Here is a 56,659-nt window from a genome sequence, read left to right as displayed (position 1 = left end):
GCGCATGAATATAACGAAGGCGACTTGCCCGAAATTCGGCACGCCATCGCCAGGCGCGAAGGCAGCAACACCATCAACGCCTATGGCTATGCACTGTTCGATCGCACCGGGCACCGCGTCGGCGGCGGCCTGAACACTCGAAAGCCGCCGGTTGGACTGCAGGACATCGTGTTTGTCGATCCGGTCGAGGGGGCCGATCACGCGCGCGCTTATGCCACCGATCTGACCCGCGGTCTTCGTCTGGTCGTCGCGCGTGACAGCGAGAGCTTGGAAGGAATCGACCAGACCATCGTGCTGATCTTTGGCGGGGCGTTCGTCCTGGTGATCGGCCTCAGCGTGTTCGGTGCCTTGCTGCTCGGCGGCTATCTCCAACGGCGGCTCGATGGCATTAGCGGCGTCGCGCGCGCGATCATGGCGGGCGACATGGCGCAGCGCGTGCCACTCTCCGACCGCCGCGACGAATTCGATGCGGTAGGATCCGCGCTCAACACCATGCTCGACCGGATCGGGCAATTGATGGACAATCTGCGCCAGGTCTCGAGCGACGTGGCGCATGATCTGCGCACGCCGTTGCTGCGCCTGCGCAACCAGCTTGAGCAAGTCGGCCAGGTCCCGGGCGCCGCAGAACGCGCGATCGAACAAGGCGATGCGGTGCTGGCGCTGTTCGCCGCGCTGCTGCGCATCGCCGAGGTCGAAGGCGGCGCGCTGGCCCGCAGCTTCGTCGCCACCGATATGACGCTGGTGGTGACGGAAATCGCCGAAAGCTATGCACCGGCCTTTGCCGATAGCGGGCGCACGCTTGGCTGGTCGGTCGCGCCCGGCATCACGGTGCTGGGCGACCGCGAATTGATCGCGCAAGCGCTGATCAACCTGCTCGACAACGCCCTGTTGCACACCCCGCCCGGCACGCCGGTTGCCGTATCGTTGGAGGCCGACGCGCACGTAGCAACGGTGTCAGTTGCCGATGCCGGGCCGGGCGTGCCGCCGGGCGACCATGCCCGCATCCTCCAGCGTTTCGCGCGCGGCGAGGCCAGCCGCACCACCCCCGGCAACGGGCTTGGCCTCAGCTTGGTCGCGGCCGTAACCGCCGCGCATGGCGGCACCATCGCGGTGGACGACAATAGGCCTGGCCTGCGCGTGACACTCCGCATCCCGCGCGTGGACGCAGCCTAATTCTGCGCGACCCCAGCGGCGACCAATTCGCGCCGCGCCGCATCGAATGCGCTGCGAAACTCTGGTTTCGCCAGCAAGCGTTCGGCGATGAGCAGCCCGAGCATTTGCCCAGCGCTCACGTCGCTACGGAAATGCTGTTCGCACACGATCCGGCTTTGGCCATAGCGCGCGGCGCGCGCCAATAGCGCGTCCGCCTTTTCGGGCACCAGCCGCGCGAGCGTTTCGCCCATCGAAAACGCCATCGAGGTGTGGCCGCTGGGATAGCTCGACAGCGGATCGTCATTGCGCTTGCAGCTCTTCAGCGCGGGATCGACGATATAGGGCCGCGCGCGCTTGAAATGATCCTTGCCGCGGTCGACCGCCGCCTTTTCGCTGGCGCGCACTTGCGCCAGCAGCGCGGCGGTTGCAGGCAGCCGGTCGAGATCGAATTGGGGCCCGAGCACGCCCGCGAAGATCGTCGCATTCTTGGTTTCGCCTTCCAGCCGCGCATCGGCTTCGTCCGCCGCAGTGCGCGCCGCGCCCGCCGCGCGCAATTCGGCGAGTTCGGCCAGTGCCTGCACGCTACCCGCCGCTGGCGGCGGCGGCAGGACGAGCGCGGGGTCGAGATCCCGCGCATCGAGCAACGGTGCCACCTTCGGCGCGGGAGCCGCCGCAACGCAGAGCGCCACGGCGGCGAGAAGGGCCCGCTTCATCAGAAGGTCAACGTCATCTGGCCGGTGATCGCACGACCGGGCTGGTAATAATATTGGTCGAAATTGGATGTGCTGACGACACCGATGCCAGCGGTGTTCTTGCCCGTCCCGATCTGCGTCACCTTTTGCGAATTGAGCAGGTCGGTGACGTCAACTCCGACCCGGATCCGCCCGAAATCATAGCTCGTCGCCAGATTGACCGTGTTGTAGGGCGAAATGCGATAGGTATTGGCCAAATCCGCATATTGCGGCCCGGTCCATTTGTCGGTCAGCGAGAATTTGATCGGCCCGTTCTTGTAAAGGATACCGCCAGCCGCCGTCGACATCGGAGCCTTGCCGATGATCGTGCGCGGGACGACCTTGCCCGTCACCGGATCGGTATAGACATTGGTCTTGGCATAGTTGCGCGAGGCGTTGGCAAACACGGCCAGACCGTTACCAAAGGCATAGGTCACCTGCCCCTCGACACCCTTGTACAACGCGCCGCCGATGTTGGTGAAGATCGTGCCGAGCCCTTGGCCGGACGTGTCGGTGTAGCTGTAGAATTTGTTGGTGAAGTTGATGACATAGACATCGGCGTCAAGCGACAGATGACTGCCGTGATACACCGCGCCCGCCTGATAGTTGGTCGATTTCTGCGGCACCGCGTTTGAGAAGGTTGTGTTGGCGACGTACAGCTGGCTCAGCGGCGGGGCGAGGAAGCCCTTGGCATATTGGCCGTAGATCGAAAAATTGCTGGTCGGCTGATAATTGATCGTCACGAACGGAAGATCAGCACTGTAGTTATTGGCATTACGCTGCGCATAGCGCGTCGTCTGATTGTACAGCGCGTCGATCTTGCGACCGAAATCAACGTGCTTGAAGCCGGGTGTAATTTTCAGCCCTTCGATCGGGCGCAACTCGAGCTCGACGAATTCCTCGGTATGGTTGCCGCGCGACTTCTGGTCGAACTTGATATATTGCGGGGTCAACGCCCCGGGATTCAGCCCCGTCGCCGGGGCTTTTACGACTTTCTCGATATAGTTGAAGCCGCCCGTCGTCAGATCGACATCGGTCTGCTGACGATAGGTATGGCTGAATTCGAGCCAAGCGCCTGCCGTGATCGTCGCAAACGACGCAAGGTCGATCCGCACCTTGGCGATATCCCCGAACACGCGGTATTTGTTGGTCTTGGTATAGCCCGGAATGTCGCCCGCAATCGCTTTGCCATCGGCACCCGTCGTCGTGTACGCTGCGCCCGGCAGCGTGGTCACATCGTTCGCCGAGAGCGTCTCGTTATCATAATAATAGGTATAGGCACGGTTTTCGAACACCGCGCCCGGCGCAAGGTTCGCTTCCAGTTTGATGATTTCGAAATCGGTCGTCTTGTCGGTATGGTTGTACCCATAATATTGCGACGTCTTCGGGTCGTTGTTCAGCCCGAAATATTTTCCGTACAGAGATTGCTGATACAGTGTCGAACCGTCACTGTCGGCCTGGTTGAAGCGGTTCTTGTTATAGGTTGCGATGAAGGTCAGCTTCACGTCCGGGCCAACCGGAACGACGACTTTGCCGAACAGATTGTAATTCTGGTACTTGGAATAGCTCGTGCGACCGTCGCTATGGACGTACTGACCGCTGAACACCGCCTGCGCGCCATTGGCAAAGGTGCCGGTCTGCAACAGGCCACGCGCCAGATAGGTGTTGAAGCTGCCATAGCTGCCGACGATCTGGCCGCCAAAGTCATCGCGCGTGGCGCGGCTGAACAAGTTGAAGGTGCCGCCAAACGTCGCTTGGCCAAGATTGCTGGCGTTGCCCGGACCACGATCGACGATGAGCGTCTCGATCGTGTTCGACGGGAAGAAGGTGGTCGAATGGTGCGTCGGGTCGTTGGTGTCGCCAAACGGCACGCCATCATAGGTGATGTTATATTCGCCGTCCTGAAAACCGCGGATCTGCGCCTTGGATTCGGACAGGCCGATACCATTGTTGCCGCCATAGTTGGACACGCTTGGCGTGATCAGCGCGATCTGGTTGAAATCGACCGTCGCTGGCAGCGAATCCTCGATGAACGAGCGCGACACAATCGCTTGCGGCTGCGTCGTCTTCAGCGACGCCGTAACCGGCGCGAGTTCGTTGGCCTTGGTCGCGGTGACGACAATGTCGGAGCCCTCGGCGATGTCGGTCTTCGCGGCGGGTTCGGTCTTTTGCTCGGTCGCGGCGGCAGGCGCGGTTTCGGCCGCAGCGGCGGTGGCGCAAAACGAAGCGACAAGCGCAAAGGCGCTTACGCCGAGCAGACGCGAACGCGCCTCGGTGCGAATCGACATGATTTTGTTTTCCCCAACTCGGTGTCCGTCCCGGTGGGATCGGGCTATGGATCAGCCGTGACAGTTTCGTTGCAAATTGGCGTCAATTTCGAGATTGAGAAATTGTAACAAAATGTGTCATCGGTCGGGCAAGGGGCTGAGGCGCACGGCAGTCGGCTCCGCGCCGGGGCCAATCCGGGTCAGAGCCCGCCATGGCGGGGACCGATCGGCACGCGCCGCGCCAAACCGGGTCAGACACGCCATAAAGCTGGGCGAGAACATCGCGTCCTTGGGTTCCTTGACGCACGATCCCGGCGGCCGATCGAACCCGTCAGCCGTCACCAACCCGATTGGCCCGGTCGGGTCCGCCAGTCGCAAATCGGCAATCGACTGCACTTCCAATTGGTTGACCACAATCGCCTCGGCACGGAGCGCATTGGTCAGCGCGTCCGCGCCTTTTTGCGGCGAAGCGTCATCGGTCAGCACCGTCGGCCCATTGCGCACGACATAGAGCATCGGCGGGGATGGCGGGGTTGCCATGCCCTGCGACTGCGCCATCAGCGCCGCCGCGCGGCCCTCGGCATAAGCCTGCGCCGCGACCATCGTTTCGAACACCGATTGCCGCACGCCGCCGTCATAATAAACGCGGTCGCCCACCTTCACCTGCTGAAAAAACACCGGCATCGCCGCCGAAGCAATCGCCGCCCCGGCAATGCATTGCTGCGCTTCGGCCTTGGGCAAGGTGCGCGCCATCATCTTGATCGGCGCATAGTAAAAGTCGCCGCTTTCGGCATCGACAAAGCCGATAAAGGCGTCGGCGCTGGCATCGGAGGCGAGCGCGTCGATCATCGGACAGCCCTTTGTCGGATTGCCATCGACGCACAAGGCCGCGAGCACCTTGCGCTTCAGCGGAGCCAGCCCCGCGATCGACCCGGTAATGACCGCTTGCCATTGCGGGTTGCGGTTGACGATATCGCTCTCGCTTTGCGGCGCATAGGCCTGGCGCAGCGCGGCAAATGCCGGATCGGTGCCAACCGCCAGGAACAGCGCCTGCAATCCGCCCGTGCTGACCCCGGTAATCGTGCGGGCGCGGGGGAATTGATCGGGATGGGCGCTGCGCAGCCGATCGAGAAAGCCGACGCCAAACGCCCCCCATTGCCCCCCGCCCGATAGCAGCAGCACGGCGTCCCCCGGTGAGGTGGCGATCGCCGCCTCGGGCGCAAGCAGCATTTTCGGTCGCATCGCGCTGCGCGCGCCCGCCGCGAGGCTTGCCTCCAGAGAAAAGCGCGCCCGTGGATCACTCGCCAGCGCCTGCACACGCGGCGATCCGGTCCCGGCATCCGCCTGAATGTCCTCAACCAGGCGCGACTTCGGCATCTTGACGATGTAATTCGCAAAATTCGGACAATCGATGCGCAGCGCGCCGCGCGTGGCGCACCCGCCGAGCGCCAGCGCCATGATCACCACCAGCCCCGCGCGAAACCCCAGCATGGCACGCCCCCAAATCGTTTCGGACCCAATTCGCACTTGCCAATAGACGCGACCCGCGCACGATGTTTTACTGGAGTCCGAAAAACGTGAAAGCCGCCGCGGGGGCGAACGGCCGGAGCGACGTGGGGAACGGCGCTATGGAGAACAGGACGCGGCATCGCTTGCGGCTGCTCGGAGCATTCGGGCTGTTCGCCCCCGACGGCACCCGCTTGCCGATCACCAGCCGCAAGGGCATTGCCTTGCTCGCCTTGATCGCCCTGGCCCGCTCGGGCGAGCGCTCGCGCGCTTGGCTGCAAGCGCAATTGTGGGGCGGCCGCGATCCCGACCAGGCGCGCGCCAGCCTGCGCCGGGAACTGTCCAATTTGCGGATCGCCATCAATGGCACCGACGGGCCGCCGCTCCTCTCGGCAGACTCGGTCAAGGTTCGGCTGGACCTCGAGCGGATCGATGTCGATGTGCGCGAACTCCACACCGACGTCACCAATGTGCGCACGCCCGCGCTCGCCGACCCCGGGGAATTGCTGGAGGGCCTCGATTTGCCCGGCGAGGAGGGTTTCGAGGATTGGCTCCGCGAACAGCGCCAGCAAGTCCGCACGCTGATCGAGCATGTGCATGTGCAAGCGTGGGAACGCATTGCCTTGTCCGACGCAGGGGTACCTGCACAGGGCGAACAAACCCCCGCCACGACCGCCCCCGCTACCGGCTTTGCTCCATCGTCGCGTAGACCGTCGGTCGGTGTGATCGGGTTCAACACGCGCTCCAGCGACCCCGACGATATCGCGCTTGCAGCCGCCTTTACAGACGAGATCGGGGACGCGCTTTCCCGGTTTTCGACGCTGTTCGTGGTGCTTGCCGGGCCGCGTGTGGAGCGCCCCCTGGACCACGGCCCGGTCTGCCGCGAATTGGGCGTGCGCTATCTGCTCGAAGGCAGCGTGCGGCATGAGGGCGACACCATCCGTATCCAGGTGCGCCTGACCGACGGCGTGGTGCGCGAACAGATCTGGGCGCGCCACTTCGACACCTCGCTCCGCGCCCTGTTCGACGTGCAGGCCGAAATCGCCGCGACGGTCGCGCAACAGATCGACTCCTCGGTCGAAATCGCCGAACGCACACGCGCCGCCGCGCAACCCGTGACCACCGCCGACGCCTATCATCTCTATTGGCGCGCCAACGCGCTGTTTCGCCGATGGGAGCGCGCACCGATGGCAGAAGCGATCGCGCTGGCGGGGCAAGTCCTTGTGCTGGAGCCAAACAACGCCTAGGCAAGCGCGCTTGCCGCCTTTTGCCATTCGGTCACCTTTGCCTTTGGCTGGACCGACGACCCCGCCGCGACGCACGCCGCCGCACTCGGCCATTACGAACATTGCCTGCGATATGGCGACGACGATCCGTTCGTGCTCGGCTATGCGGCGGGAACGCTGGTCGGCATTGGCGGCGACATCGACATTGCCGATCAATTGATCGACCGCGCGCTGGTCATTCACCCGGCCTCGGGGGCCAGCCTGTTCTGGGGCGGCTGGGTCGATATCGCGCGGGCCAACCCGGCGCGGGCGATCACGCGCTTTGAACAGGCGCTACGGATGAACCCGCGCTCGGCGGTGCGACCGCAAGCGCTGACCGGGATTGGGCTTGGCCTGCTCGCGCAGGGCGAAGTCGCGCGCGCACGCGCCGCCCTGCGCGAGGCGGTGCAATATCTCCCTTATGCCCCGGTTACCCTGGCGGCGCTGATTGTGGCCTTTACTCTCCATGGCGAAGAGCAAGAGGCGGCCCCCTTCGCTACGCGTCTGAGCGGGCTTGGCGGCACCCGCAGCATCGACGCGACCATTCGCGATCCCAAGATGCGCGCCCTGCTCGATACGACGCTCGCGCGTTACGCCAAGCCCCAGGCGGTCAACGCATCGCTGCACAAAACCCCGCGCATTTCGGGCGAGAGCAGCCGGTAACGCGCGGCCCGCCAGCGCCCGGCGCGTGAGCGGGAATCGGTCGGCATCCCGAAATCGCGCATCACGCGCGTGCTGGTGATGACGCCCTGCTTGCCCCAATGCTGGCTGAACGGGATCCCGTCGCGCTCCAACGCCAAGGCCACGCAGCGGGCGGCGTCGGCGCTGTTGAGCGTGCGCAGCCCGTCCATGTTGATCACCACCGTATCATCGAAGCGCGTGAACGCCATCAGCCCGGCCGCCTTGGTGACGAAGCGCAGCGTGAACACCTGGTGCCCGCCGCCATGGGTGTGAAACGCATCGAGCATGGTTTTGAGCGTCGTGGTCAAATGCGCCCGCTCGATCGCATAAGCGGCGTTATAGAGTTCGATTTCCCAGCCGAGGATCTTTTGGCGGACATGCGGGCCGTTAGCCCCGCCCCAGGTCAATTGCCGTGGGGCGACGCCGGGCGCGGGTTCGGTCTTGAATTCCTGCGCGACCAGCCACGCCACCGCCTGCGGCAAGGGCAGCAGCAAATCCTGTTCGGGTTGCGCCGCCAGCGCGCGGCCCAGCAGGTTGAGCGGCTCATGCGTCGGTTCGTGCGGCACATCGGGCAAGGTCGCCAACCGAGCAACCGCACGGTTCGGCTCGCGTTTGTAGAACAGCGTCACCATCGCATTGTGGGCATCGCCGCGATAGCCGGCATACGGGTGAAATGGGTCCAGAATGACCTCAATATAATACGGCGTGTCGCGGCTTGGCGGCCATACTTCGCGCGCGAAGCCCGCATAATCGCCGGCCTGCAACTGGCCGATCGCGGCGGGGGTGAGCGGGTGCTTCACCCGCACGAGATCGACCACGAAGCCCGGCACCGCCTCGAGCAGGACGGCGTTGACGATGCCAAGCCCGCCAAGATGGACCAGCGTCGCGTCGAACAGATCGGCTTCGAGCACGACATGATTGGCCAGCGTCCGCGCCGATGCTGCGGCCAGCCACGGCACCGGACCGCGCTCGATCCACCATGATTCGCCCGGCCCGGTCACGATATGCACGCCGCGAACGTGGTTCTGAAAACCACCATAGCTGAGCGCGGACCCGTGCACGCCGGTGCCCAGCATCCCGCCCACCGTCTGCCCGTCATGCGCGCCCGACGTCGCCAGCGAGAGCGACGGTTCCAGAAACGCATTGAGCTCGTGGATCGTCGTGCCCGCGTGCACCAGCACCATGCGATCGCGATTGACCGCCGCCGCCCCCAGATCGGCCGGGTCGACGCGCCAGACATGTTGCGCCAGCGTGGTCTGCGCGAGGCCGCCCGGCCCCTTGGTGATATCGCTGAACGACCAGGCCGAGCCCAGCACATTGACCGGTGCGCGCTTCTGCGCCGCATGCGCCAGCACCGCGCCCAACAATTCGGCGGTTTTGCGCAACGCCGAAATCGCGTCGCTTGGCCCCGGGCCCGGAACCAAGGCGGCGGTTTCGACCTGCAGCCGATCCTGCGTATGGTGGTAATTGCGCCAATGCGGCGTGGTGGACCAAGACAGAGAGGGCACGCGCTTTCCTCCGAACACTAAGGTGCGCGTGTCGTGCCGCACGCCTGTCCGAATCGCGTGAAAAACAGGAAGTGCCGCCGCCGATCACGCGAATTTATCCGCGCGCCGCCGCCCGACCAGCAGCCCGCGTTCAAGCCGCCCGCACAAGGCGGCGTAATAATCGTCGAGAAAGCCGCGATCGTCGTGATCGTCGGGCAAGCCCGCCTTGCGCCGGATCGCAGCGGCGACGGTGGCGATGGCATCGTCACGCCCACTGCGCAGCACATCCTCCAGCGTCTGGAGCTCGTACACTCCATACAGATCAAGCGCGGCTTCGGTGAAGATGCGGCGCGGGCGTTCGGTCGCGCGAACTAGGTCCGCGCCCAGTTCGCCGCGCACCGTGCGCACCACCCAGGTGCCCGCGAGCAAATCGCCGATGCGCAAGCGATCGCGGTTGAAGAGTGGGAAGAACAGGAAAATGCCGCTCCACCCGAGCGAGAAGATCGTCACGAAACTGTCCGCCAACCCCTGCACCGCTTGCGACATCAGGAACGTGAGCGGCAGGAACACCTCAATCTCGCGCATCGCGTTGCGCGCGATCACCGCGCCGCCGGTGAGCCGCGCGCCATCGCGCGCGACGACGCGCAGGCCCATCAACCGCTTGCCCGGAGTCGCGCCGCGCCCGCCCATTTCGAACAACACGAACCAGCCATTGCGCAGCACGAAGAAGCCGAGCAGCCAGAGGATCGCCAACGCGCTCTGCTTGCTCGCGACAAACAGCAGCGCGATCGCGATCGTCACCACGATCAGCAGGACCAACATCGACACCGCATCGACCATGAAGGCGGCGGCGCGCACCCCTGCCCCGCCCAGCTCGATCTGCAGATCGACTCCTTCGGGCGTGACAAAGCTGCGCCGCAACGATTGCGGCCCGGTCGCTCGGCGCGACCGATTACGCCGGAACAACGCCATGGCGGCCCCTCGGCAAATAGAAATAGAGCAGCCACCCAACCAGCATCGCCAGACCGATTGCGTAGCGCGACAAGTCTGCGGTGACCGTCTGCCGCCCGATCCCTTCGAGCACCCCGGCCACCGCCAGCATCACCACCGTGCCCGCCATCACCGTCGCGCCAGTCTTGCCCGCGGTAACCGCCGCATCCATCCGCGCCTGGCGTCCGGGAAAGGCGATCGCAGTGCCGATGCGGAACCCCGCCGCCCCCGACAGGATGATCGCGAACATTTCGGTGGTGCCGTGGATCATGATCCAGCCAACGAAGCCGAAGCCCAGCCCCTTGGGCGCGAACACCGCGAGAAACGCACCCAATGTCAGGCCGTTATAGACAATCAGCAACACCGTCGGCACGCCAAAGGCAAAGCCCAGCGCAAAGGCGAAGATCGCGATTTGCGCATTGTGCGTGAACAGGAAGGCGGCAAAGGTCGCCAGCGCATCCTGCCCCTTGGTGTCATACAGCGTCTGGCGCAGGCTTTCGGCCGAGGCGGACGGGTCGCGCCCTTGCGCCATGCCATCGCCGACAATGCCGAAGAACCAGCTCGGATCGCCGCGCACCAGCACATAGCCGACCACAGCCGCCGCGACCGTCAGCAGGAAAGCGACGAGCGTCTCGCGCCAGATCGAACGGACCGCAGTGGGCCAGGCCGAGCGGAAAAAGCGCCCCAATTGGCTCAGCGCCGAACTCGGCACGCCATAAAGCTGGAAATAGGCACGCGTGCAAAGCTGTTCGAGATAGACGATGAGCGCGCGATCAAGCGAGGTCTCGCGCGCGACCGCCAGCGACGACAGCGCCGAGCGATACAGCAAGGGCAGCGCCAGCAAATCCTCATCCTGCAGCGCGCGCACCGAGCGGCGCTCGATCCGCGAAACGAGATACTCCAGCCGCTCCCAATCGGCGGCATGGGCGGCGCGAAAGCGGCTGGCATTGACCAGCACCGGTTGCGGCGGCGCGAATGCGGAAACAGCGGCGGGGGCGGTGTCGGTCACAGCAGGTTCCTCCGCTTCAAATCGACATAACCCGCGACCAGTCGCTCGCCGACGCGATCATGCTCGGCTTCGATCACATGCACCCCCAGATGCTGCAAGCGGGTGAGCACCAGCTTGCGGTCGCGCAGCAGCGCCGCCGCCGTCACCGCGCGCGTCACATCGTCTGCGGTGGCGGGCGCGGCATCGGCGATGCGCTCCAATTCCTCTTCGCGCAGCACCACGACCAGCAGCAAATGCGTGCTGACGATCCGCGCCGCCGCGCGCACCATGAAATCGGCCGAGGTCAGGTCGGTAAATTCGGTGAACAGCACGATCATCGAGCGCCGCGTCAGCCGCGCCGCCAGCGTGGTGAGCGCAAAGGTATAATTGGTTTCCTCAGCCGTATAGTCGATCGCCGCCGCCAGCCGCTGCAAATTGGCAAAGGCGGGCATCCCCGACACCACCCCGCTGGCGATGCGCGGGCGCGAATCGAACGCGTGCAGCGCGACGCGGTCGCCGAGCTTCAGCGCGATCCATGCGGTCAGCAACATCGCCGAGACCGCGCGATCGATGCGCGGCAGCCCGGCGACCGGCTCGCACATCTGCCGCCCAGCATCGACCGCGAACACGATCTGGTTGTTGCGCTCGGTGCGATATTCCTTGGCGTGGAGCTTGGTCTGCCGCGCCGATTGCTTCCAGTCGATCGCGCGACGGTCCATGCCGGCGCGAAACTCGACCAGCGCCTCGAAATCGGCCCCATCCCCGCGCTCGATCTGCGCGATCAGGCCCTGCAGCGCGTGTCGCTGGAACATCTGCGCGCCGCGATCGTGCAGCGGGCGGATGTCGGGCAGAATCGGCAAGGTCGCCGTCGTGGGAATGACGCGCTGCTGCCACGCCAGGCCGAACGGCCCGCGCCAGCGCAGCCAGATCTGCTCGAACCGCGCCGTCCCGCGCCGCACCGTCGCCAGCGGCAGGACCGCCGCGCCGCGACCGCCCCGAAGCGCGATCCACATCCGCCCGTCATTTTCCAGCGTCACCAATGGCCCTGGCGCAAGCGCGACTTCGGCACTCCCGGGTGCCCGCGCCCCGTCGAGGGCGACGCTGACCACCGCTTCCACGGTCGCGCCGACCGAGGCGCTCGGCGGCACGCTGATCTTGGCGGTGCCCGCGCGCCGCCCGGCCAGCGCATCGACGGCGGTCATCACCAATATGGCGATCGGCCAGGCGAGCCCGACGAACCAGCGCCCGGGCATCGCCACCGCCACCAGCAAGGCGACCGGTGCCCCCGCCGCCGCCGCCAGCACCGCCGTGCGCGTCGGGTAGATCACCGCGGCGCTTCGATCGTTTCGATGATGCTGGTGACGACATCCTCGATCGCGCGGCCATCGATTTCGGCGGCGGGCGACAGGATCAAACGGTGGCGCAGCAGCGCCGGGGCCAGCGCCTTCACATCGTCAGGGATCACGAAATCGCGCCCGTCAATGGCCGCGCGGGCGCGCGCAGCACCTGCCAGCATCGCGCCAGCCCGCGGGCTCGCGCCGCTTTGCAGATCGGCGACCCCGCGCGTGCCGCGGATCAGCGCGGTGATATAATCGATCACCTCGTCGACCAGCCGCACTTGCCCGACCACCGCGATCGCCTCGGCAATGGCGGCTGCATTGGCGATGGCCGCAACGCCCCATTCGGCGGGCTCCATCGCATGGCCGTGCGCGCCATGCGTGGCGATGATGCGGCGTTCCTCGGCGGCACTCGGATAGTCCACGGTCTGTTTGAACAGGAACCGGTCGAGCTGCGCCTCGGGCAACGGATAGACGCCCTGCTGCTCGATCGGGTTCTGCGTCGCCACCACCATGAAGCGCTCGCCGAGCGACAGGCTTTCGCCGTCGATCGTCACGGTACGCTCCTGCATCGCCTCGAGCAGCGCCGCCTGCGTCTTGGGCGGGGTGCGGTTGATTTCGTCGGCCAGCAGCAGATCGGTAAAGATCGGCCCGCGCGTCAGCGTGAAGGTGCTGGTCTGGAAGTTGAACAGATTGGCCCCGATAATGTCCCCCGGCATCAGATCAGGCGTGAACTGGATGCGCCCGAAATCGAGCCCGATGACGCGCGCAAAACTGCGCGCGAGCAGCGTCTTGGCGGTGCCCGGCGGTCCTTCGAGCAGGACATGCCCGCCCGCAAACAACCCGACCAGCAGGACCTCGACCGTCTGTTCCTGCCCGACCACTGCCTTGCCGATCTCGCCGCGAATGGCCTGGGCCAGCGCCGCCACGTCCTCGACTGTCGTGATTGCACCCGTCACCGTGTCTTCTCCCATAACCATCGATGCAGCGCCTGCGCCGCCTGAAGCATATCGCGCGGGTCGCGCGCCGCGCGCGCCTGCTCCGCCAGATCCGAAAAACGGGCGCGATCGGTAAGGCCATCGAGATGCGCGTCGAGCGCGCCATCGCGCAGCCGCGCGGGCACCCCGAACACACCCACCGCGCGCTCGCGCACCAGATCGCCATAGCGCGTGCCCAACGCACCTTGCCGCCCGGCCTTGCGGACCAAAGCTGCGGCATTGTCGATCAGCGCGGTCTTGCCGAACGCAATCGCGCGCTCGCGCCGCCGTGGCGCGCCGAACCGCGCCGTCGCCTGGATTCCGGCGAGCAGCACCGCCGCCGCGACCGCCAGCGTCATCGCGAGGAAGGGCGGCTCGAACGCCAGCTTGAGCGGCGTCCGCGACCGGCCAAAGCCGTTCAGCGTCACGTCGAACAGCACCGATTTCGCGCCCGTCGCGTTGAGAAAGTCGAGCAACGCCAGCGCCGAGCGCGCCTGTTTGGCATCGCGCATCGCGATGTTTGACAGTAAATCGGGGTCCGCCAACACATAAAACGGGTGCTCGCCAATCTGGCCGAGCACGATCCCGCCCTGATCATCGGTAATCAACGGCTTCAGATCCGCCCCCGCCATCGTCTGCAACGGACGTGGCGCGGCAAAGTGCAGGTCGGCGGGCATCCAGGACAGGCCGACCAGGGGCCGCCCACCGCTCGGATGGCGCGCGATCTTCAGGTCATTCTTGGGGGCGAGCACACCCTCGGGCTCGAACGTCGGCTGCAGCCCGCGATAGCGCACCCACCCCGAATGCTCGGTATCGGCGACGGTGCGCCATTTGGGCAGGATCACCAGCGTCGGCTTGAGCGCGCGCTGCTCGATCACCTTGCTCATATCGGTGCGTCCGGTCTCCGGCGTCAGCACCACCAGATCCTCGGTATCCAGCGCACGAACGTCGCGCACGATCTGGGCACCCCGCCCGGTCGCCTGCGCCAGTTGCACGATGCCGCTGAACCCCGTCGCCGCATTCGACAGCGCGTGCGCCCCGCCATTGCGGCCCGAGCGCAAATCGGGCGCATAGGCCCCGAGCACCAGCATGCCGAGGAACAAGGCAATCCCCGCGCCCACGATGATGCCGACGGTGCGCACAGAGAAGCCGCCCGAGGTCGCCCCTGCAGTGCCGATCGCGATGTCGCTCATCCGCGCCACGTCCGGGGCAGCGCGAAATCGGCATAGGCCGCGCGCGCGCTTTGCCAGTCATCGGCGGCAACCGGGCGTCCCCCGAACAGGCTACGCTCGACCAGGCGCGCAATCCCCGCAAACAGACCGCGCGCCGATGGCGGAATCGCGTCGGACGCGCTGAGTTCGCGGCTGGTCAGCGCAGGGCGCACCAATTGCGGGCGACGCCGGGCGATGTCGTCGATCGAGCGGAACAGCAAATGATGCACCGCCTCGGCATAGCGCCCCGCCGCCGCCAGTGCATCGGCCTCGCGCAGCCATTCGCGCACCGGGGCCGCGTCCGGCTCCCACCCTGCTTCGTCGTCGGGCATGATCGCCGACGGACGGGCGCGGCGAAAGCGCGGCAAGCGCCATTCGCCGTAGCGGATGCGCTGATAGGCCGCCCACAGCACCGCCGCCACAGCGACCGCCAACACCGTCCATAAGAAGATCTTGGCATAAGGCCAGTTGGGAAAGAGCCCGTCCAGCCAAGCGAAAAAACGTCCAATCGGGGCAAGCACATGCTGCAGCCATTTGCCAAATTGAATCAACCATAAGGGCGGCTCGGGCGGCGGCGGCGCGGGGAGCAGCGTGAACTGAATCGTCGAATCCGCCTTCAGCGCCGCATGGGCCGCAGCGAAACGGTCGGTAGCGGTCGCCACCTGCTGCGATGTCCCCCCGCTCACTGTCATTCCCCCGGCAGCATGGGTCGCTACCCCCCTCAAACTAAACCAACTCTTCCGTCGCGCAATCGGCAAATTGCGCTGGACGAAGCGGATCGCATCCGCCACCCTGACAACGGTCTAGGGTCGGGGGATACGCAGACATGGCGACTATCGCAGCAGCATCGGACCGTCGCATGTCGATTGGCCGGGTTTTCAACCGCGCCTTTGCAACAATCGGTGCCAATCCGCTGACAATGTTTGGCATTTCGTTTCTGTTCGGAGCGTTGCCGAGCGTTGTGCTCAAGGCTCTCCTGCAAAGCCCACGGGCAACACAGACGCTGCCGTTCAGTTCCACCGCGCTCCTGCTGACAGCGGGCGTGGCGCTGTTGACACTGGCTTTCAACTTTCTGGCGCAAGGCGCGCTGGTACGGGCAACCGTGGCCTATAGCGACGGGCACCCCGTCAGCTTCGCCGAATCCGCGCTTGCCGGATTGCGCAAAATCCTGCCGCTCTTCGGGTTGGCGATCTTGCTCGGGCTGATCGTGATCTTCGGGCTGGCCTTGCTGATCGTGCCGGGCATCATCCTTTACGTGATATTGTCGGTCGCCACCCCGGCCTTGGTCGAGGAAAATTCGGGCATTTTCGGTGCCTTCGGACGCAGCGCCGCGCTGACCAAGGGCGCGCGCTGGAACATCTTCGCGCTCGAACTGGTCGTGCTGGTGATCTACTGGATCATTTCGGCGGTGGTCGGCGTGCTCTTCCTCGCGCTGATCGGCTTCCAGAACTTTGCCAATGCCGCGCAGGGCCAGGGCGGCCTGTCGATCGGGCTTATTGCCGTCAGCGCGGTATCGTCCACGCTGGTGATCACGATTATCTCGACGATCCAGACCTCGCTCTATGTCGAACTGCGCAACTGGAAAGACGGGCCGGCGGCGGAAGCGCTGACCGATATCTTCGGCTAAGGCGCTTCAGCGCGCGTTCACCGTGAATCGTCTTAGCACGCGGCGTTGGCCGGTGGTTCCAATCCGGCCCTGATCTGGTCTAAGGGCCCCGCCATGAATCGCTTCCTCTCCGCCCTGCATCCGCTTTGGTCGCGGCTTGCGCTATTTCCTTTTGCCATGCTCGCGCTTGGCGCAGGCGCGCCCAGCGGCGTGCTGCATGTCGCGGTCGACAATGTCCGCGCCCGCACCGGGCGCGTGCATGTCGATCTGTGCACGCAGGCGCAGTTTCTGAAGGATTGCCCGACCTCAGCCGATGCCCCGGCGCGGATCGGGCAGACGACAGTGACGCTGACCGGCCTGAAGCCCGGCCGCTATGCCGCGCAGGTGTTTTACGACCAGAATGGCAATGGCAAGATCGACCGCGCGCTGTTCGGCATTCCCAAGGAAGGCGTCGGCTTCTCCAACGATGCCAAGATCCGCCTGGCCCCACCCAAATGGGAGGAAGCGGTGTTCGACTATGACGGGCAGGAACAGACGATCCGCCTGAAATTGCGTTATTTCACGGGCCCGGACGCGCCCAAGCAGTGATTGCGCACCGCATCGAGCAACTCGTCGCGCTTGGCGTCAAGCGGCCGTTCGCAGTGCTTGCGATGTGCCTCGCGCTGGTCGCGGCCGCGGCGCTTTATGCCGCCAGCCATTTCGCGATGACGACCGACACCGCCGCGCTGATCTCCCCCAAGATCGCGTGGCGGCAGAATGAGAAAGCGGTCGAGACCGCCTTCCCGCAACTGTCCGACGTGCTGCTGGTGATCGTCGATGGCAAGACGCCCGAACTGGCCGAAGCCGCCACCGCGAAATTGTCTGCCGCACTCGCCGAAGACACCCGCCATTTCCGCACCGTCCAGCGCCCCGATGGCGGCGCGTTCTTCGATCGCGAGGGGCTGCTGTTCGGCTCGACCGCGTCGGTAAAAGCGTCCACCAAGGCCTTGATCGACGCGCAGCCTTTGCTCGGTCCGCTCGCCAGCGATCCATCGCTACGCGGCATCGCCGGCGCGTTCTCGACGATGCTGACCGGTGTCGGCAATGGCGACGTGCCGCTCTCGCGGATCGACCGCCCGATGCGGACGATGGCGGCCGCGCTGGAAACTTCGGCGGCGGGCAAGCCCGCGTATTTCTCGTGGCAGCAGCTCTTTGCCGAGCCCGGCGCGGGGGCCGCGCCGCCGCTGCGCCGCCTGATCCTCGCGCAGCCCAAGCTCGATTATGGCGCGCTCCAGCCCGGTGAGGATGCCGTTGCCGCGATCCAGGCACAGGCGGCGAAGCTCGGCCTCGACCAGGCGCATGGCGTGACCGTGCGCACCACCGGCGAAGTGCCGCTGGCCGACGAGGAATTCGCCACGCTGGAGGAGAATATCGGCTTTGTCGGGCTGGTAATGGCCGCCGCAATGTTGATCACTTTGTGGTTCGCCACCCGCTCGGCGAAGATCGTCGCGGGAATTGTGGTGACGATCGTTGCCGGGCTGGTGGTGACGACCGCACTCGGGCTGCTCGCGGTCGGCGCGCTCAACCTAATCTCGGTTGCGTTCATTCCGCTGTTCGTCGGGCTCGGCGTCGATTTCGGCATCCAGATCGCGGTGCGTTTCAATGCCGAACGGCTCGACGGGGCCGATACGGGTTCCGCGCTGCAACGCGCGGCGGTGGCGCTCAGCGCGCCGCTGGCGCTGGCGGCCGGCGCGGTGTTCCTCGGCTTTGGCGCGTTCCTGCCGACCGATTATATCGGCATTGCCGAACTTGGCATCATTGCCGGGCTCGGGATGATCGTCGCGCTGGTAGCCAGCGTCACGCTGCTGCCCGCGATGCTGATGCTGCTCAAGCCGGGTGTGCCACGCCGCGAAGTCGGCTTTGCCGAGGCGGCCCCGGTCGATCGCTGGCTGCACAGCCACCGCAAGACGGTGTTGTGGGCGTTCGGCCTGTCGATGGCGGGCAGCATTGCCTTGCTGCCGTTCGTCCAGTTCGACTTCAACCCGCTCCATCTGCGCGCCAAAGACGGCCCGGCGATGCGCGCGCTGAGCGATCTGATGCGCGACCCGTTGCGCACGCCCAATACGATCAACCTGCTCGCCCCCAATGCTGACGCCGCCACGGCGTTGACCGCGAAACTGGCCGCGCTTCCCGAAGTGGCGGAGGCGGTGTCGGTCGACAGCTTCGTCCCCGCCGACCAGGAGACCAAGCTCGCTTTAGTGCAGGATGCCTCGCTGCTGCTCGATGCGACGATCAATCCATTCGACCTGACCCCGCCGCCCAGCGATGCCGACTCCGCTGCCGCGCTGGCGCGCACCGCTGCCGAATTGCGGGCGACCGCGATCAGTCATCCCGGCCCCGCCGCTGATAGCGCACGGCGTCTCGCCACCGCCTTCTCGCGCCTCGCAAGCGGCACGCCGCAGGACCGCGCCCGCGCGACGACACTGCTGGTAACCCCGCTCGACACGATGCTGGGCCAGATCCGCGCGACGTTGCAGGCCGAAGCGGTGACGCGCGCCACGCTGCCGCCCGAAATTGCCGGGAACTGGATCGCCAAGGACGGCCGCGCCCTCGTGCAGGTGTTCCCGAAGGGCGACAGCAACAATAACGCCGTGCTGCGCCGCTTCACCAAGGCGGTGCGCGCCGTCGCACCCGATGCCAGCGGATTGCCTGTGGCAACGCAGGAGGCAGCGGGAACCGTCGCCTGGGCGTTTGTCGAGGCGGGGGTGCTCGCGCTCGCCTTGGTCAGTGGCCTGCTCTTCCTGGTGCTGCGCGACGTGAAGGAGGTGGCGTTTACGCTCGCCCCCGTCGTCCTTTCGGGCTTCCTGACGCTCGGCAGTTGCGTGCTGATCGGGCAGCCGATCAACTTCGCCAACATCATCGCCTTCCCCTTGCTGTTCGGGGTGGGCGTCGCCTTCCACATCTATTTCGTGATGGCGTGGCGCGGGGGCGCAACCGATCTGCTGCAATCGAGCCTCGCGCGCGCGGTGCTGTTCAGCGCGCTCGCCACGGGCAGCGCATTCGGCAGCCTGTGGCTGTCGCACCATCCGGGCACCGCGAGCATGGGCAAGATCCTGATGATCTCGCTCGCCTGGACCCTGGTCTGCGCCTTGATCTTCGAACCGGCTCTGCTCGGCCCGCCGCGCGCGAAAAAGGCTTAGGGCGCGGGGCTTACCGGCGCGGGCGCGCTAGGGGTGGCCGGTTTTTGGTCAGCGGGCGGAGCGGGATCGGCGGGAAGATCGTCGGCCGCAGGCTTTGCCGCCCCCTGCGACGCCGCGGGCGTGGGCTCGGCCGCCGCAGGATCGCTCAAAGGATCGTCAAGCGGGCTGCCCGTTTGCTTGCTGCCATGGCGCAGCTCCGCAACGGTCGCCGCACGGTCCTGCAAAAAGGCGGAGCGCAAGGTCGCATAGGGGTCGACCGCGCCGCCCAGCAGCGCCTTCAACTCGCCATCGGATTCGGCGCGGAGATCGATCCCGCTGAGCCCGGCCTGGGCGGCCTGATATTCGGCGCGATCGAACGGCGTGCCGATGGTCAGCGGCAGCACCGCGCCCTCGCCCACGCCGGCCCCAAAGTCGCGCAGCGTATTGGGGCCAACCAGCGGCAGGAAGATATACGGCCCCGGCCCCACCCCGTAACGGCCGAGCGTGTTGCCAAAGCTGTTGTCATGATGCGGCAAGTTGAAATCGGACGTCTTGGCGACATCAAGCAAACCGCCAATCCCGATGGTCGAGTTGACGCCGAAACGCGCCAGCGTCTTGAGCGCGCGCTTCGGCTTCAACTGCAGCACATCGTTGGCGAAAACGAGCGGCTCGCCGACATTGGAAAAAACGTGGCGGATGCCGGTGCGCACCACCTTGGGCACGATTTTCTTATACGCCATCGACACCGGACGCAGGAAAATCCGGTCGAGAAATTGATGGATCGAGAACATCACCCGGTTGAAGCCTTCGAGCGAATCGCCCTTGGCATGGTGGCGGTGCACCCTGGGGGTTTGCCCGACCATGGCGGGGGCGAGCGACACGGCGACCGGAGCCGCCTCGACACGCGTCGCCGACGGGGCCGCCGCCGGTTGCTGCGCCGCCACGGGGGCGGCGAGCAGCGCGATTGCCACCGCCAGCACGCTGCTCGTCGATCGAATCGTCACTCGACTTAGCGCCCGCCCTTGGCGGCCAGATCGTCAAGGTGCGCAATCAAGGCTTTGGCACCGCCCTTGGCAAACACGCTCGCAAAATCGGCGCGGCGCGTTGCCAACTGGCTGATCGCATTCTTGTAATAGACATCGACGATCTTCCAGCTGCCGCCGCTCTGGCGCAAACGGTAGCCGATCGGAACGGTGTCGCCCTTCGGCGCGGTCAGCGTCGTGCGCACCAATTTGTCGGTGCCGCGCGTCTCGATGCGGGGGTCGATGCTGAAGCTCTCCCCGTCATAGCTGCTGAAGTTCGAGGCATATTGGGCAACCGTCATCCGGCGCATCGCCGACACCAACGTGGCCTGGTCGCCCGGTGCCACCTTCACCCAATCGGGCCCGACCGACAGCCGCGTGATCAGGCCGATATCGAAGGTCTGGTCGACCACCGGGCCGATCCGCGCGATTCGGCCCTTGGTGCCAAGCGTGCTGCCGCCCTTCATGATCGTCAGCAAACCATCGTTCAGCGTCTGAATGGGGGCACGCGCAGGATCGGTCGCTTGCGCGGCAAGCGGAACCGCGCTGCACAATGCCGCCATCGGCACGACATATCGCAGGGAGAAAGTCATCAAGAGCTCCTGGTGGGACATTTGGCGATGCCCCAAATAGTGGTTGGCCGTTATCACCGCAGCGGCCCTAGCACAAACCGCTGTAGCGCCGATGAACGCTTTCGGGGCGATCGGGTACCATCGCCATCGCCATCTGCACGAGGATAGAGGTTTTCCCGCTTTCTTTATGCTGCGACGCGGCTAGAATAAGCGACCGGGAGGCATACATGACGGATCCGTGTGCGTGCCCTCCGGTCCCGCGCCCGGTTTTCGGCATTTTGAGCGGACGGAAGGACTGTTTTTGCAAGTAATTTTGGCCAACCCGCGCGGTTTCTGCGCAGGCGTGGTACGCGCGATCGAAATCGTCGAGCGCGCGATCGACCGCTACGGCGCGCCGGTCTACGTCCGCCACGAAATCGTCCATAACCGCCATGTCGTCGACACGCTGCGCGCGAAGGGTGCCGTGTTTGTCGAGGAACTGTCCGATGTGCCCGAAGGCGCGATGACGGTGTTCAGCGCGCACGGCGTCGCGCGAACCGTCGAGGAAGAGGCCAAGGCGCGCAAGCTGCCGGTGTTCGACGCGACCTGTCCTTTGGTCACCAAGGTGCATTTGCAGGGTCGGCGCTATGCCAAGGCCGGGCGCACGCTGGTGATGATCGGGCATGAAGGCCATGCCGAAGTGATCGGCACGCGCGGGCAAGTCGATGCGCCGGTCCATCTTGTCTCGACCGAGGCCGATGTGGCCGCGCTCGACATCCCCGAAGATGCCGAAATCGCCTATATCACCCAGACGACGCTGAGCGTGGACGACACCAAGAACGTCATCGCCGCTTTGGCCCGGCGCTTCACCAATTTGATCGGGCCCGACGTTTCCGAAATCTGCTACGCGACGCAGAACCGCCAGAGCGCGGTGCGCGATCTGTGCAAGGTCGCCGATCTGCTGCTGGTGGTGGGCTCCGAAAACAGCTCCAACTCTAGCCGCCTGCGCGACCTGGGCGCGGATGAAGGGTTGCCGAGCTATCTCGTCGCCGATGGCAGCGCGATCGATCCGGCATGGTTCGAAGGCATTGAGCGCGTCGGCCTTACCGCGGGCGCGTCTGCACCCGACGAGCTGGTCGACAGCGTGATCGCGGCGTTGCGCAAGCTCGGCCCGGTCGAGGTCACCCAGCTGGCAGGCGTTGAGGAATCGCTCGAATTCGGCCTGCCGCGCGAGTTGCGCGATCCGCCAGCAACTTCCCAACAGCGCGTTTTGAGCGCATAGGAACCCCCATGAGCCTTCCTTTTGCACCGCTGGCGCGCATCGGCGCCTATACCCTCAAGAACCACATCAAGGGCGGCAAATATCCGCTCGTGCTGATGCTGGAGCCGCTGCTGCGCTGCAATCTGGCGTGCCCGGGCTGCGGCAAGATCGATTATCCCGATGCGATCCTCAACCAGCGCCTGTCCTATGACCAATGCATGGACGCGATCGACGAATGCGGCGCGCCTGCCGTGTCGATCGCAGGCGGCGAGCCGTTGCTCCACCGCGACATGCCCAAGATCGTCCAGGGCTATATCGCGAAGAAAAAGTTCGTCATCCTGTGCACCAACGCTCTGCTGATGAAGAAGAAGATCGACGATTATAAGCCCTCGCCCTACTTCACCTGGTCGATCCATCTCGATGGCGACAAGGGCATGCACGACCATGCGGTCGACCAGGCCGGCACCTATGAAGTCGCGATCGAAGCGATCGAAATGGCCAAGGCCAAGGGCTTCCGCGTCCAGGTCAACTGCACCGTGTTCGATGGCGCGGACCCGAGCCGCCTCGCCGCGTTCTTCGACGAAATGCAGAAGCGTGGCGTAGAGATTACCATCTCACCCGGCTATTCCTACGAACGCGCCGCCGACCAGGAGCATTTCCTGACGCGCGAACGCACCAAGAATTTCTTCCGTGATGTGTTCCGGAAAGGTGACGGCGGCAAGGCGTGGACCTTCACCAACTCGCCCTTGTTCCTCGATTTCCTTGCGGGCAACCAGACCTATGAATGCACGCCGTGGTCGATGCCGCTGCGCACCGTCTTCGGCTGGCAGAAGCCATGCTATCTGGTCGGCGAGGGCTATGTCGACACCTTTGCCGAGCTGATGGAAGGCACCGACTGGGATCAGTACGGCGTCGGCAAATATGAAAAGTGCTCGAACTGCATGGTGCATTGCGGGTTCGAAGGCACGGCGGCGAGCGATTCGATCCGCCATCCGCTGAAGATGTTCGCAATTGGCCGCAACGGCGTGCGCACCGAAGGGCCGATGGCCCCTGACATCGACCTGTCCAACGCCCGCAAGGCGACCGACGTCCACTCGCTACACGTCGAGCGCGAACTCGCGAAGATCAAGGCCGCCGACCCCGAGGGCTTCAAGCGCACCCAGCGCGCGGCGTAAGGATGATGTGATGGCCGGGAAACCTGTTGCGAAAGGCGGTCCCGGCCACGCCGCAAGTGCGATTCAGGAACTGGATGTCGTGCGCTTGCTGGCACAGGTAACGCTCGACGAAGGCCGATTGCCGGTCGGCACCTTGGGAACGGCGGTGTTCCGCCACCAGAATGGCGAAGCCTTCGAGGTCGAATTCATGACCCCGTTTCACGCGCTCCTGACGCTCAGGGCAAACGAGGTCGCCGCGCTGGATGGCTAGGCTATCCGGTGGTCGCCTCATAACCGAGGCGAAGGTCCTCGAATATTTGTTGAACGCCGAACACCCGTTCGGAAAGTCGAAAGCGGCATATTTCACGCGCTTCGGCTTCTCGCTCGATGCCCATGTCGTGCTGTTGGAAGCCTTGCTGGCACACCCGGACAGCAACCAAATTATCGCGGTTCAGGAAAATAATTTCGGCACGAAAAGCATCGTTCAGTGTACGCTGAGAACCCCTGATGGTCGTGACCCGTGCATTCGCTCGGTCTGGTTTCTGGAGAAGGGCTCGAAACTTCAGCGGCTGGTTACGGCCTATCCTGCGACCGAATAGCCCAGTTCCTCAAAGCCAGATCCACTGACGAGAGCGCGCGACGTAACGCGGTAAACGCCGCACCGGCATCGCGGCCGGTGCGGATCAGCGCGGGGAGTTGCGCCGGGTTGCGCGCCAGCGATGCGAGGATCGCGCCGAGTGCGACGCCGCCATCGGGCTTCATGCCGACCAGAGCAGCGGGCGGCAGCGCGTGATCGGCGCTGTCCGAGATCGTGCGCAAAATCGCGAAGGGCAGGTCGTGCCGCGCGGCGACGCGGGCGGCTATGTGCGATTCCATGTCGACTGCGATTGCGCCGGTGGCGGCATAGAGGGCAGCTTTTTCGACGACAGAGGCGATGATCTGGTCCGCGCCAACGATGGTGCCGCGGTGGGCATTGGGGAGTGCGGAGGCAAGGTACGCGACCAACCCACCGTTCGTTTCGAGCGAAGTCGAGAAACCTGGCACCATCGCAGGTTTCTCGACTTCGCTCGAAACGAACGGGGTGTGAAGCGTTCCGACCACGACATCCCCTGCCCGTAAGGCCGGATCGAGCGCGCCCGCCACGCCGCAGGAGAGCACCGCGGAAACGCCGCCTGCCGCCGCCTCCAGTTCGCGCTCCAGCCGCAGCGCATCGCCGCCGCCCGCCACCACGACCACGCCCGGTCGCGCGATGATCGCCGCCTCGCGCGTCAGCCCGCAGGCGACGAGGATCGTCACATTCCGAACGCCGGGCGCGGATCGTTCGAGCGCTTCAGATTGCGATAGCGCGCCACCGCCCAAAGCGGGAAATACGCCGGATAGCCGTGATAGCGCAGGTAGAAGACGCGCGGGAAACCGCCGCCGGTATATTTCTCCTGCCCCCACAGCCCGTCGGCGGCCTGCGTCGAGATCAAATGGCGGATTCCGCGCTCGACCGCGGGATGATCGACCTTGCCCGCCGCCATCAGCGCGAGCAGCGCCCAGCCGGTCTGCGAGGCGGTCGAGGGTGCAGGCGTGTACCCTTTGTAATCGAGCGCATAGCTCTCGCAATCCTCGCCCCAGCCGCCGTCGAGATTCTGGATGTGGATCAGCCAGTCGGCGCCTTTGCGCACCATCGGATGCTTCGCATCGAGCCCGGCGGCGTTCAAAGCGCACAGCACCGACCAGGTGCCGTAAATGTAATTCACCCCCCAGCGCCCGAACCAACTGCCATCGGGCATCTGTTCCTTCTCCAGGAAGGCCAGCGCCGCCTTCATCCGGGGCGTATCGGTCTCGCCCAATTGCGCCAGCATCGACACCACGCGCGCGGTGACGTCGCTGGTCGGCGGATCGAGCAGCGCGCCATGATCGGCAAAGGGGATGTTGTTGAGATAATGATAGCTGTTGTCGGCATCGAACGCGCCCCAGCCGCCATCCTTACTTTGCAGCCCGACGGTCCATTCGACCCCGCGCGCGATCGATTCGTCATAGGCGGCGGGGGTGCGGTCCTTGGCGCGGTCCATCGCCATCACCACCACGGCGGTATCGTCGAGATCGGGGTAATGCGCGTTATTATATTGGAACGCCCAGCCGCCGGGGCGGACATCCGGCTTTTCCTCGGCCCAATCGCCCTTCACGTCGAGCACTTGCAGCGGCTTGAGCCACGCCAGCCCCGCCGCCGCGCGCGCCTCTGCCTCCTCGCCCCCCGCTTCCAGCATTGCGTGCGAGGCGAGCGCTGTATCCCACACCGGCGAGACGCAGGGCTGGCAATAGGCCTCGTCGTCCTTGACCACGAGCAGTCGCTCGACCGATTCGCGCGCGATCGCCCGCGCCGGGTGATCCTCCGGATAGCCCAGGCAATCGAACATCATCACGCTGTTCGCCATCGCCGGATAGATCGCGCCCAGCCCGTCGACGCCGTTCAACCGCTCGGTCACGAAGGTGACGCAGGCGTCGATCGCGCGCTGGCGCGTACCCTTGGGCCACAGCGGCTCGACGCCCTTCAGCACGACATCGAGGCCGTTGAAGAAGGTGGTCCACGCCTGCTTGGTGCCCGCCGCCTTGCTGACCAGCTTGGCGCGCTTGGTCGTGTAGAGTTCGTCGACCAGCACGCCCGAGGGATTGCGCGCGACCGGCTTCTTCGCCGCCAGCACCAGCAGCGGCACGATCACCGTGCGCGCCCAATAGGACATTTTGGACAGATGCACCGGGAACCAGCGCGGCAGCAGGATCAGCTCGACCGGCAGCGTCGGCACCACGCTCCACGGCCCCGCGCCGAACAGCGCCAGCTGGATGCGCGTGAAGACGTTGGCAGCCGCCGCCCCGCCCGCTTTGTGGATCGCCGTGCGAGCTTGCACCATGTGCGGCGCATCGATCGAATCGCCGATCATCTTGAGCGCGAAATAGGCCTTTACGCTCGCGCTGACATCGAAGGCGCCGCCATGGAACAGGCCCCAGCCGTGATGCGATGGCGACTGGATCCGGCGCAGATAGACGCCGATCTTGCGCTCGATCTCGGCGTTGCGCGGTTCGCCCAGATAATGGCGCAGCAGCACATATTCAGCCGGGATGGTGGCGTCGGCTTCCAGCTCGAACACCCAATGCCCGTCGGCATTCTGCAGCCCGCCCAGTGCGGCGGCAGCCTTGCTCGCCGTGGCATCGGCTTCTTCCAACAGGGCGCTGCGGTCTATCGTATCGATGCTCATGCCTGCGCCTTAGCCGAGCCGGGCACCCCGCGCCAAGCGGGCAGCGGTCTCGCCCGATCGCAAGGCGCCTTCGATCGTCGCGGGCAGACCCGTTTGCGTCCAGTCGCCCGCCAAAAACAGGTTGCGCCAGCGCGTGGCGGCAGGCGGACGCTTGGCGTCCTGTTCGGGCGTGGCGGCGAAGGTGGCGCGCTTTTCCTTGACGATCTGCCACGGCGGCAGCGTCGGCGGCAGCCCGTGGATCGCGGCGATATCCGCCCAGAAGGTCGCGGCGAGGTCTGCCCGGTCGGTGTCGACCAAATGATCGGCGGCGCTGACCGTCACCGAGATGCGATCGGCAAAAGAGAAGATCCATTCCGCCGTCCCGCCGATCACGCCGATCATCGGCGCCACGCCGGGTGGCGGCGTGTAGGCAAAGTGCGCGTTGACGATCGCGCGGAAATCATCGGGCACGGTCAACCCCGGCACCAACGACGCCGCGACCCAGGGCGGCACCGCCAGGATCACCGTCTCCTCCGCCGCGACCGGCTCTTCGCCGCTCCCGAAATCAAGCGCGACGACGCGATCCTCGGCAAAACGAAGGCCGCGGAGCCGCCGCCCGAGCGTCAATGTCGTGCCCTGCTGCTCCAGCCACGAAACCGCCGGGTCGACGAATGCCGCCGCCAGCGTTGGCTCCGCAATGCGCGGCCGCATCGCGCGGCCGCCTTTGCCGAGCGTCTCCCGTAACACCGCAGCCGACAACCCCGCCGAGCCCGATGCCGCCGCCGTATTGAGCACCGCGAGCAACACCGGCTCGATTAATTTGTCCCACACGCCCCCGCGCGCATCGATCCGGTCGCCCACCGTCTGCGTGGCCGCACCACCCAGCAGCCCCGCCAGCCGCAGATAATCGCCCGCCCGCGTGCCTGGCACGCGGCGGCCATCGCGGAAGATCCACCATGGCACCGGCCCGTCATTGATGCGCACCGCCCAGCGCGCGCCGCTGCGCCGGTCGACGAACGGGAAATCGGCATGGAGTGGCCCGCTCAGCCGGTCGCTCGCGCCGATCGTCGCGAGATAGTCCACCACCGCGCGATTGCCCGACAGCACCAGATGGTTGCCATTGTCGATCGTCCGCCCGAGCTGCGGATCGTGATAGCTGCGGCAGCGCCCGCCCGCTTGCGCCGCACCATCGACCAGCTCCGCCTTATGCCCGGCGCGCGCGAGATCGACGGCGGCGGCAAGCCCCGCCATCCCGGCCCCGACAATCCGGACCCGCCCGATAGAATCCGCGCGCTTCAACGGAACAGGCTGAGCCGCAACACGGTGAACAGCAACGCGGCCTTGTTGACCTTGATCCGCTCGCGCGGGGGGGCCCAGCCCATCGCCTCCATCCGCACCAAAATCGGCGCGTACACCGCCGCCATCAGTCGCGGTGCCAGCAAATGCCCGCGTGGCCGCTTCGCCAAAATCGCCTCGGCTGCGCGGAAATGTTCGTGCGCGCGCGCCGCCAGCACGCGTGCAGCGGCATCGACGCGCGCATCGCCAACCACAGCCAGCGGATCGCCGAGCGGAATGCCCGCCGCCTGCAACGGCTCCAGCGGCAGATAGACGCGCCCGATCGCGGCGTCTTCATCCACGTCGCGCAGGATATTGGTGAATTGCAAGGCGAGGCCGAGATGGTGCGCCAACGCGATGCCGGTCTCCTCCTCCATCCCGAAGATCTTGACCGACAAGCGCCCCACCGCCGAAGCGACGCGGTCGCAATACAGGTCCAGCGTGGCCATGGTCGGCCAGCGAACATCCTCGGCGACATCCATCGCCATGCCGTCGATCACCGCTAGAAAATCGGCCTTGTCGAGCGCGAAACGGCGCACCGCCTCCGCCACCAACGCCGCCTGCCCCGGATCGCCTCCGGCGTAGAGCGACTCGATATCCGCACGCCACGTTTCCAGTGCGGCCGCGCGCGCTGGACGATCGCCGATCTCGTCATCGGCGATGTCATCGACCGCGCGGCAAAAGGCATAAACCGCGTACATCGCCTCGCGCTGCGCGCGCGGCAGGACGCGCATCCCGGCGTAGAAGGAGCTGCGCGAGACTTGTGCCTGAAGATGCGCCGGGGTCGCCTTGGGGTTCATGCCCGCCCCTTAACCACTTGCTTTGCCGCCGCCAACGCTGCGAGCCCAAACGCCTCGCGCGCGCGGTGGTGGACGCGTTCCGAGAGCGGATCGCGCACTTTCAGGCGCGCGGTCAGGCTGGCGGCAAGGCGGTGGATGATCGCCACCTCAATCCCCAAGCGACGATCGCGAATCGCCGCGGCGAAACCCGCCGACTGCGCCAGCAATACGCCCGATCGCGCCGCCAGATCGCGGATCACCGCGCGCAGCGCCGGGGTGGCCGTCGGCTGGCTTAGATCCTCGACCGTCGCGCCATGCGCCGCCATGACATCCGCCGGGAGGTAGACTCGCCCGATCGCGCGGAAATCCTTGGCGCAATCCTGCGTGTGGTTGATGACCTGTAGCGCCGCGCACAATGCGTCCGACGCGGGCCAGGTGGCGTGATCCTCGCCATGTACGTCGAGCACATAGCGCCCGACCGGCATCGCCGAATAGCGGCAATAGTCGAGCAACGCCGTCCAATTGGCGTAGCGATCGACCGTGCAATCGCGCTCGAACGCGACGAGCAGATCGAGCGCGTGCTGCGGGCTTAGCCGATGCGCCTCCATCGTCGCGCGCAGCGCCACCGAAGGCGCGTCGCTATCCTCGGTGCCGAGGATCGACGCGCGCATCGCAGCGAGCAGCGCCAATTTCTCGTCGGCCGAGGCGGCGGCGTTATCGGCGACATCATCGGCCGCGCGCGCGAAATGGTAGAAGGCCATCACGGGCGCGCGATGCTCGCGCTTCAACAACACCGAGGCGACGGGAAAATTCTCGTCCTTATGCCCCTTGCCCGAGGCAAGCGCGGTGGCGGTGGTCGCGGTGCTCATGCCGACAGATCCGCCTGAACGCGGCCCTTCCACAGGCCCCCGCGTCCGCGCCTGTGCTGCCACGCCGACAGCAGCGTACAGCCTGCATAAAAGGTTGCGATCAACGGCAAGGCAGGTCCCCAAAGTGGCGAACGACGGTAAAATTGCAGCATCGGCTGGAACAGCAGCGCCATGATAGCCCAGGCCGCCAGCGCTGCATAATGCGCCGCGCCGCGCGCGAAAATCGCCAGCACCGGCGGCGCGAGATAGGTCAGTGCGAGGCCGAGCGTGGTGCCCGCCAGCAGCAACGGCGAATAGCGAAGCTGGGCGTAGGCGGAGCGCGAGATCATCGCCGCGACCGAGCCCCATGTGTCGTAACGCCGAATGCTGAGCGCGCGATCGGTCAGGCCAAGCCACACCGCCCCCTGCCGCTTCATCAACGCACCGAATGCGCAATCGTCGATCAGCGCGGAGCGCACCGCCGCAATCCCGCCCGCCGCCGCCAGCGCGCGACGCTGCACCAGCATCACCCCGCCGGCCGCCGCGCCAAGGCCGCGCCCGCGCCGGTTCACCGTGGCGAAGGGGTAGAGCATCTGGAAAAACCAGACGAAGGCGGGGATCAGCGCACGCTCGGCCAGACTCTCGCAGCGTAGCCGCGCCATGAGCGAGACCAGCACGCGATCATCCGCCACCGCGCGGGTGACCAGGCTGCGCACACTGTCGGGCGCGTGCGCGATGTCGGCGTCGGTCAGCAGCAGATAGTCGGGCGCGTCGTCTGCCGCAGCGATGCCTTGCGAGACCGCCCACAATTTGCCGGTCCAGCCGGACGCGAGCGGCGCGCCGGTGACGATCTGCAAACGGTCCGATCCCACGGCGCGGGCGATGTCGGCGGTGCCGTCGCTGCTCGAATCATCGACCAGGATGATGCGGAAGTCGCCGGGATAGTCCTGCGCGGCGAGGCTGGCGATCGATTCGGCGATCACCTCGGCTTCATCGCGCGCGGGCACGACCGCGACCACGGACGGCCATGCCCCTCCTTCTCCCCTCCCTTCCAGGGAGGGGAGCAATCGCGCCATCCCGCTCGCGCGTCAGCCAGAAGCCGTCGCGCCCAAGCGCCAGCACGATCCAGATCAACAGCGACAGCGTGGCAATTCCGAGCGCGATCACGCCAGCATCCCCGCCTGGCGGAACCACGCCACCGCATCCTCCAGCGCCACGCGATAAGGCCGTCCGCGATAGCCGAGTTCGGTCTCGGCCTTGGTGCTCGCATAATACATGTCGTGTGCGGCCATGCGCAGCGCATCCAGCGTCAGGAACGGCTCCTTGCCTGTCACCCGCGCGACCTGTTCGTTGATCCACGCCAGCGGGAAGAGCGGCGCGCGCGGGATCTGCACGGTCGGCGGCTTGCGCCCGACGATCGCCGCCACACTCGCCAGCATCTCGCGCAGCGACACATCCTGCCCGCCCAGCACATAGCGCTCGCCAATCCGGCCGCGTTCCATTGCCGCGATATGGCCCTCGGCCACGTCATCGACATGGACGAGGTTCAAGCCGCTTTCGACAAAGGCGGGCATCCGCCCCGACGCCGCCTCGACGATGATTCGCCCGGTCGGCGTCGGGCGCGCATCGCGCGGGCCGATCGGGGTCGAGGGATTGACGATCACTGCGGGCAGCCCCTGCTCGGCCACCATCGCCTCAACCAGCCGCTCGGCCACCACCTTGCTACGCTTATAGGCACCGACCGCCTGTTCGGGCGTGGCCGGGCGCGTTTCGTCGGAGGGTTTGCCGTGGTCGGGCCGCAGCGTCGCCACGCTGCTGGTATAGACGATTCGCTCGACCCCGGCGGCCAGCGCCGCCTGCATCACGGCGCGCGTGCTGGCGAGATTGTTGCGGACGATCTCTTCGGGGTCGGGTGCCCAAATCCGATAGTCGGCAGCGACATGATAGAGGTGCGCCACGCCCGCCATCGCCCGCGCCATCGCAGCGGCATCGCGCGCGTCACCCTCGACCAGTTCGCCCGGAAAATCCGCCAAATTGGTCCGCGCGCTGCTTGCCCGCGCCAGCCCGCGCACGCGCGCGCCGCCCGCTGCCAGCCGCCGCGCGACGGCCGAGCCGACAAAACCGGAGACGCCGGTGACAAGGATGATGGGTCGATCGGTCAAGCAGCCTCCAGTGGCGGTGGCTTTAGTGCGACGCGGCGCAAGAGCAAATACCAAGGGGCAGCGGACAGGCAGAAAGGACCGAACCGGTGCGAACATGACAGCTTTTTCATGTCCGCGCGCCTATACCCGTCCCCCGCGCGGCGTTACGAGGGAGGCATCGTGACCCACATTCTGCAGAGTATCGGAACGGCGCTGGGCTGGCTGGCGATCGTGCTGGCGGTGTTCGGCATCGTCTATTCGGTGGCCGCAGCGATCGTGTTCCGGCGCTTTTTCGCTGGTGCCAGACCAGCGCCCGCCCGCACCGAAGCCGTTACCCTGCTCAAGCCGCTTTATGGGGCCGAACCGCGTCTGTTCGACAATCTCGCGACCTTCCTGACGCAGGACCATGCCGGGCCGCTGCAACTCGTGTGCGGTGTGCAGCGCGCCGACGATCCGGCGATCGCGGTGGTCGAGGCGCTGAAGGCCGCCTATCCGCACGCCGATATCGAGCTGGTGATCGATCCCACGATCCACGGCGCGAGCGGCAAACTCTCCAACCTCATCAACATGGACCGCGCCGCGCGCCATCCCTTTGTGGTGCTCAGCGACAGCGACATCGCGGTCGCGCCCGATTATCTGGCGCAACTGCTCGCCACGCTGGACGATCCAGCGGTGGGCGCGGTGACCTGCATTTATTCCGGGCGCGGCGATGCCGGTTTCTGGTCGCGCCTGGTCGCAGCGGGAGTGACCTATCAATTCATGCTGGGCGTGGCCTTTGGGGTGTCGAATCGGCTGGCCGCGCCGTGCATGGGATCGACGATAGCGCTCAAGCGCGACACGCTCGACAAGATCGGCGGCTTCCAACGCTTCGCCGATGTGCTGGCCGACGATTATGCGATTGGCGAGGGCGTGCGCGCGCTCGGCCTCAGCGTCGCGGTGCCGCCGGTTCTGGTAACGCACGCCTGCGACGAAACCAGCCTGTCGCAACTATGGCGGCACGAGCTTCGCTGGGGCGCGACCGTCCGGGACGTCGCCTTCTGGCCCTATGTCGGCATTGTCATCGGCCTGCCCTTCCCCACCGCGCTCTTGGCTGCGCTGTATGCGCCACAGTTCGGGCTTTTGCTCGCCCTTGCAGCAGCAATTGCGCGGTTGGTGGTTGTGCGAAACGTCGATGCAGCAGTAGGGGGGCGGATCGCACCGCTGTGGATGGCGCTGCTGCATGATGGCCTGGCTTTTGCGGTGTATATCGCGAGCTTCTTCGTGCGGTCGGTTGATTGGCGCGGTGCAACACTTAAAATGAAGACGGACGGCCGCATTGTCTCGGCCTCCACGGAGCAACAAGCATGATGCGGACCCTTTTCCTCCAGGCACCCTCGTTCGACGGGTATGACGGCGGTGCCGGGGCGCGCTACCAGATGAAGCGCGAGGTCAAATCCTTCTGGTATCCGACCTGGATCGCCCAGCCGGCGGCGATGATCGAGGGATCGAAGCTGATCGACGCGCCCGCGCACGACCAGTCGTGGGAGGACATCGCGCACGCATTCGACGATCGCGATTTGGTCATTCTCCACACCTCGACGCCGAGCTTCAACCAGGACATCCGCACCGCGCGCCTGATCAAGGAGCGCAACCCGAAGATCATCGTCGCCTTTGTCGGCGCCAAGGTGATGATCGAGGACAAGGCGAGTCTCGAGGCGTGCGAGGCGATCGATCTGGTCTGCCGCGAGGAATATGATTTCACCTGCGTCGAGCTGGCCGAAGGCCGCCCCTTTGCCGAAATCGACGGCATCACGTGGCGCGCGCCCGACGGGACGATCGTGCGCAACAAGGACCGCGCGCAGATCGAGGACATGGACGTCCTCCCGATGGTCTCGCCGATCTATAAGCGCGATCTCGATACGTCGAAATATTATGGCGGCTATCAGCGCCATCCGTATGTCTCGTTCTACACCGGGCGCGGCTGCAAGAGCCGCTGCACCTTCTGCCTGTGGCCGCAAACGATCAGCGGGCATCGCTATCGCCACCGCAGCGTCCCCAAGGTCATTGAGGAAGTGAAATACATCCTCAAGGAAATGCCCGAGGTGAACGAGATCTTCTTCGACGACGATACGCTCGCCGACGCGCACGATTTCGTCGTCGAGTTGTCGGGCGAGCTGCGCAAGCTCGGCTTCGGCACGCCGGGGTTCCGCGTCACCTGGGGCTGCAATGCCAAGGCGAACGTGCCCCAGCCCGTGCTGAAGGCGATGAAGGAAGGCGGCTGTCGCGTGCTGCTCGTCGGCTATGAAAGCGGCAATCAGCAGATTCTGCACAACATCAAGAAGGGGCTGCGCACCGATGTCGCGCGGCAGTTCACCAAGGATGCGCATGCGCTTGGCCTGACCATCCACGGCACCTTCATCCTCGGCCTGCCCGGCGAGACGCTGGAGACGATCGAGGAGACGATCAACTACGCCAAGGAAATCAACCCGCACACCATCCAGGTGTCGCTGGCGGCACCCTATCCCGGCACCTTCCTGTACAAGCAGGCGACCGAAAATGGCTGGTTCGACAGCTCGCACGATCTGCTGACCGATGGCGGCAACCAGATCGCGCAGTTGAGCTATCCGCATCTGTCCTCGGCGGTGATTTTCGACAAGGTCGAGGAGTTCTACAAGCGCTTCTATTTCCGCCCGTCGAAGATCTGGGAAATCGTCCGCGAAATGCTGACCGATTGGGACATGATGAAGCGTCGCCTGCGCGAGGGGGTTGAATTTTTCGACTTCCTGCGCCGCCGCAAGGAAGCTGCATAAGGCACGGCCATGACCACGCTTGCCGAGATGACCGTCAATGAGCGGATCGCCGCGACCGGTCGCGAAGAAGCCTGGGATGCGGCGGTGCGCGCGGGCGACCGCGACGCGATGATCGCGGTGTTGCGTCGCGTCGCCGTCGCCAGCCCGGGCAATGTGGCCGATGCGGTGCTGGCCGACCCCGAATTTTACGGGTTTCCCCGCCGGTGAAGACCGCGATCATCACCGCCGATGATTTCGGCGTGTCGATCGAGGTCAATCGCGCGGTCGAACAGGCCAACCGCGAGGGGGTGCTGACCGTCACCAGCCTGATGGTGACGGGCGATGCCGCCGCCGACGCGGTGGAGCGCGCGCACGCGACGCCGACGCTGGGCGTCGGGCTGCACGTTGCGCTGGCCGAGACCCCGCCCGCTTTGCCGCCATCGGACATTCCCGACCTGGTCGATGCGCACGGGCAGTTCCGGATCGAATCCTTGCCGGTCGCGCTGGCGCTGCTGGCCAAGCCGTCGGTGCGCCGCCAGTTGGAGGCCGAGATCGAAGCGCAGTTCGCCTTGTTCGCGGCGACGGGACTGGCGCTCGACCATGTCAATTCGCACAAGCATATGCATTTGCACCCGGTGATCGGGGCGACGCTGCTGAAGGTCGGGCTGCGCCACGGGATGAAGGCGCTGCGCGCGCCGGTTGAGGAGCGCGCGTCGCTGGCGGCGTTCGAACCGGTGACCGGGCTCGACATCGCCAAGCCGTTCGCGCGCCATATCCAGCGCTCAGGCCGTGCCGCAGGGATGAAGGTGCCTGACCGCACCTTTGGCCTCGCCTGGTCGGGCGCGATGCACGCGGCGCGGTTGCGCGGCATTCTCGAAAACCTGCCCGATGGCGTGAACGAAATTTACCTGCATCCCGCGACCGGAACCTACCCCTTGGCCGCGCCGGGCTATCAATATGAAGCGGAATTGGCGGCGTTGCTGGATCCGCAAGCCCGTTCGATCGTTACGCGTAACGATATTAGATTGGCGCGCTTCGCCGATCTCTAGCGGGAGAAAGGCCCCATGAATTTCATCTCCAAATCGCTTGCCCCCGCATCCCCCGCGCCCGGTGCTCCCGTCCCGCTTGGCAGCACGGCCCACAAAATCCTGTTCTGCCGCACCATGCTCGACACGCACGATCCCTATCGACCGGCGTTGATCGACTGGCCGGTGCTGGACGACGAGACCCGCAACCGGATCGTGTCGCTGCCGATCTGGGACATTGCCGTCGCGACCGAAGGCCGCGCGGGCATGAACGTCAAAACCTATGGCGAGCAGATCACCGATCCGCTGCTGCGCGACGCGATCGACATGAACGCGTTTGAGGAAAGCCGCCACAAGATCGTGCTGGCCGACATGGTGACCTTTTACGGAATCGAGTTGCAGCCGGAGGAAGCGTATAAACGCCCGCGCGACCCCGAATTCGCGTTCATGCGCACCGGCTTTTCCGAATGCATCGACAGTTTCTTCGGCTTTGGCCTGTTCAAGATCGCCAAGGATTCCGGCTTCTTTCCGCCTGAGCTGGTCGACACGTTCGAACCCGTGATGCGCGAGGAAGGACGGCATATCCTGTTCTTCGTCAATTGGGTGGCGTGGTGGCGGCGCAATATGCCGTGGTGGCGGCGGCCCTATTTCGAGCTGAAAGTGTGGGTGGTGTGGCTGTTCCTGATCTGGGAACGGATCGACATGGCCAAGGGCATGGGTGAGAACAACACCAAGGCGCAGGAAAACAATTTCACGCTCAACGGCTCCAAGGAACTGGGCGTCGAAATCGAATTCCCCGAACTCGCCGCGATCTGCCTGTCCGAAAACGACCGAAGGCTGTCCGTCTATGACCAGCGGCTGATCCGCCCGAAATTCGTTCCGGGTGCAATCCGGCTTGCGTTGCGCTTTATGGGAGGGAAGAAATCTGCCAAGGCAGCGTAAAGCTTTCGGGGTGGATGACTTTGACTGGGGTTGATTGGTTCGCGCGGAGACGCGGAGACGCGGAGGCGATGTCAAAGCCCGACACGTCCCATCACGATCGCGGTAAAAATATAGAGACTCGCCTCACTTTGTGCGCAGGCGCTCCGCGTCTCCGCGCCTCCGCGCGAACGATCCAGCCTACGCCGCCCGAAATGCCGCTTATGGTGTCCCCGCTGCTATGAACCGCCCCGCCCGGATCGGGCTGCTCCTTGCCACCGTTATCGGGCTGATCGTCGCTGCGGGCGCGGTCGGCACGGTCGGGCTCGTGCAAGTCGGCGCGGCGATGGCGTCGATCGGCTGGCTCGGCATGGCGAGCTTTGTCTTGTGGTCGGGCGGCGTGCTCGGCTTGCTTGGCATGGCGTGGGTCGCGGTCGCGCCAAGTGAGACTGCGGACCGCTTGTGGCTGTTCGTGTGGGCGCGCACCACGCGCGAGGCCGCGACCGATATCCTGCCCTTCTCGCAACTCGGTGGCCTGGTCGTTGGCGCACGGACGCTGGCCGCGTTCGGCGTACCGCAGTCGGTGATCTACGCCTCGATGATCGCCGATTTGACGACCGAGATGGCCGCGCAATTGATCTTCACGCTGTTCGGGGTCGGCGTGTTGCTGCTGGTGCTGACGCATGCGGCGGTTCAGCAGGGGCTCGTTCCGCTGGCGCTGGGGGGCGTGGGCGCGATGGTCGCGCTGATGCTGCTGTTCGTGTTCGCACAGCGGCCGATGCTGAAGCTCGCCGGGTCGCTCGGCGCGCGCTTGCTGCCGGGCTCGGTCGCGGCGATGGCGGCGGTGCGCGATCAGCTCGACGCGATTTACCGCGAGCCGCGCCGCGTCATCGCCGCCTTCCTGTTCAACCTTGCCGCCTGGCTGGCCAGCGCCACCGGTGCCTGGATCGCCTTGTGGTTCATGGGCAGCCAGGTGCCGTTATGGGCGGTGCTGATGATCGAGGCGCTGATCTTCACGCTGCGCAGCGTCGCCTTTGCCATTCCCGGCGCGATCGGGGTGCAGGAGGCCGCCTATGTACTGATCGGCCCGCTGGTCGGCCTGCCACCCGCGACCGCGCTGGCGCTGTCGCTGCTCAAGCGCGCGCGCGACGTGGTTATCGCAGTACCGGCCTTGCTGGTGTGGCAAATTGGAGAATATCGCCGCGTCGTCAGTTGAGCTTTGCGCGGCGTCAATTGCCCAAGCCAGTGCGCCGCCGTATAGCGTAGGATATAGTCCAGTGAAGGTGATCCGATCATGCAACCGATGACCCTGCTGCTGGCCCTCCCCTTGCTGATCGCCGCTGCGCCCGATGCGCCGGTTCCGTGCCCGACGCCGCCCGCGCCGCTGCCCGCAAGCCTAGCGGCCTGGCAGACCGGCCTCAGCCTCGCCGCCGCCACCGACGCGCCCACGCTGGCGCATACCAAGGTGACGATCGGCAAGCGCGTGGAGGTGATGCTCGCCCCGACCGACACCGTTCGCTACCGGCTCGCGCCGGGGAAGCCGCCCGCGCCCGGCAGCATGGGGGGCTTGCTGGGCGTCACCGTGCGGCGCGCAGGGACCTACCGCGTCGCGCTCGGTGCGGGCGCGTGGATCGATATGGTGCGGGCGCACACCGCGCTCACCTCGGTCGCGCACGAGCATGGCCCTGCGTGCAGCGGCATCCGCAAAATGGTCGATTTCAAACTTCGTCCGGGCCGCTATGTGCTGCAAATCTCGGGCAGCAAGGATGCCGCGACGCCGGTGCTGGTTACGGCGCTTCCCTGACCGGCGGCAGCGGTTCGGCGCGCAGCATCGCGTCGAGCTCGGCCATCGGCACCGCATCGGCACTGGCGGCGAGATTGGCCTCGAGCGTCCGATAGGCCGTCAGCACCGCACGACCCATTGCGGTCAAGCTGGCCCCACGCGCCTGTCCGCCGCCCGCCACCGTCTCGACCAATTTCTCGGTCCAGCACCGGTTCATGCTGTCGACCAGCAACCACGAACGGCGATAGCTCATCCCCATCGCGCGCCCACCGCCCGAGATCGATCCTTCGCGGTCGATCGCTTCGAGCAGATCGGCCTTGCCCGGCCCCATTGCCAGCTCATCGCCGCAATAGATCTGCGCCTTGATCTTGAGCTGGCCGATCCGCATCCCCGCCTCCGTTGCAGCGCCAAGCCCTAGCATGGTGGCAATGCCGCGCAAACGTCGCTACGTCGCAGGCATGGCGAAGGTGCACCCGTTCCACTCGATCCACACCCACGGGCTGATCCGCGTCGGGGCGTGTACCCCCTGCGCGAGCGTGGGCGACACGATCGCCAATGCCGAGGCGACGATCGCGCTGGCCAAGGACGGCCACAAACAGGGCGCGGACTTGCTGGTCTTCCCCGAACTCAGCCTGACCTCCTACGCGATCGACGACCTGCATTTGCAGACCGCGCAGCATCACGCGACCGAAGCGGCACTGGCGGCGGTGGCAGCGGCGACCGCCAAGCTGCGCCCGGTGCTGGTGGTCGGCGCAGCGCTGCCGCGCAACGGGCGGCTGTACAATTGCGCGGTGGTCATCGCGCGCGGGCGCATTCTGGGCGTGGTGCCCAAGGTGTTCCTGCCCAATTACCGCGAATATTATGAAAAGCGCTGGTTCGCGAGCGGTGCCGGGATCACCGCGCCGTGCCACATCACGGTCGCCGGCCAGACCGCGCCGTTCGGCACCGATCTGCTGTTCGCGGCGACCGATCTCGAGCATTTCGTGTTCCATGCCGAGATTTGCGAGGATTTCTGGGCGCCCACCCCGCCCTCGACAATGGGCGCGCTGGCCGGCGCGTTGATCTGCTGCAACCTGTCCGCCTCCAACATCGTCGTCGGCAAAGCGCGTGAGCGCGCCTTGCTGTGCGCCGCGCAATCGGCGCGCGCTGTGTGCGCTTATGTCTTTTCCGCCGCGGGACCGGGCGAGAGCACCACCGATCTCGCCTGGGACGGTCAGGCGATGGTGCATGAACTGGGCGAAACGCTCGCCGAATCGAGCCGTTTCGGGCGTGCCCCCTGCCTGTTGCTCGCCGATGTCGATGCCGAGCGAATCGAGCAGGAGCGGATGCGCGTCGGCACCTTCAACGATGCCGCGCGCCTCGCCGACGACCCCGAAAAGCGCTTCCGCCGCGTCAGCTTCGAGCACAAGCCGGATTTCGGCGACATCGGCCTGCTGCGCGACACCCGCCGCTTCCCGTTCGTGCCCAACACGCCCGAGAAACTGGATGCCGATTGCTATGAGGCGTTCAACATCCAGGTCGAAGGGCTGCTCAAGCGCTTTCAGGCGGCCCATGCCGAACGCCTCGTCATCGGCGTGTCGGGCGGGCTCGATTCCACCCATGCGCTGATCGTTGCGGCCAAGGCGATGGACCGGCTGGGCGTGCCGCGCGACCGCATCCTCGCCTTCACCATGCCGGGCTTTGCCACCAGCGATCATACCAAGGGCAACGCCTGGGCACTGATGCGCGCACTTGGCGTCGATGGCGACGAGATCGACATCCGCCCCGCCGCGCACCAGATGCTCGCCGATATGGGGCACCCCTTTGCCGATGGCGCCCCCACCTATGACGTGACCTTCGAAAATGTGCAGGCGGGCCTGCGCACCGATTATCTGTTCCGCTTGGCCAATCAGCGCGGCGGGCTGGTGGTCGGCACGGGCGACCTGTCCGAGTTGGCGCTCGGCTGGTGTACCTACGGCGTCGGCGACCAGATGAGCCATTATGCGGTCAATGCCGGCGTGCCCAAGACGCTGATCCAGTTCCTGATTCGCTGGTGCATCCGCGACCGCCAATATGACTCGGAAACCGACCAGATCCTCGAGGCGATTCTCGCGACCGAAATCTCGCCTGAGCTGGTGCCCGCCGGGGCCGATGGCGCGATCCAGAGCACCGAGGCGCGAATCGGGCCGTATGCGCTGAACGATTTCTTCCTGCATTATGTCGTGCGCCACGGCATGGCACCGTCCAAGATCGCCTTCCTCGCGCTGCACGCGTGGCGCGACGCAAGCACTGGTCGCTGGCCGCGCGACGTGCCGCTATCGGCGCGAGTCGCGTATGATCTGCCGACGATTGCGCTCTGGCTGGAAAAGTTTCTGGTGCGCTTCTTCGCGACGAGCCAGTTCAAGCGCTCGGCGATCCCCAATGGGCCGAAGGTATCGAGCGGCGGCGCGCTCAGCCCGCGCGGCGACTGGCGTGCGCCCTCGGACGGCACGGCGCGGGTTTGGCTGGAAGAACTGGCGCGCGGGCTGCCGCAATAGCGCCATTGGCAGGCCGGGAGTGAGGGGGGAGTCCGCGAGACACGCGGTTGCCCATTGTAGATCAACCCACCCCCCAGCCCCTCCCTTCCAGGGAGGGGAGGCGGAAGGCGTCGCGGTTCCTCCCCTCCCTGGAAGGGAGGGGCTGGGGGTGGGTCGGCCCGTAATCGGGCGGACCGGCCAATTGCGCGGCACCCCAAAGAAAAACGCGCCCGAAGCGCCTTACTTGCGGCTCTTGCGCGCCGCGTAGCGGGCGTCGCGCGCCGCTTTCTTGTCGATTTCGGCCTGGATCGCGGCCTGCTTGGCCTCTTCGATCGCGCGTTCGGCGGCTTCGGCCTTGGCGATCTTTTCGAGCCGCGCCTGTTCGATCGCAGCCTTCTTTTCTTCGCGCTTCTTGGCCTCGGCGGCTTCCTTCGCTTCGCGCGCGGCAGCGCGGGCAGCGACGACAGCCGGATCAACGGGCGGCTTCGCCTTCAGCTTCTCAAGCGCGCGCTGTTTCGCGTCAGCCGAGAGCGCTGCGCGATCCTTGAACGAAGGTTCCTTATACGATGCCATGCGGGCCCTTTAGCGGGAGTCAGTCAGGAAGGAAATGGCGGAGAGGGTGGGATTCGAACCCACGGTGAGCTTGCACCCACGCCGCATTTCGAGTGCGGTACATTCGACCACTCTGCCACCTCTCCGCGAGGTCATAAGATGCCGTCTGATGGGAAATCCAAAAAGCGGCACCGGTCGGTGAGCGGGGGCCTCTAACGCAGTGATCGGGCGGAGGCAAGCGTTTGCGCACCAGCAAAAGCGCAGCAATCGCTTGTGCGCCGCGTCAGAGCGCCTAAATTACAGTCATGCCCCGTACCACAACCTCGGCCCTGCCGTTCGACAGCACGATCACCCTCCCCCCCATTGCGCATGCCCGCTTCGCCATCGGTGATGTCGTGCGCCACCGCATGTTCGATTTCCGTGGCGTCGTGTTCGACATCGATCCGATCTTCGCCAATAGCGACGAATGGTATGACGCGATCCCGGAGAAGCTGCGCCCGCGCAAGGACCAGCCCTTTTATCATCTGCTCGCCGAAAACATGGAGTCGAGCTACGTCGCGTATGTCAGCCAGCAAAATCTGGTGCCCGATGACAGCGACGAGCCGGTCGACCACCCCGCCATTTCGGGGCTGTTCGGGGATTATGAGGACGGCAAATACCCGCTGCGGCGCGAACATCGCCACTGATCGCCACTGCCACGGCATAACATAGAAAGGGGGCCGCGCAGGCCCCCTTTCCTTCTGTGCGAACGGCGTTCGCTCAGAACTTGAACGACACCTTCCCATAATAATAGCCGCCGTTGATGCCGTAGGCGGCGCTGAGCGGTGCATCGATCACGTTGCCGCCCGTGACCAGCGTCGTATTGGTCGTGCCCGGCACGAGCGCCACCTTCGGCGGACGCTGATTGAACACGTTGTTCGCCCCGAATGTCAGGTCGATTCCCCCCGGCAGCTTATAGGTCGCCTCCAGATCGGCGATGAAAGCAGTCGGCACCTTCTGCAGATAATAGGTGCCGCCATCCGGGCTCGCATAGGTCGATGTCTCGCCATAAAGCGTGCCACGCGCCGTCGCCGAGACCGGACCGATCGTCCACAAGGCCGAGGCGATCGCCTTGAACTTGGGAGAGGCGGTTTCGAGGTTGGCGCGGGCGCTGGCGTCGAACAGCGGAATACCGCCCAGCGACGCGGGGGCCACGCCGAGCTTGGTGATCTTGGTCTCGTTATAATTGCCCGACAGGCTCCAGCTGACCGTGCCCCAGCTTCCAAAGTCCGAGGGTACGTTCGCCGTCAGCTCGATCCCGCGCGTGCGCGTGCTCGCGCCGTTGGTGAAGATATTGATGCCGGTTTGCGTCACCGTCGGGTCGAGCACATTGCCATTGGCGACGATCGCCTGCGTCACGATCGCGAAGTTGGTGGCCCCGCCGCTGCCATAAATCGATCCGGTGCCGAGAATACGGTCGCGAATCTTCACTTGATAGGCATCGAGCGTAACCGTCAGCTTGCCCGTGCGGAACACACCGCCCGCGCTGAAATTGGTCGATTTCTCGGGTTTCAGATTCTGGAAGCCGATCAGTTTGGCCGCCGCCGAATTGGCCGGGAGCTGGACGAAGGCCGAGGTCGGCGAGACGTTGGTGGCCGAATAATAGGATTCGGCCAGGGTCGGCGCGCGGAAGCCGGTCGACACCGTCCCGCGCAAGGCAAAGGCGTGCGAGAAATCGTACCGCCCGGTTCCCTTGAAGATCACCTGGCTGCCAAAGTCCGAATAATGCTCATAGCGCACCGCACCATCGAGCTTCAGCGCCGCGACCGGGGACGCGGCGACATCCAGATACAGCGATTCGTTTTCGCGGCTATGCGTGCCCGCGTCGGACGGACGGAAGCCGGGATAGGACTGCCCGCCTTCCTTGTAGATCGAGCCCGGATCGCCCGAGCCGATCGAATATTGGTTTTTGCGATATTCGCCGCCGAACGCGACGTTCAGCGGTGCCGCCATACCGAGTTCGAATTCGGTCGAGAAATCGGCATTGGCGGTGAATTCGGACGAGGTGAACGAGCCATCATAGAAATCGCGCGGCGTGAAATGCGTGTCGACAAACAGCGAGCGGTTGGCCGAATCGAGCGTGTAGATGAGGTTCTTGTCCTTGCCGTACGTCGTGCTGAGGTCGAACTTCACCGCGCCGACCGCACCCTTCACACCCCCGGTAAAGGCGTAATCATCTTCGCGAATGCCTTCGCGCGGGTTGAAGCCTTGCGGGAAGGGAACCAGCTCGCCTGCCGTGGTGAGGCTGCCACCGACCCCGAGCACGGGGGAGGCAATCACGCGATCGGGAACGCGCAGATTCTCATACGCGCTGGCAATCCGCTTGCTGAACGACCCGAAGCTGTAGGCGGTGACGTCGCCGAAATCATAGGCGGTGTTATACTGAACATTGGTCAGCCAGGACTTGGCATCCCCGTTGATGCGGTTGACGTACGGGAAGCCCGGAATGTTTTTGTAGAGCGCTTGCTGTGCTGCGGAGAGCGCCGGGCTCGTTGCTGTGGTCAGCAATGTGCCGCTCGCATCGGTCACACGCCGATCAAGCCCGCCCACTTGCGTGAAATCGTGGAAGCGGTGGAACAGTGTGACGTTGATGAAGCCATCCTCGCCGATCCTGGTCGCCAAATGCGCAGTGCCGGCATAGGTCGTTCCGCCGACGTCATAATTCTTGCCTGCGGTGGCATAGCCCGATCCACCCTCAGCGTCGTCCTTCAGGATAATGTTGATGACGCCCGCAATCGCGTCCGAGCCATATTGCGCGGCGGCACCGTCTTCGAGCACTTCGATGCGCGCAATCGAACTGGGCGAAATCAAATCGAGATCGGCCGTCGCCGCCCCCTGATAAGGGCCGCCAAGCACGGCAAGGTTGGCGGTGCCGTGGCGGCGTTTGCCGTTGATCAGCACCAGCGTGTGGTTGGGGCTGAGCCCGCGCAAGCGCGCCGACAGCGTCAAATTGGCGGTGTCGCCGCCAAAGGCCTGTGCCGTGAAGGACGGCACCAATTGCGTCAGCACCTGGTTGAGGTTGGGCTGGCCGACTCGCGACAATTCATCCGAGCTTAGCACCTTGATCGGCGTGGCGCTCTCGGCCGCCGTGGTGCCCGTGCGCCGCGTGCCCGTGACGATAATGTCGGATTGCTCGGGTGCGCTCGTATCGGGCGCGGGATCTGCCGGAGCCGGGGCCGCTGACATCGCAACGCTGCTATCGGGTTTGGTGTCAGCAAAAGCGGGCGGTGCGGCCACGCTGGCGACGGCCAGCGCGAAGAGCGAAATCGAAGATTTGTACATGGCTGTGAGATCCCCCAAAAAAACAGGTGACCTTCAGTCCATCCGCCCCCAGCACTTTATGTTCTTTCGAATACGCACCTCATTTGCGTCGCCACTGAGTGACGGACACAGTTCCCCCTGCCGCACAGCACGGCATTGAAATAACCCTGCAGATAATTTGACACGACCAACTTAGTCGAATGCAGCACGCTGCATTCGGTATCTATGTATGTGGAATCCTTGTGATGCTGAACGCTCTAACGCGACATTTTATTGCCGGAATCGAGTTCGCCTCATCTGTTCCGAATCGGATGACGCCATAGACCGTTTCGCAATGCAACATAAAGTTCACGCAGAGCGGATAGTTCATCCAAAATTAGGACGGTTCCGGACCGACTATTGCGTTTGAGCAACAACTTTACGACGCATCCGGCGCGCCTCGGCGGTTGACAGCGCGCCCTGTGTCGCATAGTCGGCGCTTCTTTCCCGCGCTCGGCTCGCCGTGCGTGGGGCACAGGTATTTTTGAAAGTGATGAGGCCCATGTTCGCAATCGTGCGCACGGGCGGCAAACAGTATCGTGTTGCCGCCGGAGACAAGATCGTCGTCGAGAAGCTCGAGGGCGAGGCCGGGGCGTCGATTACGCTCGGCGATATCCTGCTGGCGGGCGAAGGCTCGGAGCTGAAGTCGGTCGAAGGCCTCACGGTCTCGGCAGAGATCATCGCGCAGGCGAAGGCCGACAAGGTCATCGTCTTCAAGAAGCGTCGTCGCCACAACTATCGCCGCAAGAACGGCCATCGTCAGCAGCACACGATTCTGCGCATCACCGCGATCGGTGGCGAAGAGAAGAAGGCCGCCAAGGCCAAGACCGCAGCTCCGGCGGAAGCCGCAGCACCGGCCGCTCAGGCGTAAGGAGTAATTCGAGATGGCACATAAGAAAGCAGGCGGTTCCTCGCGCAACGGTCGTGATTCGGCCGGTCGTCGCCTTGGCGTGAAGAAGTTCGGTGGCGAAGCCGTCATTCCGGGCAACATTCTCGTGCGTCAGCGCGGCACCAAATTTTACCCGGGCACCAATGTCGGCATCGGCAAGGATCACACCCTGTTCGCACTCACCGAAGGTCGCGTGACCTTCCACAAAGGCAAGCTCGGTCGCCAATTCTGCTCGGTAGAAATGCTGGCGCTGGCCGCTGAATAACATCGGGTGACCATCCGGGTTGCCCACCAGGGCGATCCGGGTAGTTCAGACTACCGAAAAAGGGAGACGGGTCGCCCCGGTCTCCCTTTTTTCATGCTCCCTCCCCACCCATTGTCGCTTGATCGTCACGAGAGACGGGCAAGCGACGGCGACGAGGAGAGTAAGAATGTTCGCTCGGACTCCGAGACTGACGCTACGGCCAGGCTGGCCGGAGGACGCCCCTGCACTCGCGCAGGCGATGGGGCATGAAAGCGTCGTCACCAAGCTGTCGCGCGCACCCTGGCCCTATCGCGAGGAAGACGCGCGCGATTTCCTGATGCGCCCGCGCACGACAACCGATGTTGTCATGCTCATCACCAGTCTTGAAAGCGGCACGCCGGAGATCATCGGTGGCATCGGTGTGCACCCGGAGGGCGATCATTATGAACTCGGCTATTGGCTCACCCCCCGTGCCTGGGGTCGCGGCTATGCCACCGAAGCCGGGCGGCAGATGGTGCAGATCGCGCGCTACGCGCTCGGCCTGAAGCGGCTAAGTGCCGGGCATTTCGTCGACAACCCCGCGTCGGGTCGCGTGCTGACCAAGCTCGGTTTCACGCCCACGGGTCGGGTCGAGCCGCAGCATTGCCGCTCGCGCGGGCACGAGGTGCCGTGCGTGAAGCTGGAACTCGACCTGGACGTGGCCCACGCCATCCCGCTCGCGGCCTGAAGGCTGCGGGCGCGGGCCGGGCTCTGGCGTCAGGTTGTCGCTGATTCCCATCCCGGCGAAGGCCTGCGCCCAGTAGCGGAAAGCCGCTGTTCTGGGCACCGCGATTCCCTCAATACTCCGGAACGAAGCCGCCAAAGTCCGAGAATTTGGTGATGTTGGGCTCGAATCGCAGCGTCACCTTGCCGGTCGAGCCGTGGCGTTGCTTGGCGACGATCAGCTCGGCCAGGCCATCGACGCGTGACAGATGCTCGGACCATTTGGCGTGCTTGTCCTGCACGTCGGCCGGGCTGCCCGCCGTCGGAATTTCGGGCTGGGTCATGTTGAGATAATAGTCTTCGCGATAGACGAACATCACCATATCGGCGTCCTGCTCGATCGAGCCCGATTCGCGCAGATCCGACAGCATCGGCCGTTTGTCCTCGCGCTGCTCGACCGCGCGGCTGAGCTGGGACAGCGCCATCACGGGCACGTTCAGATCCTTGGCGATGTTCTTGAGGCCACGGCTGATCTCGGAAATTTCCTGCACGCGCCCGTCGCCCGAACTCTTGGCGGTGCCCGAGAGCAGCTGTAAGTAATCGACCACGATGAAGCCAAGCTGGTTGTTGAGCTTGCGCTGCAAGCGGCGCGCGCGGGTGTGCAGCGCGCCGATCGACAGGCCCGCGCTATCGTCGATGAACAGCGGCAATGTCTCCAGGCTCGCCGCAGCGGCGGCCAGCTTGTGGAATTCCTCGCGCTTGATCTTGCCCGAGCGCAGCACTTCGGAATTGATGCCCGATTGCTCCGCCAGAATACGCCCGGCGAGCTGATCGGCCGACATTTCCAGGCTGAAAAAGGCGACCTTCGCCCCGAGCGAGCGTTCGGGGTCGATCCCGTCGGCCATGTCGCGCATCCAGCGTTGCGCGGCGTTATAGGCGATGTTGGTGGCAAGCGAGGTCTTGCCCATGCCCGGACGCCCGGCAAGGATCATCAAGTCGGAACGGTGCATACCGCCGATCTTGGCGTTCAGGCTTTCGAGCCCGGTGGTGATGCCCGAAATATGCCCGCCCGAATTGAGCGCGACTTCGGCCATCTTGATCGTGATGGTGGAGGCCTGGACGAAGGTCTTGATCTGGTTGTCGCTGCCGCCATCGGCGGCGACCTTGTACAGTTCTTCCTCGGCCGCTTCGATCTGCGCACGCGGGTTGACCTCTTCCGACGTGTCCATCGCGCGCTCGACCAGCCCGCGCCCCACCGTCACCAGCGTGCGCAACATCGCCAGGTCATAGATTTGCTTGGCAAATTCGCGCGCGCCGAGCAGCCCGGCACCCGAACCGGTCAATTGCGCCAGATAGGCCGGGCCGCCCAGTTCACGCATCCCGGCATCCTGTTCGAACATCGGACGTAGCGTGACCGGACTCGCCAGCATGTCATTGCCGCGCAGCGTGCGAATCGCGGAAAAGATGCGCCCGTGCAGCGGCTCGAAGAAATGTTCGGGCTGGAGCCGGTCGATCAAATCATCCGCCAGGCGGTTGTCGATCATCATCGCGCCGAGCATCGCGGCTTCGGCCTCGACATTTTGCGGCAGGGTTACGGTTTCGGGTTCGGTCGGGGATGCGAATGCGGTGGCCATCCCCCCTTGTCCCACCCCAGCCGCCGCCACTCAAGGGGCAGGCGCGATTAAAGCCGGGGATAACCGCTCAGCGCGCGCCCGTCGCCATCCGGCGCAGCACCGCCAGCGTGTCCTCCAACGTCTCCTGCGGCGGCGGCGGGGTCGCAGGCGGGCGTTGCCCCACCACCCGCTCCAGCCGGTCGAGCAAGGCGTGAATCGTATCGGATGGATCGGCCCGTGCGGGCGCGACCGGCGGCACCGGCGCTTCCATCACGGGCTGCGGGGTCGATCGCACCATCGGGGTCAGCGGGAAGGTTTCGAAGCGCTCCCCGGGATCAAAGGTCTGCGGGCGTTCGGCGGGAAGGATGACGACAGGTCCGTCCCGCGCCGGGGTCGGCGCCCCGCTCAGCGGGGTTTCAGGCACCGCGACCCGGCCATAAGCGGCCAGTGGTTGTTCGAGATCAATCGGCAACGGGCGTTCGACCGGCGGCTCCACCGCCGCCGGTGCCGTGACGGGGACGGCGGGCGCGCGGACATCGAGAAACGGCGTGCCGAGATCGGTATTGGCGAAGAGCGGTCGGCGCGCCGGCGCATCGGGATGAGCATCGGCGCGGCGCAACACCGGCGCACTGCCCCGCTCACCGCGCGAGCGCTGGATCACGATCGTGCGTGCGCCGAAGGTGAGGAACAAAGCGAACCACGCCATCAAACCAATGCCGCCGCCACATAGCAGCACCAGCACCAACCGCGCGGTCAGCCCAAGCGGCGGTTCGGCGGCCGACAGCACTGAGGCGATCCCGCTATCCACGACCATCGATTCGAGGAGGTCGGTCGGCACCAGCGCGAACATGGCAGCGGTCAGTACGCCGATCACGGTGGCCGCCAACGGTGCGACCGGGAGAATCAGAGATTGGGAACGGGAGAACACGGCCATGACGCAGACGATGCCACCGCACCGGTAAGTTTCTGGTAAACAGGCCCATAACGCGCAACATTAACGGCCCAGTTGCGCTCCGCCTCGACAAAGGCACGGCCGCGTTCGCGCCGCCCGTCCCAGCCGTCGCGATCCGCGAGCAGCGCCGCCAGCGCGTTGGCCATCGCCACCGGGTCGTCGGGCGGGAACAGCGTGCCGGTATCATTGTGGCGAATCAGCTCACGGTGCCCGCCAACGTCCGACGCGGCGACAAGACGACGCTGCGCCATCGCCTCCAGCGGCTTGAGCGGCGTGACCAGATCGGTCAGCCGCATCCGTTTGCGCGGATAGGCGAGCACGTCGATCAGGCTGTAATAGCGATCGACCTCGGTATGCGGGACGCGCCCGATAAAGTGGATCTGCGCCGCCACTGGTGAGGCTGCGGCCTGCGCGCGCAAGGCGTCCTCCATCGGGCCGCCGCCGACCAACACCAAACGCGCCTTGGGCCGCGCCGCGACCAGCGTCGGCATCGCCGCGATCAGATCATCAAGGCCCTCATAATCATAGAAGCTGCCGATAAAGCCGATCACCTCGGCATCCTTCAGGCCAAGCGACTCGGCCAACGCCGAATCATAGGCCAAGGGATCACCGAACACCGCCATGTCGACGCCATTGGGCGACACCAGCAGCTTGGCCGGATCGATTCCCCGCGCGACCAGATCGCCGCGCAGCCCCTCGCAAATCACCGCCACCGCGTCGGCGCGCCGCACCGCCCAGGTTTCGAGCGCGCGCGTCGCACGGTAGCGCAGCGATCCTTCGCGCCCGGTGCCGTTGCCAACGGCGGCATCCTCCCAAAAAGCGCGAATCTCATACACCAGGGGCAGCTTGCGCTTGCGCGCCACCCGCAGCGCGGCGACCGCATCCAGCACCGGCGAATGCGCGTGCAGAATGTCGGGCTTAAATTCCGCGACCACTTCCTCGATGCGGCGGGCAAAGGCGCGGATTTCGCGCAGCTCGCCAAACGGGCTGATCGTCTCGGGAACGGGCGGGGTGCGGAAAAAATCGATGCCATCGACGGTTTCCGCCGCCAAGTCGCGCGCGCCATTGCGCGGGCCGGTGACGGCGGCCACCTGCCAGCCGTGCCGCATCTGGCTCTTCAGGATCGCCCGTGTGCGAAAGGTGTATCCACTTTGCAGCGGCAGGCCGTGGTCCAGGATGTGGAGGATGCGCATGCGCGCTCCATAGCGCGGCACTGCTTAACGGAGCCTCAACCCGCACGCCCTACACCACTCCCGTGGAAAGTCAGGCCGCCTCATGATCGACAATCTCGCGCTCGCGATCAGCCATGGCCTGATCGCGCTGGCGGTGTGGCGGCTGCTGCGTCGCCCCGATCTCGACCGCGAAGACACGCCGCCGCCCAGAAAGGGTCGCCCGCGTGCGTGACCTGTTCTTCGTCGCCTTTCTCGGCGCGTTCTTCGCGGCGGGCTTTCGCCGTCCGTTCGTGTTCGTGCTGGCCTATGTCTATATCGATATCGTCAGCCCGCAGCGGCTGACCTATTATCTGCTCAACGCCGTGCCGATCTCGCTGATCGCGGTGGTGTTGTCGGTCGGCGGCTGGATGCTCGCAGACGACAAAGCCGAAACGCGCATCGCGCCGCGCCAGGTGCTGATCGTGCTGCTGCTGGCCTATTGCTATGCCACGACGCTGAACGCCGATTTCCCGGTCGAGGCGCTCGATAAATGGGGGTGGGTGTGGAAGGCGCTGGCCTTCGCTGCCTTCCTGCCCTTCACGCTGCGCACGAAGCTGCGAATCGAGGCGCTGTTGCTGGTGATGGTGGCGTCGGCGGCCTCGATCATCATCGTTGGCGGGGCCAAGACCATCGCCAGCGGCGGGGGCGGTTACGGCACGCTCAACCTGATGGTCTCCAACAATTCGGGGCTGTACGAAGGCTCGACCATCTCGACCGTCGCGGTCGCGATCATCCCGCTGATCCTGTGGTTCACGCGCCACGGCACGATCTTCCCGCCCGATTGGAAGGTGAAGGGCTTTTGCTATGCGCTGGTCTTCTCGTGCCTGCTGATCCCGGTCGGCACGTCGACGCGCACCGGCCTTTTGTGCATCGGTCTGGTCGCCTTGCTGATGCTGCGCGACGCCAAGCGGAAATTGCTCTATCTCGGGTTGTTGGGCGCAATGGGCGTGCTGGCGGTGCCGTTCCTGCCCTCCTCCTTCACCAATCGCATGAGCACGATCAAAACCTATAAGGGCGATGAATCCGCCTCGACCCGGCTCGCCGTCTGGGGCTGGACATGGGAGTATGCCAAGGAGCATCCGCTCGGCGGCGGCTTCGAAATGTACCGCCAGAACAAGATCCGCTACGACACCGAGAAGGTGGAGGGCGACGCCAGCAACGCCACCGTCGACCGTAAGCTGACCGTCGATCAGGCACGTGCCTTCCACAGCGCCTATTTCGAGATGCTCGGCGAACAAGGCTTTCCGGGGCTCGCCATCTGGGTGCTGATCAACCTGACCGGCATCCTCCGCATGGAGGTGCTGCGGCATCGCTACCGCAAGCAGGCCGAATACGCCTGGGTGACCCCACTCGCCGGCGCGCTGCAATCGGCACATATCGTCTATCTGCTGGGGGCGGCGTTCATCGCCATCGCATTCCAGCCTTTCGTCTACATGCTGATCGGCGCGCAGATCGGGCTTGACACCTATCTCGCGCGCAAACGCCGCGCGTCGGCATGGCGGCCGATCCGCAAGCCTCGGCCCGAGGCGGTCGCGGCATGAGCGCCCGGCACGAGTTGCGCGCGCTGACCGGGATGCGCGGCATCGCCGCGTGGCTGGTGGTGCTCTACCATACCCGCTTGTCGGTGGCGGGGCTGCCGCACAGCGTGGTGGCGGTGCTCGCCAAGGGCTATCTCGCGGTCGATTTCTTCTTCCTGCTCTCGGGCTTCGTGATCTGGCTGAGCTGGAGCGAGCGTTTGCGGCGCGGCGGGATCGGCGCGGTGCCGGGTTTCCTGTGGCGACGGCTGGCGCGGATCTGGCCGCTGCACCTGTTCATGCTTGGCTGCGCGGTCGCGCTGGCGCTCTTGCTGCTGGCGCTGGGCAAGCATGATGCGGTGCATCACCGCTTTGCCGATCTGCCGCTCCACATCCTGCTGCTGCAAAATTGGGGCTTCACCGATCATCTGGCGTGGAACGACCCGAGCTGGTCGATCAGCACCGAATGGGCAGCGTATCTGCTGTTCCCGCTGCTGGCCTTCAGCCTCGACTGGCGGCGCGTACCCAGCTGGGCGGTGCTCGCCACGATCGCGGCGCTGCTGGTGCTGCTCCACGCCGCAATGGCGGGCGCGCCGACGCTCGGCACCGATATCTGGACCTTCGGGCTCCGGCGCTGCCTAATCGAGTTCGCCACAGGCTCCGCGATCTGCGCGCTGTGGATGCGGTGGCGCGACGCCCCCGCCCTGCCCGCTGTCTTGGCGACGACACTCGGTGTCGCCGGGCTGGCCGCCGCGGCCTTGGGCGCGCCCGAAACGCTGACCGTACCCGGCGCATTCGCTGCGCTGTTGCTGGCCCTCGCGCTCACCGCAGACCGGCGCGGCAACCCGCTCGAAACCCCGGCGCTGCACTCTTTGGGGGAAATCAGCTACGCGACCTATCTCGGTCACTTCCTGCTGTTCGGGGTGTTCAAGCTGGTCTTCGTCGCGGATGCCCATGCCATCCCGCCGATGCTGATCGCGCTCTATCTGGCGCTGGTGCTCGGCAGTTCGGTGGCGCTCCACCATCTGGTGGAGCGCCCCGCGCAGAATTGGATGAACCGCATCCCCGCCCGCTGGCAGCGGACGGGGGCACGGGTTCAGGCTTCTTCCAGCGCTTCCTGAAGCGCTTCCAGGACCGCCGCGTTGAAGGCGGGGATGTCATCGGGCATCCGGCTGGTGATGAACTGGCCATCGCGCACCACGGCCTCATCGACGACATCGGCCCCGGCATTGGCAAGATCGGTGCGCAGCGACGGCCAGCTCGTCATGCGGCGGCCATCGACGACATCCGCCTCGATCAACAGCCACGGCGCGTGGCAGATCGCCGCGATCAGCTTTTCATCATCGGCAAATTCCTCGATGATTTCGATCGCACGATCATTCATCCGCAGCGTGTCCGGATTGGCGACGCCGCCGGGCAGCAACAGCGCAGTGTAATCCTCGGTATCGACATCCTCCAGCAACAGGTCGGGCACGATCGTGTCGCCCTTCACATCATGCTGCATGCCCTGGATCGGATCGGTCTTGATCGAGGCGAGCGTCACCTTGACGCCGGCATCGAGCAGCGCCTGGCGCGGCTTGAACAACTCGTCCTGCTCGAAGCCATCGGTCGCCAGGATCAGCACATGCGTGTCGGAAAGGTCGGTCATGGGGGATCTCCGCTGGGGGTTCGCGCCGCTCAACCCGCGAGCGCGCCTCCCCGTTCCGGAACGATGCGACGATCCGTGCATTGAAATGGGTGATGACGGCCGAAACACTTTGCGAAATCACCTATTGCGACGACAGCGAGCCCGGCATTGCGCGCAAGAAAATGCGCCATGGCTGGGGCTATTTCGACGTGAACGGCAAGCGCATTACCGATCGCGCCGAAATCGACCGGCTGAACGCGATCGGCTTGCCGCCCGCCTATCGCGATGCGTGGTTCTGCCCTACGCCGGGCGGCCATATCCAGGCGGTCGGCTGGGATGAGAAGGGCCGCAAGCAATATCGCTATCACACCGGTTTCCGCGAAACCCAGGAAGCCGCGAAATATGATCTGTGCGCGCCGTTCGGCCGCGCGCTCCCCAAATTGCGTGCGCGTGTCGCAGCCGACCTCGCCAAACGCGGGATCGGCAAGGATACCGCCGTGGCGGCGGTCGTTCGCCTGCTCGATCTCGGCAAGGTCCGCATCGGCAATGAGGGCTATGTGAAAGCGAATAAGAGCTTCGGCGCGACCACGCTGCGCAAACGCCATGCCGCGCTGAAGGGGCGAGCCTTGAAACTGCAGTTCAAGGCGAAGTCGGGCAAATTGCGCGTGCTAACGATCACCGACGGTTCGCTCACTCGTTTCGTGCGGAAATGCCAGGATTTGCCGGGGCAGCATCTGTTCCGCTGGGTCGATCAAGCGGGGGAAACCCACCCCGTCACCTCGTCCGACGTCAACGCCTATATCCGCGCCGCCATGGGGCAGGATTTCACCGCCAAGCATTTCCGCACCTGGTCGGCGAGCGTGCTGGCGTTTGAGGCACTGGCCGAAGCACGCGCCGATATCAGCCTCAAGACAATGCTGCTGCCGGTGAGCGAAACGCTGGGCAACACGCCCGCGATCGCGCGCAAATCCTATGTCCACCCGGCCTTGCTGGCGCTCGCCAAGGACGGACAGACGGCGTTCCGCGCCAGCCTGCGCCTGCCGCGCCGCACACAATATCTCTCGCGCGCCGAACGCGGCTTGATCGCCCTGCTCGAAAGCGCCACGCAATTGGCGACCGCCCAAGCCGCCTGAAGGTTCCCATGACTACCAAAAATACGACCGCGATCCTGCCGCCCATTCGGGTGGGCGACCTGGACGATCAAGCCCGCGGCTTCATCGGCATCCTCTATCATTGGGTCCACACCCACTGGCTGCAGATCCTGATTGTGCTGGCGGTGGCGAGCGTGATCGTGATGGCGCTGCATTTCGTGCGGCGGCTCGCGCGGAAATATTGCATGCGCGATTCCGGCCCGCGCGGCTGGTTCGGCGTCGCCGCGCGGGCGACGTTGCAGACCGGCAATGTCTTCATGGTCATCGCCGCCGCCAAGATCGTCACCGCCGACACCTTTGCCGGGACGCCGCGCGAAGTGCTGTCGCTGATCAATGTGCTGTGGGTGATCGTCGCGGTGTTCCAGATGGCGATCTGGGCGCGCGAAATCATTCTCGGGACGATCGAGCACCGCACCGGCGGCGACCATTATGCGGGCGAGGCGATCGGCAGCGCGATGAACATCATCCGCTTGCTCGTCAGCTTCGCGGTGTTCGCGATCGCGGCGATCGTTGTGCTCGACAATCTCGGCGTCAACGTAACCGGCCTGATCGCAGGTCTCGGCGTCGGCGGCATCGCGATCGGTCTGGCAGCACAGGGCATCTTTGCGGACCTGTTCGCGGCGCTCGCGATCCTGCTCGACCGCCCGTTCCGGCGTGGCGACGCGATCAGCTATGACAAATCGGCCGGCACGGTCGAGGCGATCGGGTTGAAGTCCACCCGCATCCGCGGCGTCACCGGCGAAGAGCGCATCGTCGCCAACAAGCAATTGCTCGAAAAGGAAATCATCAACAACACCCAGCGCGACTATCGCCGCGTGGTGTTCACGCTCGGGCTCGTACAATGGACCCCGGTCGAGACGATGGAAGCGCTGCCATCGATGATCAAGGATGTGGTCGAGGCAGGCGGCATGAAGTTCGTACGCGCCGGCTTCATCACCTTCGGCGCGCAAAGCTATGATTTCGATGTCGAGTTCGACTCCCCGACCGCCGCCTTCCAAGAGTTCTATGACGCGCGCCACGCGGTTGGCCTCGCGATCATCCGGTGCCTGAACGACGCGGGTATCCAGCTTGCCTATCCGACTCAGACCAGCTTCACCGCCGCGCCGGATGGACGGCTGGTACTGCCCTATCCAACGGATAACGCAGCGGCGGCCCCGGCTAAGCCCGCACCAAAGGGCACCAATGGTCGCACCGGCACCGGTGCCGCCCCGAGCGATTCCGCCGTCGATGGCGACGTCGGCACCGGCTGAGCCGCTATAGCGATCCCTCGTCGCCCTCCAGCGTATCGCGCTTGCGCCCGAAGATCCGCCCGAAGAAGCGCGAAATCGCCGCACCCGCGACCGCGAGCCCGCCCAGGATCACTTTCCAGAAGCCGAACACGATCGCCAGCAGCCCCAGCTTCTTGGCCACGACAACGCCCGCGCCCGCCGCGACCAGCCCGGCCAGGCCATATTCGGCGGTCTTGTCGACCGATTTGTCGTAATCGGCATAGGTCGACCCGGCCGTAAACGCCGCCGCCTTGCCGAAGTCGGTCGCCGCCGCGCGCACGTCGGGCAAATGCTGCATGTCGGACAGCATGTTGAGGCTCAGCACGCCCTTCCGTCCGAGCAGCCGCACATCGTAATTCAGCGCATCGACCGGTGAATCCGAAAATTTGATGTCGCGCGCCCAGATCAGCGAATGCGCCGCCGGGTCATAAGATGGCTGCTGCGCCCAACCGACCAGGTGGATCGTCGGATAGCCGCCCTTCTTGCGCTCATCATTGGCTTCGGCCTCGCCCGCGCGAATGCTCTCGACGACCTTGTCATAATCCTCGGTCTTGGCGTCCTTGTCGGGGACATAGCCCGTATCTTCATACGTGACGATCGCGCCCCAGACATTGTCGTAGATCGTGCGCCCCTTTTCAAACACGATACCCAGCACCCGGTCACCCGAGGAGGGCGGGTTCCCCCACACCTTGGTCAGGATCGTCTTGGCCTCGTCGGCGGGCACGAAATAATAGCGCTCGCCCAGATGCAGCACGGCATGCGCGGCGGGAATGGCAACATCGCCGCTTTGCTTGTGCAGCCCCTTCTCGAAGGCGATCGCCTCGGGCGACAATTTTTGCGGCGCGCTGTCCTTCTGCGCCTCCGCTGCCGTGGCCAGCACCAGTCCCAGGCCGAGCGCGCACGCGCTGGCCACAGCCTTGAATGTCATCTGCTAACCCCC

54 protein-coding genes and 1 tRNA gene (1 of these 55 only partly in view) are annotated in these 56,659 nt (G+C 65.3%); 27 read left to right on the top strand and 28 right to left on the bottom strand.

Annotated features, from left to right (window positions below; translation table 11 throughout):
- Positions 1-1,173 carry the 3' portion of a sensor histidine kinase gene (locus tag ON00_RS16950; protein WP_010407872.1) on the top strand. The gene continues 162 nt to the left of window position 1, outside the view, so only the last 1,173 of its 1,335 coding nucleotides appear in the window; its start codon lies beyond the left edge, outside the window; the stop codon is at positions 1,171-1,173.
- Here the strand turns inward: ON00_RS16950 and ON00_RS21250 are convergent.
- The 3 genes from ON00_RS21250 to ON00_RS16935 form a co-directional block, all read right to left on the bottom strand.
- The gene (locus ON00_RS21250) at positions 1,170-1,865 is read right to left on the bottom strand and encodes a phosphatase PAP2 family protein (RefSeq protein ID WP_010407864.1); all 696 of its coding nucleotides are present in this window, start codon (positions 1,863-1,865) and stop codon (positions 1,170-1,172) included. The genes ON00_RS16950 and ON00_RS21250 overlap by 4 nt on opposite strands.
- A complete protein-coding gene (locus ON00_RS16940; protein WP_010407861.1) occupies positions 1,865-4,171 on the bottom strand; it encodes a TonB-dependent receptor in 2,307 nt (768 codons plus the stop codon). Before ON00_RS16940 ends, ON00_RS21250 begins: the two co-directional genes overlap by 1 nt.
- Before the next feature lie 117 nt (positions 4,172-4,288).
- On the bottom strand, positions 4,289-5,641 hold the full coding sequence (locus ON00_RS16935; protein ID WP_010407858.1) for a patatin-like phospholipase family protein: 1,353 nt from the start codon (positions 5,639-5,641) through the stop codon (positions 4,289-4,291).
- A 137-nt stretch (positions 5,642-5,778) separates the two neighbouring features.
- Here ON00_RS16935 and ON00_RS19950 point away from each other — a divergent pair, with 137 nt between their 5' ends.
- Positions 5,779-6,903: a hypothetical protein gene (locus tag ON00_RS19950; protein WP_010407855.1), complete on the top strand. Its 1,125-nt coding sequence runs from the start codon at positions 5,779-5,781 to the stop codon at positions 6,901-6,903.
- A gap of 132 nt (positions 6,904-7,035) precedes the next feature.
- Positions 7,036-7,584 carry a tetratricopeptide repeat protein gene (locus ON00_RS16925; protein WP_010407852.1) on the top strand — a complete coding sequence of 183 codons (549 nt, stop codon included), beginning with the start codon at positions 7,036-7,038 and terminating at the stop codon, positions 7,582-7,584.
- Here the strand turns inward: ON00_RS16925 and ON00_RS16920 are convergent.
- The 7 genes from ON00_RS16920 to ON00_RS16890 all read right to left on the bottom strand — a co-directional run bounded on the left by ON00_RS16920 (position 7,512) and on the right by ON00_RS16890 (position 15,284).
- Positions 7,512-9,110, bottom strand: a complete 1,599-nt coding sequence (locus ON00_RS16920; protein WP_010407851.1) for an FAD-binding protein — start codon at positions 9,108-9,110, stop codon at positions 7,512-7,514. The genes ON00_RS16925 and ON00_RS16920 overlap by 73 nt on opposite strands.
- 84 nt (positions 9,111-9,194) lie before the next feature.
- Complete coding sequence (locus ON00_RS16915; RefSeq protein WP_010407849.1) at positions 9,195-10,061, bottom strand: RDD family protein; 867 nt, start codon at positions 10,059-10,061, stop codon at positions 9,195-9,197.
- Positions 10,042-11,088 carry a stage II sporulation protein M gene (locus ON00_RS16910; protein ID WP_010407846.1) on the bottom strand — a complete coding sequence of 349 codons (1,047 nt, stop codon included), beginning with the start codon at positions 11,086-11,088 and terminating at the stop codon, positions 10,042-10,044. The genes ON00_RS16915 and ON00_RS16910 overlap by 20 nt, the downstream gene beginning before the upstream one ends.
- A complete protein-coding gene (locus tag ON00_RS16905) occupies positions 11,085-12,395 on the bottom strand; it encodes a DUF58 domain-containing protein (RefSeq protein WP_010407843.1) in 1,311 nt (436 codons plus the stop codon). The genes ON00_RS16910 and ON00_RS16905 overlap by 4 nt, the downstream gene beginning before the upstream one ends.
- A complete protein-coding gene (locus ON00_RS16900) occupies positions 12,392-13,378 on the bottom strand; it encodes an AAA family ATPase (protein ID WP_050810935.1) in 987 nt (328 codons plus the stop codon). Before ON00_RS16900 ends, ON00_RS16905 begins: the two co-directional genes overlap by 4 nt.
- Complete coding sequence (locus ON00_RS16895) at positions 13,360-14,574, bottom strand: hypothetical protein (protein WP_010407839.1); 1,215 nt, start codon at positions 14,572-14,574, stop codon at positions 13,360-13,362. The genes ON00_RS16900 and ON00_RS16895 overlap by 19 nt, the downstream gene beginning before the upstream one ends.
- Positions 14,571-15,284 (bottom strand): DUF4129 domain-containing protein, encoded by a 714-nt coding sequence (locus ON00_RS16890; RefSeq protein WP_211207139.1) that lies wholly within the window; start codon positions 15,282-15,284, stop codon positions 14,571-14,573. Before ON00_RS16890 ends, ON00_RS16895 begins: the two co-directional genes overlap by 4 nt.
- 134 nt (positions 15,285-15,418) lie before the next feature.
- On the opposite strand from ON00_RS16890, the gene ON00_RS16885 reads away from it, so the two are divergent.
- From ON00_RS16885 to hpnN, 3 genes are all read left to right on the top strand, one after another.
- Positions 15,419-16,219: a DUF7847 domain-containing protein gene (locus ON00_RS16885; RefSeq protein ID WP_010407835.1), complete on the top strand. Its 801-nt coding sequence runs from the start codon at positions 15,419-15,421 to the stop codon at positions 16,217-16,219.
- A 93-nt stretch (positions 16,220-16,312) separates the two neighbouring features.
- On the top strand, positions 16,313-16,786 hold the full coding sequence (locus ON00_RS16880) for a DUF2141 domain-containing protein (RefSeq protein ID WP_010407832.1): 474 nt from the start codon (positions 16,313-16,315) through the stop codon (positions 16,784-16,786).
- The gene (hpnN, locus tag ON00_RS16875) at positions 16,783-19,377 is read left to right on the top strand and encodes a hopanoid transporter HpnN (protein ID WP_010407830.1); all 2,595 of its coding nucleotides are present in this window, start codon (positions 16,783-16,785) and stop codon (positions 19,375-19,377) included. Before ON00_RS16880 ends, hpnN begins: the two co-directional genes overlap by 4 nt.
- Here the strand turns inward: hpnN and ON00_RS16870 are convergent.
- Positions 19,374-20,360, bottom strand: a complete 987-nt coding sequence (locus ON00_RS16870; RefSeq protein WP_010407828.1) for an MlaA family lipoprotein — start codon at positions 20,358-20,360, stop codon at positions 19,374-19,376. The genes hpnN and ON00_RS16870 overlap by 4 nt on opposite strands.
- Before the next feature lie 5 nt (positions 20,361-20,365).
- Positions 20,366-20,971 carry an ABC transporter substrate-binding protein gene (locus ON00_RS16865; protein ID WP_010407826.1) on the bottom strand — a complete coding sequence of 202 codons (606 nt, stop codon included), beginning with the start codon at positions 20,969-20,971 and terminating at the stop codon, positions 20,366-20,368.
- Positions 20,972-21,251: 280 nt separating this feature from the next.
- Here ON00_RS16865 and ispH point away from each other — a divergent pair, with 280 nt between their 5' ends.
- Genes ispH through ON00_RS16845 form a run of 4 tightly spaced genes read left to right on the top strand, consistent with a single transcriptional unit; the run spans position 21,252 to position 23,943 of the window.
- Positions 21,252-22,211, top strand: coding sequence for a 4-hydroxy-3-methylbut-2-enyl diphosphate reductase (gene ispH, locus ON00_RS16860; protein WP_010407825.1), 960 nt, complete (start codon positions 21,252-21,254; stop codon positions 22,209-22,211).
- Positions 22,212-22,219: 8 nt separating this feature from the next.
- Positions 22,220-23,365: an adenosyl-hopene transferase HpnH gene (hpnH, locus tag ON00_RS16855; protein ID WP_010407823.1), complete on the top strand. Its 1,146-nt coding sequence runs from the start codon at positions 22,220-22,222 to the stop codon at positions 23,363-23,365.
- 10 nt (positions 23,366-23,375) lie between these two features.
- On the top strand, positions 23,376-23,615 hold the full coding sequence (locus ON00_RS16850) for a DUF4926 domain-containing protein (protein WP_010407819.1): 240 nt from the start codon (positions 23,376-23,378) through the stop codon (positions 23,613-23,615).
- 49 nt (positions 23,616-23,664) lie between these two features.
- Entirely contained in the window at positions 23,665-23,943 is a 279-nt protein-coding gene (locus ON00_RS16845) for a DUF6883 domain-containing protein (protein ID WP_245535594.1), read from the top strand.
- Here the strand turns inward: ON00_RS16845 and ON00_RS16840 are convergent.
- The 7 genes from ON00_RS16840 to hpnA all read right to left on the bottom strand — a co-directional run bounded on the left by ON00_RS16840 (position 23,918) and on the right by hpnA (position 31,689).
- Positions 23,918-24,640 carry a phosphorylase family protein gene (locus ON00_RS16840; protein WP_010407814.1) on the bottom strand — a complete coding sequence of 241 codons (723 nt, stop codon included), beginning with the start codon at positions 24,638-24,640 and terminating at the stop codon, positions 23,918-23,920. The two genes, ON00_RS16845 and ON00_RS16840, sit on opposite strands and share 26 nt — an antisense overlap.
- Entirely contained in the window at positions 24,637-26,586 is a 1,950-nt protein-coding gene (gene shc, locus ON00_RS16835; RefSeq protein WP_010407811.1) for a squalene--hopene cyclase, read from the bottom strand. Before shc ends, ON00_RS16840 begins: the two co-directional genes overlap by 4 nt.
- Positions 26,587-26,595: 9 nt before the next feature.
- Complete coding sequence (gene hpnE, locus ON00_RS16830) at positions 26,596-27,816, bottom strand: hydroxysqualene dehydroxylase HpnE (protein WP_010407808.1); 1,221 nt, start codon at positions 27,814-27,816, stop codon at positions 26,596-26,598.
- A gap of 44 nt (positions 27,817-27,860) precedes the next feature.
- The gene (gene hpnD / locus ON00_RS16825; RefSeq protein WP_010407804.1) at positions 27,861-28,700 is read right to left on the bottom strand and encodes a presqualene diphosphate synthase HpnD; all 840 of its coding nucleotides are present in this window, start codon (positions 28,698-28,700) and stop codon (positions 27,861-27,863) included.
- Positions 28,697-29,548 carry a squalene synthase HpnC gene (hpnC, locus tag ON00_RS16820; RefSeq protein ID WP_010407802.1) on the bottom strand — a complete coding sequence of 284 codons (852 nt, stop codon included), beginning with the start codon at positions 29,546-29,548 and terminating at the stop codon, positions 28,697-28,699. The genes hpnD and hpnC overlap by 4 nt, the downstream gene beginning before the upstream one ends.
- The gene (locus tag ON00_RS16815) at positions 29,545-30,546 is read right to left on the bottom strand and encodes a glycosyltransferase (protein ID WP_010407801.1); all 1,002 of its coding nucleotides are present in this window, start codon (positions 30,544-30,546) and stop codon (positions 29,545-29,547) included. The genes hpnC and ON00_RS16815 overlap by 4 nt, the downstream gene beginning before the upstream one ends.
- 144 nt (positions 30,547-30,690) lie before the next feature.
- On the bottom strand, positions 30,691-31,689 hold the full coding sequence (gene hpnA / locus ON00_RS16810; protein WP_010407796.1) for a hopanoid-associated sugar epimerase: 999 nt from the start codon (positions 31,687-31,689) through the stop codon (positions 30,691-30,693).
- 159 nt (positions 31,690-31,848) lie between these two features.
- On the opposite strand from hpnA, the gene hpnI reads away from it, so the two are divergent.
- The 7 genes from hpnI (at position 31,849) to ON00_RS16775 (ending at position 38,183) form a co-directional block, all read left to right on the top strand.
- Positions 31,849-33,015, top strand: coding sequence for a bacteriohopanetetrol glucosamine biosynthesis glycosyltransferase HpnI (gene hpnI, locus ON00_RS16805; RefSeq protein WP_010407794.1), 1,167 nt, complete (start codon positions 31,849-31,851; stop codon positions 33,013-33,015).
- Positions 33,012-34,457 carry a hopanoid biosynthesis associated radical SAM protein HpnJ gene (gene hpnJ / locus ON00_RS16800; RefSeq protein ID WP_010407791.1) on the top strand — a complete coding sequence of 482 codons (1,446 nt, stop codon included), beginning with the start codon at positions 33,012-33,014 and terminating at the stop codon, positions 34,455-34,457. Before hpnI ends, hpnJ begins: the two co-directional genes overlap by 4 nt.
- 9 nt (positions 34,458-34,466) lie before the next feature.
- A complete protein-coding gene (locus ON00_RS16795; protein WP_010407788.1) occupies positions 34,467-34,664 on the top strand; it encodes a hypothetical protein in 198 nt (65 codons plus the stop codon).
- A complete protein-coding gene (hpnK, locus tag ON00_RS16790) occupies positions 34,661-35,485 on the top strand; it encodes a hopanoid biosynthesis-associated protein HpnK (RefSeq protein ID WP_010407785.1) in 825 nt (274 codons plus the stop codon). The genes ON00_RS16795 and hpnK overlap by 4 nt, the downstream gene beginning before the upstream one ends.
- Before the next feature lie 15 nt (positions 35,486-35,500).
- Positions 35,501-36,403, top strand: coding sequence for a ferritin-like domain-containing protein (locus ON00_RS16785; protein ID WP_010407782.1), 903 nt, complete (start codon positions 35,501-35,503; stop codon positions 36,401-36,403).
- 217 nt (positions 36,404-36,620) lie between these two features.
- Positions 36,621-37,595, top strand: a complete 975-nt coding sequence (locus ON00_RS16780) for a lysylphosphatidylglycerol synthase domain-containing protein (RefSeq protein WP_010407779.1) — start codon at positions 36,621-36,623, stop codon at positions 37,593-37,595.
- 78 nt (positions 37,596-37,673) lie between these two features.
- A complete protein-coding gene (locus ON00_RS16775) occupies positions 37,674-38,183 on the top strand; it encodes a hypothetical protein (protein WP_010407777.1) in 510 nt (169 codons plus the stop codon).
- On the opposite strand, the gene ON00_RS16770 is transcribed toward ON00_RS16775, so the two are convergent.
- Positions 38,167-38,550, bottom strand: a complete 384-nt coding sequence (locus ON00_RS16770; protein ID WP_010407774.1) for a winged helix-turn-helix domain-containing protein — start codon at positions 38,548-38,550, stop codon at positions 38,167-38,169. The two genes, ON00_RS16775 and ON00_RS16770, sit on opposite strands and share 17 nt — an antisense overlap.
- 70 nt (positions 38,551-38,620) lie before the next feature.
- On the opposite strand from ON00_RS16770, the gene ON00_RS16765 reads away from it, so the two are divergent.
- Positions 38,621-40,678 (top strand): NAD(+) synthase, encoded by a 2,058-nt coding sequence (locus ON00_RS16765; RefSeq protein WP_029623028.1) that lies wholly within the window; start codon positions 38,621-38,623, stop codon positions 40,676-40,678.
- Positions 40,679-40,897: 219 nt separating this feature from the next.
- Here the strand turns inward: ON00_RS16765 and ON00_RS16760 are convergent, their stop codons facing one another.
- Positions 40,898-41,230 (bottom strand): DUF6481 family protein, encoded by a 333-nt coding sequence (locus ON00_RS16760; protein ID WP_010407771.1) that lies wholly within the window; start codon positions 41,228-41,230, stop codon positions 40,898-40,900.
- Positions 41,231-41,265: 35 nt separating this feature from the next.
- Positions 41,266-41,355, bottom strand: a tRNA-Ser gene (locus tag ON00_RS16755).
- Between the two features lie 159 nt (positions 41,356-41,514).
- Here ON00_RS16755 and hspQ point away from each other — a divergent pair.
- Positions 41,515-41,895, top strand: a complete 381-nt coding sequence (gene hspQ, locus ON00_RS16750; protein ID WP_010407768.1) for a heat shock protein HspQ — start codon at positions 41,515-41,517, stop codon at positions 41,893-41,895.
- 73 nt (positions 41,896-41,968) lie between these two features.
- Here hspQ and ON00_RS16745 read toward each other — a convergent pair whose 3' ends face one another.
- The gene (locus ON00_RS16745; protein ID WP_010407764.1) at positions 41,969-44,530 is read right to left on the bottom strand and encodes a TonB-dependent receptor plug domain-containing protein; all 2,562 of its coding nucleotides are present in this window, start codon (positions 44,528-44,530) and stop codon (positions 41,969-41,971) included.
- Positions 44,531-45,050: 520 nt separating this feature from the next.
- Here ON00_RS16745 and rplU point away from each other — a divergent pair.
- The 3 genes from rplU to ON00_RS16730 all read left to right on the top strand — a co-directional run bounded on the left by rplU (position 45,051) and on the right by ON00_RS16730 (position 46,408).
- Positions 45,051-45,419 (top strand): 50S ribosomal protein L21, encoded by a 369-nt coding sequence (gene rplU / locus ON00_RS16740; protein ID WP_010407763.1) that lies wholly within the window; start codon positions 45,051-45,053, stop codon positions 45,417-45,419.
- A gap of 13 nt (positions 45,420-45,432) precedes the next feature.
- Positions 45,433-45,702, top strand: a complete 270-nt coding sequence (gene rpmA / locus ON00_RS16735) for a 50S ribosomal protein L27 (RefSeq protein ID WP_010407762.1) — start codon at positions 45,433-45,435, stop codon at positions 45,700-45,702.
- Positions 45,703-45,868: 166 nt separating this feature from the next.
- A complete protein-coding gene (locus ON00_RS16730; protein WP_029623026.1) occupies positions 45,869-46,408 on the top strand; it encodes a GNAT family N-acetyltransferase in 540 nt (179 codons plus the stop codon).
- Between the two features lie 109 nt (positions 46,409-46,517).
- Here the strand turns inward: ON00_RS16730 and ON00_RS16725 are convergent, their stop codons facing one another.
- The 3 genes from ON00_RS16725 to ON00_RS16715 all read right to left on the bottom strand — a co-directional run bounded on the left by ON00_RS16725 (position 46,518) and on the right by ON00_RS16715 (position 50,141).
- Positions 46,518-48,017 carry a replicative DNA helicase gene (locus ON00_RS16725; protein WP_010407760.1) on the bottom strand — a complete coding sequence of 500 codons (1,500 nt, stop codon included), beginning with the start codon at positions 48,015-48,017 and terminating at the stop codon, positions 46,518-46,520.
- Between the two features lie 67 nt (positions 48,018-48,084).
- On the bottom strand, positions 48,085-48,870 hold the full coding sequence (locus ON00_RS16720) for a hypothetical protein (protein ID WP_245535593.1): 786 nt from the start codon (positions 48,868-48,870) through the stop codon (positions 48,085-48,087).
- Between the two features lie 29 nt (positions 48,871-48,899).
- A complete protein-coding gene (locus tag ON00_RS16715) occupies positions 48,900-50,141 on the bottom strand; it encodes a TIGR04063 family PEP-CTERM/XrtA system glycosyltransferase (protein ID WP_010407756.1) in 1,242 nt (413 codons plus the stop codon).
- 82 nt (positions 50,142-50,223) lie between these two features.
- Here ON00_RS16715 and ON00_RS21340 point away from each other — a divergent pair, with 82 nt between their 5' ends.
- From ON00_RS21340 to ON00_RS16705, 3 genes are read left to right on the top strand one after another with little or no spacing between them, the layout of a single operon-like run.
- Entirely contained in the window at positions 50,224-50,352 is a 129-nt protein-coding gene (locus ON00_RS21340; RefSeq protein WP_010407754.1) for a hypothetical protein, read from the top strand.
- Positions 50,345-51,700, top strand: coding sequence for a putative O-glycosylation ligase, exosortase A system-associated (locus ON00_RS16710; RefSeq protein WP_010407751.1), 1,356 nt, complete (start codon positions 50,345-50,347; stop codon positions 51,698-51,700). Before ON00_RS21340 ends, ON00_RS16710 begins: the two co-directional genes overlap by 8 nt.
- On the top strand, positions 51,697-52,794 hold the full coding sequence (locus ON00_RS16705) for an acyltransferase family protein (RefSeq protein ID WP_029623024.1): 1,098 nt from the start codon (positions 51,697-51,699) through the stop codon (positions 52,792-52,794). Before ON00_RS16710 ends, ON00_RS16705 begins: the two co-directional genes overlap by 4 nt.
- Here ON00_RS16705 and ON00_RS16700 read toward each other — a convergent pair.
- A complete protein-coding gene (locus ON00_RS16700; RefSeq protein WP_010407748.1) occupies positions 52,770-53,321 on the bottom strand; it encodes a type 1 glutamine amidotransferase domain-containing protein in 552 nt (183 codons plus the stop codon). The genes ON00_RS16705 and ON00_RS16700 overlap by 25 nt on opposite strands.
- A 92-nt stretch (positions 53,322-53,413) precedes the next feature.
- On the opposite strand from ON00_RS16700, the gene ON00_RS16695 reads away from it, so the two are divergent.
- Positions 53,414-54,433: a DNA topoisomerase IB gene (locus ON00_RS16695; protein WP_010407747.1), complete on the top strand. Its 1,020-nt coding sequence runs from the start codon at positions 53,414-53,416 to the stop codon at positions 54,431-54,433.
- An 8-nt stretch (positions 54,434-54,441) separates the two neighbouring features.
- Complete coding sequence (locus ON00_RS16690) at positions 54,442-55,701, top strand: mechanosensitive ion channel family protein (protein ID WP_010407745.1); 1,260 nt, start codon at positions 54,442-54,444, stop codon at positions 55,699-55,701.
- 4 nt (positions 55,702-55,705) lie between these two features.
- On the opposite strand, the gene ON00_RS16685 is transcribed toward ON00_RS16690, so the two are convergent.
- On the bottom strand, positions 55,706-56,647 hold the full coding sequence (locus tag ON00_RS16685; RefSeq protein WP_010407743.1) for a DUF2167 domain-containing protein: 942 nt from the start codon (positions 56,645-56,647) through the stop codon (positions 55,706-55,708).
- Between the last annotated feature and the right edge of the window lie 12 nt (positions 56,648-56,659).

The organism is Sphingomonas echinoides ATCC 14820 (assembly GCF_000241465.1).
GTDB lineage: Bacteria > Pseudomonadota > Alphaproteobacteria > Sphingomonadales > Sphingomonadaceae > Sphingomonas > Sphingomonas echinoides.
Note: the sequence above shows the minus strand (reverse complement) of the source record. Positions and strands in the feature narration are given on the sequence as shown.

Excerpts from the sequence above, each read along its gene's own strand:
- ON00_RS16765 (WP_029623028.1), top strand. The coding sequence starts at position 38,621 with ATGGCGAAGGTGCACCCGTTCCACTCGATCCACACCCACGGGCTGATC.
- ON00_RS16935 (WP_010407858.1), bottom strand. The coding sequence starts at position 5,641 with ATGCTGGGGTTTCGCGCGGGGCTGGTGGTGATCATGGCGCTGGCGCTC.
- ON00_RS21250 (WP_010407864.1), bottom strand. The coding sequence starts at position 1,865 with ATGAAGCGGGCCCTTCTCGCCGCCGTGGCGCTCTGCGTTGCGGCGGCT.
- hpnD (WP_010407804.1), bottom strand. The coding sequence starts at position 28,700 with ATGAACCCCAAGGCGACCCCGGCGCATCTTCAGGCACAAGTCTCGCGC.
- ON00_RS16700 (WP_010407748.1), bottom strand. The coding sequence starts at position 53,321 with ATGACCGACCTTTCCGACACGCATGTGCTGATCCTGGCGACCGATGGC.
- ON00_RS16850 (WP_010407819.1), top strand. The coding sequence starts at position 23,376 with ATGGCCGGGAAACCTGTTGCGAAAGGCGGTCCCGGCCACGCCGCAAGT.
- ON00_RS16695 (WP_010407747.1), top strand. The coding sequence starts at position 53,414 with ATGACGGCCGAAACACTTTGCGAAATCACCTATTGCGACGACAGCGAG.
- ON00_RS16880 (WP_010407832.1), top strand. The coding sequence starts at position 16,313 with ATGAATCGCTTCCTCTCCGCCCTGCATCCGCTTTGGTCGCGGCTTGCG.
- hpnC (WP_010407802.1), bottom strand. The coding sequence starts at position 29,548 with ATGAGCACCGCGACCACCGCCACCGCGCTTGCCTCGGGCAAGGGGCAT.
- hpnJ (WP_010407791.1), top strand. The coding sequence starts at position 33,012 with ATGATGCGGACCCTTTTCCTCCAGGCACCCTCGTTCGACGGGTATGAC.
- ON00_RS16785 (WP_010407782.1), top strand. The coding sequence starts at position 35,501 with ATGAATTTCATCTCCAAATCGCTTGCCCCCGCATCCCCCGCGCCCGGT.
- ON00_RS16865 (WP_010407826.1), bottom strand. The coding sequence starts at position 20,971 with ATGACTTTCTCCCTGCGATATGTCGTGCCGATGGCGGCATTGTGCAGC.
- ON00_RS16915 (WP_010407849.1), bottom strand. The coding sequence starts at position 10,061 with ATGGCGTTGTTCCGGCGTAATCGGTCGCGCCGAGCGACCGGGCCGCAA.
- ON00_RS16795 (WP_010407788.1), top strand. The coding sequence starts at position 34,467 with ATGACCACGCTTGCCGAGATGACCGTCAATGAGCGGATCGCCGCGACC.
- ON00_RS16895 (WP_010407839.1), bottom strand. The coding sequence starts at position 14,574 with ATGAGCGACATCGCGATCGGCACTGCAGGGGCGACCTCGGGCGGCTTC.
- ON00_RS16775 (WP_010407777.1), top strand. The coding sequence starts at position 37,674 with ATGCAACCGATGACCCTGCTGCTGGCCCTCCCCTTGCTGATCGCCGCT.
- ON00_RS19950 (WP_010407855.1), top strand. The coding sequence starts at position 5,779 with ATGGAGAACAGGACGCGGCATCGCTTGCGGCTGCTCGGAGCATTCGGG.
- ON00_RS16890 (WP_211207139.1), bottom strand. The coding sequence starts at position 15,284 with ATGACAGTGAGCGGGGGGACATCGCAGCAGGTGGCGACCGCTACCGAC.
- ON00_RS16885 (WP_010407835.1), top strand. The coding sequence starts at position 15,419 with ATGGCGACTATCGCAGCAGCATCGGACCGTCGCATGTCGATTGGCCGG.
- ON00_RS16745 (WP_010407764.1), bottom strand. The coding sequence starts at position 44,530 with ATGTACAAATCTTCGATTTCGCTCTTCGCGCTGGCCGTCGCCAGCGTG.
- hspQ (WP_010407768.1), top strand. The coding sequence starts at position 41,515 with ATGCCCCGTACCACAACCTCGGCCCTGCCGTTCGACAGCACGATCACC.
- ON00_RS16715 (WP_010407756.1), bottom strand. The coding sequence starts at position 50,141 with ATGCGCATCCTCCACATCCTGGACCACGGCCTGCCGCTGCAAAGTGGA.
- ON00_RS16780 (WP_010407779.1), top strand. The coding sequence starts at position 36,621 with ATGAACCGCCCCGCCCGGATCGGGCTGCTCCTTGCCACCGTTATCGGG.
- hpnE (WP_010407808.1), bottom strand. The coding sequence starts at position 27,816 with ATGGCGGGGCTTGCCGCCGCCGTCGATCTCGCGCGCGCCGGGCATAAG.
- ON00_RS21340 (WP_010407754.1), top strand. The coding sequence starts at position 50,224 with ATGATCGACAATCTCGCGCTCGCGATCAGCCATGGCCTGATCGCGCTG.
- ON00_RS16760 (WP_010407771.1), bottom strand. The coding sequence starts at position 41,230 with ATGGCATCGTATAAGGAACCTTCGTTCAAGGATCGCGCAGCGCTCTCG.
- ON00_RS16685 (WP_010407743.1), bottom strand. The coding sequence starts at position 56,647 with ATGACATTCAAGGCTGTGGCCAGCGCGTGCGCGCTCGGCCTGGGACTG.
- rpmA (WP_010407762.1), top strand. The coding sequence starts at position 45,433 with ATGGCACATAAGAAAGCAGGCGGTTCCTCGCGCAACGGTCGTGATTCG.
- ON00_RS16705 (WP_029623024.1), top strand. The coding sequence starts at position 51,697 with ATGAGCGCCCGGCACGAGTTGCGCGCGCTGACCGGGATGCGCGGCATC.
- ON00_RS16940 (WP_010407861.1), bottom strand. The coding sequence starts at position 4,171 with ATGTCGATTCGCACCGAGGCGCGTTCGCGTCTGCTCGGCGTAAGCGCC.
- ON00_RS16900 (WP_050810935.1), bottom strand. The coding sequence starts at position 13,378 with ATGGGAGAAGACACGGTGACGGGTGCAATCACGACAGTCGAGGACGTG.
- shc (WP_010407811.1), bottom strand. The coding sequence starts at position 26,586 with ATGAGCATCGATACGATAGACCGCAGCGCCCTGTTGGAAGAAGCCGAT.
- ON00_RS16730 (WP_029623026.1), top strand. The coding sequence starts at position 45,869 with ATGTTCGCTCGGACTCCGAGACTGACGCTACGGCCAGGCTGGCCGGAG.
- ON00_RS16770 (WP_010407774.1), bottom strand. The coding sequence starts at position 38,550 with ATGCGGATCGGCCAGCTCAAGATCAAGGCGCAGATCTATTGCGGCGAT.
- rplU (WP_010407763.1), top strand. The coding sequence starts at position 45,051 with ATGTTCGCAATCGTGCGCACGGGCGGCAAACAGTATCGTGTTGCCGCC.
- hpnH (WP_010407823.1), top strand. The coding sequence starts at position 22,220 with ATGAGCCTTCCTTTTGCACCGCTGGCGCGCATCGGCGCCTATACCCTC.
- ON00_RS16690 (WP_010407745.1), top strand. The coding sequence starts at position 54,442 with ATGACTACCAAAAATACGACCGCGATCCTGCCGCCCATTCGGGTGGGC.
- ON00_RS16725 (WP_010407760.1), bottom strand. The coding sequence starts at position 48,017 with ATGGCCACCGCATTCGCATCCCCGACCGAACCCGAAACCGTAACCCTG.